Annotated in this window: 52 protein-coding genes and 1 pseudogene (2 of these 53 cut by a window edge); 15 read left to right on the top strand and 38 right to left on the bottom strand. The window is 67.6% G+C overall.

Translation table 11 applies throughout. The annotated features are described in order from the left end of the window. On the top strand, window positions 1-163 hold the final stretch of the coding sequence (gene glnA, locus AB4Y67_RS08715; protein WP_224049282.1) for a type I glutamate--ammonia ligase. 1,262 nt of this gene lie to the left of the window's left edge; the window shows 163 of its 1,425 coding nt (coding positions 1,263-1,425); the start codon falls outside the window, past its left edge; its stop codon occupies window positions 161-163. Window positions 164-245: 82 nt separating this feature from the next. Here glnA (AB4Y67_RS08715) and AB4Y67_RS08710 read toward each other — a convergent pair whose 3' ends face one another. The 5 genes from AB4Y67_RS08710 to glnA (AB4Y67_RS08690) form a co-directional block, all read right to left on the bottom strand. Further along, window positions 246-446: an AsnC family protein gene (locus tag AB4Y67_RS08710; RefSeq protein WP_441405377.1), complete on the bottom strand. Its 201-nt coding sequence runs from the start codon at window positions 444-446 to the stop codon at window positions 246-248. Window positions 447-533: 87 nt separating this feature from the next. Then, window positions 534-1,049: a GNAT family N-acetyltransferase gene (locus AB4Y67_RS08705; protein WP_441405376.1), complete on the bottom strand. Its 516-nt coding sequence runs from the start codon at window positions 1,047-1,049 to the stop codon at window positions 534-536. Between the two features lie 69 nt (window positions 1,050-1,118). Further along, the gene (locus AB4Y67_RS08700; RefSeq protein WP_441405375.1) at window positions 1,119-1,535 is read right to left on the bottom strand and encodes a VOC family protein; all 417 of its coding nucleotides are present in this window, start codon (window positions 1,533-1,535) and stop codon (window positions 1,119-1,121) included. Window positions 1,536-1,616: 81 nt separating this feature from the next. Further along, the gene (locus AB4Y67_RS08695; RefSeq protein ID WP_441405374.1) at window positions 1,617-4,628 is read right to left on the bottom strand and encodes a bifunctional [glutamine synthetase] adenylyltransferase/[glutamine synthetase]-adenylyl-L-tyrosine phosphorylase; all 3,012 of its coding nucleotides are present in this window, start codon (window positions 4,626-4,628) and stop codon (window positions 1,617-1,619) included. 9 nt (window positions 4,629-4,637) lie between these two features. Next, the gene (glnA, locus tag AB4Y67_RS08690) at window positions 4,638-5,978 is read right to left on the bottom strand and encodes a type I glutamate--ammonia ligase (RefSeq protein ID WP_346926188.1); all 1,341 of its coding nucleotides are present in this window, start codon (window positions 5,976-5,978) and stop codon (window positions 4,638-4,640) included. Window positions 5,979-6,265: 287 nt separating this feature from the next. Here glnA (AB4Y67_RS08690) and panB point away from each other — a divergent pair, with 287 nt between their 5' ends. The 3 genes from panB (at window position 6,266) to AB4Y67_RS08675 (ending at window position 8,616) form a co-directional block, all read left to right on the top strand. Next, on the top strand, window positions 6,266-7,204 hold the full coding sequence (panB, locus tag AB4Y67_RS08685; protein ID WP_441405373.1) for a 3-methyl-2-oxobutanoate hydroxymethyltransferase: 939 nt from the start codon (window positions 6,266-6,268) through the stop codon (window positions 7,202-7,204). Between the two features lie 206 nt (window positions 7,205-7,410). Continuing rightward, complete coding sequence (locus AB4Y67_RS08680; protein WP_441405372.1) at window positions 7,411-7,806, top strand: PLDc N-terminal domain-containing protein; 396 nt, start codon at window positions 7,411-7,413, stop codon at window positions 7,804-7,806. A gap of 42 nt (window positions 7,807-7,848) precedes the next feature. Then, window positions 7,849-8,616 carry an MBL fold metallo-hydrolase gene (locus AB4Y67_RS08675; protein ID WP_441405371.1) on the top strand — a complete coding sequence of 256 codons (768 nt, stop codon included), beginning with the start codon at window positions 7,849-7,851 and terminating at the stop codon, window positions 8,614-8,616. 39 nt (window positions 8,617-8,655) lie between these two features. Here the strand turns inward: AB4Y67_RS08675 and AB4Y67_RS08670 are convergent, their stop codons facing one another. From AB4Y67_RS08670 to AB4Y67_RS08660, 3 genes are read right to left on the bottom strand one after another with little or no spacing between them, the layout of a single operon-like run. After that, window positions 8,656-10,698, bottom strand: a complete 2,043-nt coding sequence (locus AB4Y67_RS08670) for an alkaline phosphatase family protein (RefSeq protein WP_441405370.1) — start codon at window positions 10,696-10,698, stop codon at window positions 8,656-8,658. 56 nt (window positions 10,699-10,754) lie between these two features. After that, window positions 10,755-11,288 (bottom strand): AAA family ATPase, encoded by a 534-nt coding sequence (locus AB4Y67_RS08665; RefSeq protein ID WP_441405369.1) that lies wholly within the window; start codon window positions 11,286-11,288, stop codon window positions 10,755-10,757. A gap of 9 nt (window positions 11,289-11,297) precedes the next feature. Further along, window positions 11,298-11,465: an SPOR domain-containing protein gene (locus AB4Y67_RS08660; protein ID WP_441405368.1), complete on the bottom strand. Its 168-nt coding sequence runs from the start codon at window positions 11,463-11,465 to the stop codon at window positions 11,298-11,300. 71 nt (window positions 11,466-11,536) lie between these two features. Here AB4Y67_RS08660 and map point away from each other — a divergent pair, with 71 nt between their 5' ends. From map to AB4Y67_RS08645, 3 genes are all read left to right on the top strand, one after another. Next, window positions 11,537-12,415 (top strand): type I methionyl aminopeptidase, encoded by an 879-nt coding sequence (map, locus tag AB4Y67_RS08655; protein WP_441405367.1) that lies wholly within the window; start codon window positions 11,537-11,539, stop codon window positions 12,413-12,415. Window positions 12,416-12,504: 89 nt separating this feature from the next. After that, window positions 12,505-13,308: a polyphosphate--glucose phosphotransferase gene (ppgK, locus tag AB4Y67_RS08650; RefSeq protein WP_441405366.1), complete on the top strand. Its 804-nt coding sequence runs from the start codon at window positions 12,505-12,507 to the stop codon at window positions 13,306-13,308. Window positions 13,309-13,312: 4 nt separating this feature from the next. Continuing rightward, entirely contained in the window at window positions 13,313-14,071 is a 759-nt protein-coding gene (locus AB4Y67_RS08645; protein WP_441405365.1) for an SDR family oxidoreductase, read from the top strand. A 113-nt stretch (window positions 14,072-14,184) separates the two neighbouring features. Here AB4Y67_RS08645 and nrdR read toward each other — a convergent pair whose 3' ends face one another. From nrdR to AB4Y67_RS08630, 3 genes are all read right to left on the bottom strand, one after another. Further along, window positions 14,185-14,676, bottom strand: a complete 492-nt coding sequence (gene nrdR / locus AB4Y67_RS08640) for a transcriptional regulator NrdR (RefSeq protein WP_441405364.1) — start codon at window positions 14,674-14,676, stop codon at window positions 14,185-14,187. Between the two features lie 160 nt (window positions 14,677-14,836). Next, window positions 14,837-16,204 (bottom strand): histidinol dehydrogenase, encoded by a 1,368-nt coding sequence (hisD, locus tag AB4Y67_RS08635; RefSeq protein ID WP_441405394.1) that lies wholly within the window; start codon window positions 16,202-16,204, stop codon window positions 14,837-14,839. A gap of 109 nt (window positions 16,205-16,313) precedes the next feature. After that, on the bottom strand, window positions 16,314-16,967 hold the full coding sequence (locus AB4Y67_RS08630; RefSeq protein ID WP_441405363.1) for a hypothetical protein: 654 nt from the start codon (window positions 16,965-16,967) through the stop codon (window positions 16,314-16,316). A 206-nt stretch (window positions 16,968-17,173) separates the two neighbouring features. On the opposite strand from AB4Y67_RS08630, the gene AB4Y67_RS08625 reads away from it, so the two are divergent. Continuing rightward, complete coding sequence (locus tag AB4Y67_RS08625; RefSeq protein ID WP_441405393.1) at window positions 17,174-17,632, top strand: flavin reductase family protein; 459 nt, start codon at window positions 17,174-17,176, stop codon at window positions 17,630-17,632. Between the two features lie 108 nt (window positions 17,633-17,740). On the opposite strand, the gene dnaE is transcribed toward AB4Y67_RS08625, so the two are convergent. From dnaE to dinB, 23 genes and pseudogenes are all read right to left on the bottom strand, one after another. Next, window positions 17,741-21,298 (bottom strand): DNA polymerase III subunit alpha, encoded by a 3,558-nt coding sequence (gene dnaE, locus AB4Y67_RS08620; protein ID WP_441405362.1) that lies wholly within the window; start codon window positions 21,296-21,298, stop codon window positions 17,741-17,743. Between the two features lie 94 nt (window positions 21,299-21,392). After that, complete coding sequence (locus AB4Y67_RS08615; RefSeq protein WP_441405361.1) at window positions 21,393-22,490, bottom strand: RluA family pseudouridine synthase; 1,098 nt, start codon at window positions 22,488-22,490, stop codon at window positions 21,393-21,395. After that, window positions 22,480-23,064 (bottom strand): signal peptidase II, encoded by a 585-nt coding sequence (gene lspA / locus AB4Y67_RS08610; RefSeq protein WP_441405360.1) that lies wholly within the window; start codon window positions 23,062-23,064, stop codon window positions 22,480-22,482. Before lspA ends, AB4Y67_RS08615 begins: the two co-directional genes overlap by 11 nt. A 140-nt stretch (window positions 23,065-23,204) precedes the next feature. Further along, a complete protein-coding gene (locus AB4Y67_RS08605; RefSeq protein WP_346926203.1) occupies window positions 23,205-23,891 on the bottom strand; it encodes a DivIVA domain-containing protein in 687 nt (228 codons plus the stop codon). 149 nt (window positions 23,892-24,040) lie between these two features. Next, window positions 24,041-24,349, bottom strand: coding sequence for a YggT family protein (locus AB4Y67_RS08600; RefSeq protein WP_441405359.1), 309 nt, complete (start codon window positions 24,347-24,349; stop codon window positions 24,041-24,043). Between the two features lie 139 nt (window positions 24,350-24,488). Continuing rightward, window positions 24,489-25,019, bottom strand: coding sequence for a cell division protein SepF (locus tag AB4Y67_RS08595; RefSeq protein WP_441405358.1), 531 nt, complete (start codon window positions 25,017-25,019; stop codon window positions 24,489-24,491). 87 nt (window positions 25,020-25,106) lie between these two features. Continuing rightward, window positions 25,107-25,913: a YggS family pyridoxal phosphate-dependent enzyme gene (locus AB4Y67_RS08590; protein WP_441405357.1), complete on the bottom strand. Its 807-nt coding sequence runs from the start codon at window positions 25,911-25,913 to the stop codon at window positions 25,107-25,109. Next, on the bottom strand, window positions 25,906-26,676 hold the full coding sequence (locus AB4Y67_RS08585; RefSeq protein WP_441405356.1) for a polyphenol oxidase family protein: 771 nt from the start codon (window positions 26,674-26,676) through the stop codon (window positions 25,906-25,908). Before AB4Y67_RS08585 ends, AB4Y67_RS08590 begins: the two co-directional genes overlap by 8 nt. A gap of 99 nt (window positions 26,677-26,775) precedes the next feature. Beyond that, window positions 26,776-27,996, bottom strand: a complete 1,221-nt coding sequence (ftsZ, locus tag AB4Y67_RS08580; protein WP_441405355.1) for a cell division protein FtsZ — start codon at window positions 27,994-27,996, stop codon at window positions 26,776-26,778. A gap of 308 nt (window positions 27,997-28,304) precedes the next feature. Then, window positions 28,305-29,192: a cell division protein FtsQ/DivIB gene (locus AB4Y67_RS08575; RefSeq protein WP_441405354.1), complete on the bottom strand. Its 888-nt coding sequence runs from the start codon at window positions 29,190-29,192 to the stop codon at window positions 28,305-28,307. Then, window positions 29,185-30,636, bottom strand: a complete 1,452-nt coding sequence (gene murC, locus AB4Y67_RS08570) for a UDP-N-acetylmuramate--L-alanine ligase (RefSeq protein WP_441405353.1) — start codon at window positions 30,634-30,636, stop codon at window positions 29,185-29,187. Before murC ends, AB4Y67_RS08575 begins: the two co-directional genes overlap by 8 nt. A gap of 4 nt (window positions 30,637-30,640) precedes the next feature. After that, complete coding sequence (locus tag AB4Y67_RS08565) at window positions 30,641-31,807, bottom strand: UDP-N-acetylglucosamine--N-acetylmuramyl-(pentapeptide) pyrophosphoryl-undecaprenol N-acetylglucosamine transferase (protein ID WP_441405352.1); 1,167 nt, start codon at window positions 31,805-31,807, stop codon at window positions 30,641-30,643. A gap of 273 nt (window positions 31,808-32,080) precedes the next feature. Beyond that, window positions 32,081-33,406 (bottom strand): annotated as a pseudogene (ftsW, locus tag AB4Y67_RS08560) (putative lipid II flippase FtsW); the annotation flags it as partial. A gap of 2 nt (window positions 33,407-33,408) precedes the next feature. Beyond that, window positions 33,409-35,010 (bottom strand): UDP-N-acetylmuramoyl-L-alanine--D-glutamate ligase, encoded by a 1,602-nt coding sequence (murD, locus tag AB4Y67_RS08555; protein WP_441405351.1) that lies wholly within the window; start codon window positions 35,008-35,010, stop codon window positions 33,409-33,411. Further along, the gene (gene mraY / locus AB4Y67_RS08550) at window positions 34,992-36,101 is read right to left on the bottom strand and encodes a phospho-N-acetylmuramoyl-pentapeptide-transferase (protein WP_441405350.1); all 1,110 of its coding nucleotides are present in this window, start codon (window positions 36,099-36,101) and stop codon (window positions 34,992-34,994) included. The genes murD and mraY overlap by 19 nt, the downstream gene beginning before the upstream one ends. Continuing rightward, complete coding sequence (locus AB4Y67_RS08545) at window positions 36,098-37,576, bottom strand: UDP-N-acetylmuramoyl-tripeptide--D-alanyl-D-alanine ligase (RefSeq protein ID WP_441405349.1); 1,479 nt, start codon at window positions 37,574-37,576, stop codon at window positions 36,098-36,100. Before AB4Y67_RS08545 ends, mraY begins: the two co-directional genes overlap by 4 nt. A gap of 6 nt (window positions 37,577-37,582) precedes the next feature. Continuing rightward, a complete protein-coding gene (locus AB4Y67_RS08540; RefSeq protein ID WP_441405348.1) occupies window positions 37,583-39,241 on the bottom strand; it encodes a UDP-N-acetylmuramoyl-L-alanyl-D-glutamate--2,6-diaminopimelate ligase in 1,659 nt (552 codons plus the stop codon). A gap of 123 nt (window positions 39,242-39,364) precedes the next feature. After that, window positions 39,365-41,161: a peptidoglycan D,D-transpeptidase FtsI family protein gene (locus tag AB4Y67_RS08535; RefSeq protein ID WP_441405347.1), complete on the bottom strand. Its 1,797-nt coding sequence runs from the start codon at window positions 41,159-41,161 to the stop codon at window positions 39,365-39,367. 41 nt (window positions 41,162-41,202) lie between these two features. Then, window positions 41,203-41,895 carry a hypothetical protein gene (locus AB4Y67_RS08530; RefSeq protein WP_441405346.1) on the bottom strand — a complete coding sequence of 231 codons (693 nt, stop codon included), beginning with the start codon at window positions 41,893-41,895 and terminating at the stop codon, window positions 41,203-41,205. Then, window positions 41,892-42,890, bottom strand: a complete 999-nt coding sequence (gene rsmH, locus AB4Y67_RS08525; RefSeq protein ID WP_441405345.1) for a 16S rRNA (cytosine(1402)-N(4))-methyltransferase RsmH — start codon at window positions 42,888-42,890, stop codon at window positions 41,892-41,894. Before rsmH ends, AB4Y67_RS08530 begins: the two co-directional genes overlap by 4 nt. A gap of 197 nt (window positions 42,891-43,087) precedes the next feature. Beyond that, window positions 43,088-43,516 (bottom strand): division/cell wall cluster transcriptional repressor MraZ, encoded by a 429-nt coding sequence (gene mraZ, locus AB4Y67_RS08520; protein WP_056431195.1) that lies wholly within the window; start codon window positions 43,514-43,516, stop codon window positions 43,088-43,090. A 432-nt stretch (window positions 43,517-43,948) separates the two neighbouring features. Then, window positions 43,949-44,323, bottom strand: coding sequence for a DUF3040 domain-containing protein (locus tag AB4Y67_RS08515; protein WP_441405344.1), 375 nt, complete (start codon window positions 44,321-44,323; stop codon window positions 43,949-43,951). Between the two features lie 276 nt (window positions 44,324-44,599). Beyond that, window positions 44,600-45,862: a DNA polymerase IV gene (gene dinB, locus AB4Y67_RS08510; RefSeq protein WP_441405343.1), complete on the bottom strand. Its 1,263-nt coding sequence runs from the start codon at window positions 45,860-45,862 to the stop codon at window positions 44,600-44,602. A 74-nt stretch (window positions 45,863-45,936) separates the two neighbouring features. Between dinB and AB4Y67_RS08505 the strand changes: the two genes are divergently transcribed. Next, window positions 45,937-46,470 (top strand): hypothetical protein, encoded by a 534-nt coding sequence (locus AB4Y67_RS08505; RefSeq protein WP_441405342.1) that lies wholly within the window; start codon window positions 45,937-45,939, stop codon window positions 46,468-46,470. After that, complete coding sequence (locus AB4Y67_RS08500) at window positions 46,467-47,561, top strand: polyprenyl synthetase family protein (RefSeq protein ID WP_441405341.1); 1,095 nt, start codon at window positions 46,467-46,469, stop codon at window positions 47,559-47,561. The genes AB4Y67_RS08505 and AB4Y67_RS08500 overlap by 4 nt, the downstream gene beginning before the upstream one ends. 128 nt (window positions 47,562-47,689) lie before the next feature. Here AB4Y67_RS08500 and AB4Y67_RS08495 read toward each other — a convergent pair whose 3' ends face one another. Continuing rightward, a complete protein-coding gene (locus AB4Y67_RS08495) occupies window positions 47,690-48,043 on the bottom strand; it encodes an Rv2175c family DNA-binding protein (RefSeq protein WP_024367566.1) in 354 nt (117 codons plus the stop codon). Window positions 48,044-48,341: 298 nt separating this feature from the next. On the opposite strand from AB4Y67_RS08495, the gene AB4Y67_RS08490 reads away from it, so the two are divergent. Next, on the top strand, window positions 48,342-49,751 hold the full coding sequence (locus AB4Y67_RS08490) for a LysM peptidoglycan-binding domain-containing protein (RefSeq protein WP_441405340.1): 1,410 nt from the start codon (window positions 48,342-48,344) through the stop codon (window positions 49,749-49,751). Window positions 49,752-49,869: 118 nt separating this feature from the next. Next, entirely contained in the window at window positions 49,870-51,987 is a 2,118-nt protein-coding gene (locus AB4Y67_RS08485; protein ID WP_441405392.1) for a protein kinase domain-containing protein, read from the top strand. An 83-nt stretch (window positions 51,988-52,070) separates the two neighbouring features. Here the strand turns inward: AB4Y67_RS08485 and AB4Y67_RS08480 are convergent, their stop codons facing one another. Both AB4Y67_RS08480 and AB4Y67_RS08475 read right to left on the bottom strand, forming a co-directional pair. Continuing rightward, entirely contained in the window at window positions 52,071-53,474 is a 1,404-nt protein-coding gene (locus AB4Y67_RS08480; protein WP_441405391.1) for a class II 3-deoxy-7-phosphoheptulonate synthase, read from the bottom strand. A 124-nt stretch (window positions 53,475-53,598) separates the two neighbouring features. Then, entirely contained in the window at window positions 53,599-54,342 is a 744-nt protein-coding gene (locus AB4Y67_RS08475) for a lysophospholipid acyltransferase family protein (RefSeq protein WP_441405339.1), read from the bottom strand. Between the two features lie 111 nt (window positions 54,343-54,453). Here AB4Y67_RS08475 and AB4Y67_RS08470 point away from each other — a divergent pair, with 111 nt between their 5' ends. From AB4Y67_RS08470 to AB4Y67_RS08460, 3 genes are read left to right on the top strand one after another with little or no spacing between them, the layout of a single operon-like run. Next, a complete protein-coding gene (locus tag AB4Y67_RS08470) occupies window positions 54,454-55,263 on the top strand; it encodes an alpha/beta hydrolase (RefSeq protein ID WP_441405338.1) in 810 nt (269 codons plus the stop codon). Beyond that, window positions 55,260-56,063 (top strand): alpha/beta hydrolase, encoded by an 804-nt coding sequence (locus tag AB4Y67_RS08465; protein WP_441405337.1) that lies wholly within the window; start codon window positions 55,260-55,262, stop codon window positions 56,061-56,063. The genes AB4Y67_RS08470 and AB4Y67_RS08465 overlap by 4 nt, the downstream gene beginning before the upstream one ends. Beyond that, window positions 56,056-56,724 (top strand): hypothetical protein, encoded by a 669-nt coding sequence (locus AB4Y67_RS08460; RefSeq protein ID WP_441405336.1) that lies wholly within the window; start codon window positions 56,056-56,058, stop codon window positions 56,722-56,724. Before AB4Y67_RS08465 ends, AB4Y67_RS08460 begins: the two co-directional genes overlap by 8 nt. A gap of 5 nt (window positions 56,725-56,729) precedes the next feature. Here the strand turns inward: AB4Y67_RS08460 and AB4Y67_RS08455 are convergent, their stop codons facing one another. Continuing rightward, window positions 56,730-56,872, bottom strand: the final stretch of a protein-coding gene (locus tag AB4Y67_RS08455) for an ROK family glucokinase (protein WP_441405335.1). Its footprint extends 970 nt past the window's final position; only the last 143 of its 1,113 coding nucleotides appear in the window; the start codon falls outside the window, past its right edge — the gene reads right to left on this strand; its stop codon occupies window positions 56,730-56,732.

Here is a 56,872-nt window from a genome sequence, read left to right as displayed (position 1 = left end):
GGCATTGGATGCACTGGCCGAGGACAACGAGTTCCTCCAGGCCGGCGGCGTCTTCACCCAGGACCTGATCGACACCTGGATCGAGTACAAGTACGAGAACGAGATCCGTCCGCTCTCGCTGCGCCCGAACCCGTACGAGTTCGAGCTGTACTACGGCGTCTAATCGCCCAAGAAATAGCGACGGCGGCCCCCACCTTTCCGGTGGGGGCCGCCGTCGTTAACGGGCCTCGCCAGATGGTCGCCGCTCAGCGTTTTCCGTACTTCTTGTGCACGGCCTGCTTGCTCACACCCAGGCACGCGGCAATGGCCTCCCACGACAGGCCGGCCCGGCGGGCGCGCAGCACGGCCTCAGTTTCGGTACGCGCCACTTCCCTGCGCAGTTCAGACACCGCGTAGAGCGCCTCTGCCGGGCTCTTGCCGTCCATCGATCCGATCAGGGTTTCCATCAGAACCTCCTGGCGTCAACCTTAGATGACGTCGCCGGCGTCGTCAATGAATGTTGACGCAATCCTGCCAGGGGCAGGAAGACCAGATCAGAAGGGCCGGTACATGGTCCGCTGCGGGCCGGCGTCGCTGCCAAGGTACCGTCCGCAGTCTTCGAAGCCGGCTTTGCGGTAGGCGGCCTGCCCGGCGGGGTTCTCTTCGTTGACGGAAAGCACGACGCCGGTCTGCTCTCCGCCGAGGGCGGCGTTGAGTTTCGCGGCTGCCTGCACGGCGGCGTCGGCCGCCAGGGAACCGAGGCCCTTGCCCTGCTGCCGGCGGTCGACCAGGAAGCCTCGGAGCAGCCAGACCGAGTCGTCGTCGGGCCAGCCGGCCAGCGTCGCGGCTCCTGTCTGCAGCGTCAGCACGCCAACTGCGGCGCCGTTGGCGTCAATAGCGATGGGGTGGCGGGATTCCTCTTCCAGCCCGATGAGCATCATCCGCAGCGGCTCGCCGACGAACCGCCGCTGCTCCCCGGTGACCGAAAGTTCGGCGATCTCCCCCAGTTTGATGGCACGCGCGTCGTCGTCGAGGTTCTTCAGCGGCAGCAGCCACACATGTTCAGGCATAACAGAAGCGTACCCAAACGGGCGGGCTATCCCCGCCACAGCCCGGGCCAGAGAGTGCCGCCGGCCGGGTTAGAGTGCTGCGTCCTTCGGCGGTCCGGCAGGGTCCATCCAGAAGACTTCCCACAGGTGGCCGTCCGGGTCCTGGAAGCTGTGGGTATACATAAAGCCGTAGTCCTGCGCTTCCTGTGACGGTGAGCCGCCGACGGTGAGTGCCTTCCGGACGAGCTCGTCGACCGCCTCGCGGCTGTCCAGCGAGAAGGACATAATCACCTCGGCGGCCGCGGAAACCTCCGCAACCGACTTGGACGTGAAGGTCTTGAAGTACGCCTCGACCAGCAGCATCACGAACGCGTCGTCGTTGACGATCATGCACGTGGCGTTCTCATCGGTGAAGTCAGGATTGAAGGAGAACCCCAACCCGGTGAAGAACTCCACCGTCTTGTCGAGGTCCTTGACGGGGAGGTTCACAAACAGTTTTCTGGCCATCCGGCTAAGGTAGCACCGCGTCCGTGGGGTGTCAGCCCCCGGGCCCTCCCGCCGGTTCCGGGCGGGAGGCCGGCGGGGCGCTCACTGGCCGTAGAAGACCCGTTCGAACACGCCCCGGGCCCGCCGGCTCAGCCTCAGGTAGTCCTCCTCAAGCTCTGCGGCGTTGCCCTGACCGTAGCCGCACCAGCGGGCGACCGCTTCCAGGTCCCGGCGGGAGGACGGCAGGACATCCGACGCCCGCCCGGTCCAGACCACGTTGGCCGAGCGGATCCGGCTCGCGAGCCGCCAGGCCCGGAGCAGAATCACGACGTCGCCCGCCTCAAGGAGTCCGACGGCGGCAGCGCCCTCGAGTGCCTCCACGGTGGACGTGGTCCGCAGGCCGGCGTGGCGTCCGGCGTGCTGCAACTGGAGCAGCTGGGCCAGCCATTCGACGTCGCTCAGGCCGCCGCGGCCCAGTTTCAGGTGCCGGGCGGGGTCCGCGCCGCGCGGCAGCCGTTCCGCCTCTACCCGTGCCTTCACCCGGCGGACCTCCCGCACATCCTGTTCCGAGATCGTCTCGGGGTAACGGATCGGGTCGATCAGCGCCACATAGTCTGCGGCCAGCTCGTCGTCGCCCGCCATGGGCCGGGCCCGCAGCAGCGCCTGCGCCTCCCACACGAGCGACCAGCGGCGGTAGTACTCGGCGTAGGATTCCAGCGACCGCACCATCGGGCCGCTTTTGCCCTCGGGCCGCAGGTCGGCGTCGACCATCAGGACGCGCTCGGCGAGGATGGCGGGCTTGAGGGGCTGGGTCAGCAGGTTGGAGAGCCTGCTCACGATCTGCAATGCCTGCTGCTGGGCCTCGTCCTCCGGGACGCCGGGCAGTCCGCGGTGCACATACATGACGTCGGCGTCGGAGCCGTAGCCGATCTCCCGGCCGCCCTGCCGCCCCATGGCGACCACCAGCACGTGGGTCTTGAGCGGCTCCACGGCGGTGACAACGTTTTCCGCCACGCGGAGGGCGCCGAGGACGGCGGCGCGGTCGGTGTCGGCCAGCGCCGCGCCCACCTGATCCTGGTCCAGCAGCCCGGCGCTGTCCGCGATCGCAATCCGCAGGATCTCGCGGCGCCGGATCAGCCGGATCAGGCGCATCGCGCTTTCCGGCTCGGCGTGGCGGGACATCTTGGAGACGATCTCCAGCCATTGCGCCTCAAACGTCAGCGGCACCAGGTCCTTGTCCGAACCGAGCCAGGCCACGGATTCAGGCGAAACCTCCAGCAGGTCTGCTATCAGCCGGGAGTTGGACAGCACGTGGCAGAGCCGTTCGGCCGCCGCCGTCGAGTCCCGCAGCATGCCGAGATACCAGTGCGTGGTGCCCAGAGCTTCACTGACGCGGCGGAAGGCCAGCAGGCCGGCGTCGGGGTCCACGCCCTCCGCGAGCCAGCCGAGCAGGATCGGCAGGAGCTGGCGCTGGAGCGCGGCGCGGCGGCTGACGCCGCCGGTGAGCGCTTCGATGTGCCGCATCGCGCCGCTCGGGTCGAGGTAGCCCAGCGCTGCGAGGCGGCCCTGCGCCGCTTCCGGGCTCAGCCTGGCTTGCTCGCTGCTGAGCGCCGCCGCGGTGTTCAGCAGCGGGCGGTAGAAGATGCGTTCGTGCAGTTCGCGGACGGAGCGTTTGGTCTTGCGCCAGGCCTCGGCCAGGGCGTCAGGTTTGGGCCGTTCGCTGGAGAACGGCCCCAGCACTGCTTTGGCCAGCGCCCGCAGCGAGTCGTCTTTGACCGGCATGAGGTGGGTCCGGCGCAGCTGGAAGAGCTGGATCCGGTGTTCGAGGAGCCGGAGGTAGCGGTAGTCGCGGTCGAATTCGGCGGCGTCGGAGCGGCCGATGTAGCCTCCGGCGGACAACGCGGCAATCGCCGAGGTCGTGTCGCGGCAGCGCAGGGTTTCGTCGGATTTGCCGTGGACCAGCTGCAGCAGCTGGACGGTGAATTCGACGTCGCGCAGTCCCCCGCGGCCCAGCTTGATCTGACGCTGCTCCTCGTCGGCGGGAATGTGTTCGGTGACCCGGCGGCGCATGGAACGGACGGACTCCACGAAGCCTTCCCGGCCGGCGGAGGACCAGATCAGCGGTGCGACGGCGGCCTCGTACCGGGCCCCCAGCTCGGTGTCCCCGGCGATGGTCCGGGCCTTCAGCAGGGCCTGGAACTCCCAGCTCTCAGCCCAGCGGGCGTAGTAGCTTTCGTGCGACCCGAGGGTCCTGACCAGCGGCCCGGACTTGCCCTCCGGGCGCAGGTTGGCGTCGACCTCCCACAGCCCGGGTTCGCGGCCGATGGACATGATCGCCCGGGAAATGCCGGAGGCCAGGGCGGTGCCGATCGTGTTGGCCCGCGGATCGTCCAGCTCGCCGGATTCGATCACGTAGATGACGTCGACGTCGGAAATATAGTTCAGTTCGCGGGCGCCGCATTTGCCCATGCCGATCACGGCAAGCCCGACGTCGGCCACCTCGGTGGCGCTGAAGTGCCCGGCGGCCTCGGCCCGGGAGACCGCCAGGGCCGCCTCGATCGCGGCGCCGGCGAGATCCGCGAGTTCTGCACCCGCGGCGGGCATGAAGTCCAGGGGGTCGGCGGCGCAGAGGTCTTTGATGGCCAGTTCGACGAGCCCGCGCCTGTACTCCGTGCGCAGCGCCTCGTAGCCTTCCTGCCCGGTCAACGCCGCGACCGGCCGGCCCGATTTCGGATCGGCCCGCACGGACTGCAGCAGCCTGGCGCGCAGGACGGCGGCGTCCGCGGCGCGCGGTTCCGGGCTGGCCGTCACCTCAAAGGCGTCAAGGTGTTCGGGGTGGCGGATCAGGAACTCGCCCAGCGCCTCGGAGGCCCCAAGCACCCGGTACAGCGGCTCGCTGCGTTCGGACTCCGCGGCCGCGAGCTTGCGCAGGTCCGGGTGCTTCTCGATAAGCCGGACCAGGGACTGCAGCGCCGTGTCCGGGTTCGCGGCCAGCTGAAGTCCGGCGAACAGGACGTCCTGGTCCAGGCCCTCCAGTTCGGGGGCGGCGAGGAACCGCTCGCCCTTCTCCAGGTCGCTGAAACCGGCGGCGATGAGACGACGTGCCAGGCTCACCCGGGACGCCTAAAGGATGCCGAGGTTGCGCTGCAGCTCGTAGGGCGTGACCTGGAGACGGTAGTCCTGCCACTCGGCCCGCTTGTTGCGCAGGAAGTGCTCAAACACCTGCTCGCCGAGGATCTGCGGCATGAGTTCGGAATCCTCCATGGTGCGGATGGCGTCGTGCAGGCTGGCCGGGAGCGGGTCGTGGCCCATTGCGCGGCGCTCGGCCGAGCTCAGCGACCAGATGTCGTCCTCGGCGGCGGCGGGGAGCTGGTAGCCCTCCTCGATGCCCTTGAGCCCGGCGCCCAGCAGCACGGCGTAGGCCAGGTAGGGGTTGGCCGCCGAGTCGATGCCGCGGTACTCGATGCGGGCGGACTGGCCCTTGCCGGGCTTGTACAGCGGGACGCGGACCAGGGCGGAGCGGTTGTTGTGGCCCCAGCTGAGGTAGCTGGGGGCTTCTCCCCCGCCCCACAACCGCTTGTAGGAGTTCACGAACTGGTTGGTGACGGCGGTGAACTCCGGGGCGTGCTTGAGGATGCCGGCGATGAACTGCCGTGCTGTCTCGGACAGCTGGAACTCGGCACCGGCTTCGTAGAAGGCGTTGGTGTCGCCCTCGAAGAGCGAGAAGTGCGTGTGCATGCCGGAGCCCGGGTGGGCCGTGAACGGCTTCGGCATAAAGGTGGCGTAGGTGCCCTGCTGCAGCGCAACCTCTTTGATCACGGTGCGGAACGTCATGATGTTGTCGGCGGTCTGCAGCGCGTCCGCGTAGCGCAGGTCGATTTCGTTCTGGCCGGGGCCGGCTTCGTGGTGGCTGAACTCCACGGAGATGCCGACCGATTCGAGCATGGTGACGGCGGTGCGGCGGAAGTCCTGGGCGACGCCGCCCGGGACGTGGTCGAAGTAGCCCCCCTCGTCTACCGGCACGGGGGCGCCGTCGGGGCCCGGATGCTGGGACTTCAGCAGGTAGAACTCGATCTCGGGGTGGGTGTAGCAGGTGAACCCCATGTCGGCGGCCTTGGCCAGGTTGCGCTTGAGGACGTTGCGCGGATCCGCGGCGGAGGGTTCGCCGTCGGGGGTCAGGATGTCGCAGAACATCCGGGACGTCGCTTCCGTCTCGCCGCGCCAGGGCAGGATCTGGAAGGTGGCGGGATCCGGCTGGGCCAGCATGTCGGATTCGAAGACCCGGGCGAGGCCCTCGATCGAGGAGCCGTCAAAGCCCAGGCCTTCCTCGAAAGCGCCTTCAACCTCGGCCGGGGCAAGCGCGACGGACTTCAGCGAGCCCACGACGTCGGTAAACCACAGCCGCACGAACCGCACGTCGCGCTCTTCGATTGTCCGCAGGACAAACTCTTGCTGGCGGTCCATAGTGGCCTCTTTCCGGGTTCAACGTCCGTGCCCGGGCCCGTCCTGACTCCCGCCAGGCATGGGTCCCGCAGCTGCTCAGGATTCACTTTACTAATCATTGCCATCGTTTGCTGGAGCAGCCGACTCACGTAACACAGCGTTAACATAACGTCCGGGGATCCGGTAGCCGGAAGCCTGCGCACCGGGACCCGCGACGGAGGCTGTTCACCCGACCGTGTGATGTGATTCACCGGCCGGCGTCCGGGGCCCGGTAGCTAGGACGCGCGGTATCGCACTACGCTCGTGCCATGGCCACAAGCAAAAGCCCCGATTCCAGCATGCCCGCAGCCGAAGTTGCGGCACCCTACGGCAACGGTCCTTCGGCCGCAGGCCCCGCGCAGCCCGCCGGTGCGACGTCGGAAACTGCAGCGGCACCTGGCGGGCGGAAGCCGGTGACGAAGATCCGCACCCACCACCTGCACCAGGCGAAGCTCAACGGTGAGAGGTTTGCCATGCTGACGGCCTACGACCAGTACACGGCGGAAATCTTCGACCAGGCCGGCATCGAGGTCCTGCTCGTCGGCGACTCGGCCTCGAACAATGTGTTCGGCAACGAAACCAGCCTGCCCGTCACCGTGGACGAACTGCTCCCGTTGTGCCGCGCCGTCACCCGTTCGGCCCGGCGCGCCCTGGTGGTGGCCGACCTGCCCTTCGGCAGCTACGAGGTCTCCGCCCAGCAGGCCGTGGCCACCGGTGTGCGGTTCCTCAAGGAAGGGCTCGCCCACGCGGTCAAGATCGAGGGCGGCAAGTTCTATGCGGAGACGGTCCGGGCCATGGTCCAGGCCGGGATTCCCGTGATGGCGCATATCGGTTTCACCCCGCAGAGCGAGCACGCCCTCGGCGGCTACCGGGTCCAGGGCCGCGGCGATGACGCCCAGCGGCTGATCGACGACGCCGTCGCCCTGGCCGACGCCGGCGCGTTCTGCGTCCTGATGGAAATGGTTCCGGCGGAGACGGCGGCGGCCGTGGACGCCGCCGTCGAGGTCCCCACCGTCGGCATCGGCGCCGGCAACGCGACCACCGGCCAGGTGCTGGTGTGGCAGGACATGGCCGGCCTGCGGGGCGGCAGGATGGCGAAGTTCGTCCGGCAGTACGCGGACCTGCGCACCTCCCTCAGCGACGCCGCGAAAGCCTACGGGGAGGACGTGCGCTCCGGCCAGTTCCCCGGCCCCGAGCACTCCTTCTAGGCCATCACCGCGGGCCGGCCTCCCGGCCGCGGCCGCGGGTTGGCCGGGCCACCTCATCCTTTTCGAACGATGCGGAGTTCCGCGCGCCCGGGCAGTCTGGCCATTAAGGGCCTGCATCGGGCCCCGGCAGATGTTCCGCCGTTCCTGCCCGCTTCGTGCGCGAAGCGACGGGCCGGACACCGGCGGGCACTAGTGGAGGAGTAGCCATGGGCTCAATTTCGACTAACTTCTGGGACATCCTGCTGTGGAGTTTCTGGTTCTTCATCTGGATTTCCGCCCTGATGGTGTGGTTCCGTTGCCTGTTTGACCTGTTCGGCGACCCCGATCTCAGCGGCTGGGGCAAGGCAGGCTGGGCGATACTGCTGATCTTCGTCCCGTGGCTCGGCGCGCTCATCTACCTGATCGCCCGGGGTCGCAGCATGGCCGGCCGGCAGATGAAGGCAATAGCCGAACAGCAGGCCGCCCAGCAGGATTACATCCAGCAGGTGGCCGGCAAGTCGACCAGCCCGGCCAGCCAGATCTCCGATGCGAAGGCACTGCTCGACTCGGGCGCCATCAACCAGGCCGAGTTCGATTCCCTCAAGGCAAAGGCGATGGCCTGAGCTGAACTGGGAAGGGGCCGCGCCGCGATCAGCCGTGCGTCCATGAGAGTCACGTGGCTGGGCCATTCCTCGGTGGTGCTGGACCTTGACGGGGTCCGGATCCTGACCGATCCGTTGCTACGCCCCCACGCCGGACTGCTGCGGCGCCTGGCGCCCCGGCCGGACCCGGCGTCCTGGAGCCGGTCCGACGTCGTGCTCCTCTCCCATCTGCACCACGACCACGCCGAACTGCGCTCCCTCCGTATGCTGCCCGGAGCAACCCTGATGAGCGACCCGGCGAACGTCGCCTGGTTACGACGACGACGGCTGCCGGACACTGTTCCCCTGGGGGACTCCTGGACCGCAGCAGGCAACATGACCGCCACGATCCAGGTGCGCCAGGTACCCGCCGACCACCGGCAGCGCCCCATGCCGCACCGTCCCAACGCCGCCAACGGCCAGCTGGTCCGGGGCGCATCGGGTACCGCCTGGATCGCCGGCGACACGGGGCTGTTTCCGGCGATGGCCGCGATCCCCGCGATGGCGGGCGGCACCATCGATGTTGCGCTGGTGCCGGTCTGGGGGTGGGGGCCCAGGCTCTCGGCCGGCCACCTGACCCCGGAGACGGCCGCACAGGCCGTCGCCTTAAGCGGCGCCCGGTTCGCCATACCCGTGCATTGGGGGACCCTGCACCCGCCGTTTGTCACACACTTCGCCCGGAGCTGGCTTGAGCTGCCCGGACGCCGGTTTGCCGAGGCCGTGGCGGAGCAGGCACCGGGCTGCACGGCCGTCGTCCTTGCACCTGGCCAGTCATGGGTTGCCCCCGCGTGAGCTCAAGGCCTTGAACCGGCCTCAACACGCACGCACTCCTTAGGGCGGGGCATCCCGCACCATGGCGCGCTGGCCACAGGATTCAAGCATCGCCACCAGCACGCGGTGGAGCTCATCGGCACCCTCGATCCGCTCCGGCAGCCCGGCCATAAGATCCGCCGGGCCCAGCAGCACCGCACGGTCCTGCCAGCCCCCGAGGCCTCCGTGGGATCCGACCAGCCCCTCGAACGCAGCGACGTCGTTGGTCATCGGATCGACCGTGCTGTTGACGTAAAGGTCCGGCGCCTCGGGCTGCCGGAGGGCGCGCAGCAGCACCCGCGGGGCGTGGAACCCGAAGTCTGCCAGCGGATCCGTCCCCTCCACGTCACCGCTGCCAATGTTGCGGCGCCCGCTGCTCCCGACCGCCCACGCCCGGCCTTCCTCATCGATGCCGGCGACGAACCCGATTCCGGGATGGCCGGCCAGGCCCGGCACCAGGGCCGGCCATTCCTTCGCAAGGCCCTGAAGCGTCCAGCGCCGGTCACCCCGCACGTAGACCAGGCCCAGGTTGCCGGAGCCCAGCACCACAACCGGCTCCTCCGCGCCGTCCCCGGGCGCCGACGTCTGGGTATGCTGCGCCTTGGCCAGCCCCTCCCCGGCGCGGACGGCGAGTTTCCCGGTCAAACCTCCAGTCGCGATGTCGCCCGCGATGGAGTCCGCGCGCCCCAGACCTTCGACGGACGCGTCAACATTTTGCACGGTCTCCTTCATGAGTTCCGCACACAGGTCGCCGAGCGTCTGGCCATACCGGTCGGCGAACGGCGTGCCCTGGGACTGGCCGTGGTCCGAGAGCACCACCAGCCGGTAGCGGCGCGCAGCAGAACCGGCGAGCTGGGCCAAGGACCCCAGCGTGCGGTCCAGGCCATCCAGGGAGGCGAGCGCCTCGGGCCGGAACATGCCTGCGTGGTGGGCGATCTCGTCATAGTCAACGTAGTCGACGTAGATGCACTTCGTGCCGCGATGCAGCTCCTCTGCCACCAGGGCGGTGTTCAGGTCACGCAGGATTCCGTTGGTTACGGCCCGCAGCAGGGCAAAGGTCCAGTCCCGGTGCACTCGCGGGTCGAGGTCACGCTTGACCTGCCGCCGGGCCTGCCACCGCTCCTTGAGGATCTCCCCGACGGTCCGGGTAAAGCTGCGCATGAACCCGTTCGGCGAGGTGAAAAACCAGGCGAAGGCACGCCGGGTCTGAGTGGAGCCGCGGCTAATCTCCACCCTGCTCATCGTCAGCAGGGACCTGGCCGCGTCACCGGTGAACAGGTTCGAGATGGAGACGCCGTCGTCGCACAGCAGGCCGCGGCCGTTGCTGTGCCGGCCCTCGATCACCCGGGCGTCTGCCGGGCGGTTTGCCACGAGGACCCTGTTGAGCTCACGGTCGTACCACCGGAAGGCGGGGATCCCGTCAACTGTGCCGTGCAGAATGCCCATCTGGCTGGCCGGCGTGGTGCATGGCAGCTGGGGAGTCCATTCGCGGAGCGTGTACTCGCCGGAGGAAAGCCAGCGCCGGATGTGGGGCACTCCCCCGGACTGGACCGCCCACTGAAGGACCGGGAAGGGGACACCGTCGAGCTGCACGAACAGCACGCCGTCGACCTCCGGATCAGTCAGCGCTGGTTGCCGGCGTGTCCTGCCGGCCAACGAGGTAATAAGGCCGTCATCCGTTCCGGCCGTGGTGGTCCACGAGAGGAGCGTGCCCACGGCGGCACTGACCCAGGTGGCGACAAAGGCGGTCCACGGCGTCGATTCAATGCCGGGCACCAGGCGGATGGCGGCGTACATGATCAGGGCCTGCCCCAGCAGGGCGGCAAGCAGCACGGCCAGCCAGCCCACCCTGGCCGAGATTTCCACGAGGAGGGGCCGGAAGACCAGTCCGACAATTCCGGCCGCCGCCGCCACGGCGGCGTAATCCCACCAGCTCGTTGCAGAGAATCCCGGCACCAGCGCGCCGGTGACGATGAGTGCCACGGTCGAGGCAGCCCAGGCGGCTGCCAGCCTGGCCAGGTCGGTGATTCGGACGCCGCGGCTGCGGGTGACGCTCGTCGGCATTTCCCCAGTATGGCCGGGCATAACCGGCCGGCCCTCATCCGCACCGGGTGAGAAAATCAGTCCCCGGGGACCAGCAGGGATTCCAGCTGCCTGCGCAGCGGCGGGACGTCGACAGGGCCCTCGGTGTTGACCTCCAGGACCGGTCCCAGCCCCAGTGGACCCGCCTGCCGGACCCACCGGGACCACAGCTCATCGTCGTCGTGTGCGGCGTGGTGCACGGGATGCCGTTCGCGGTTCCGGCAGCGCTGCCTCGCCGTGGCCGGATCCAGCACACACCAGACTTCTGCCGCCGCCGTCCCGCCGGCGTTCCGGAGATCGGCGCGCAGATACTCCAGGTCCCGGGGCGCGAACCAGAAGGATTCGACGACGGCCGGCCCCGATGCGGCGGCGATCCCCGCCCACATGAGCTCCAGCGCACGGCGCCCCAGCGCCGTCGATTCCGCCGCGCCGGGCGGCCGGGCGCTGTCCCACAAGCCCTCTTTGCAGGCGTCCTTGGAGAACAGCGGCAGCTCCAGGACGGCCGACAGTTCACGGGCGAGCGTCGTCTTGCCGGACCCCGGCAACCCGTTGACCAGGATCAGTCCGTTCATCCGCCGGTGCTAATTGTCCTCGTCGCCCTTTTCCCAGGTTTCATTGCGGGCCTTGACCTTCTCCAGGGCGTGTTCGGCTTCTTCGCGCGTCTTGTAGGGGCCAATCAGCTGGCTCCAGTCGGACATGGCGTCCTCTTCGACCTCGTGGGTGTTGACGTTGTACCAGTACTCCGGCATGAAAGCTCCTTACGCTGATGATTCTTGGCGTTTGTTTATCTGCCCCCGGCATCGCCTTATATGATCAATCTATGCCTTCTCTAGCCTCGACTGCACCCATCGGCACCCTGGTCCCGGGAACAGTCAGCCCGCAACTCCCCGTTCCGGCGTCGATCCCGCGCCCCGAATACGTGGGCAAGCCCGGACCGGCCAAGTTCACCGGCTCCGAGGTCAAGACGGCTGAGACCATCGAGAAAATCCGCACCGCTTCGAGGATTGCCGCCCAGGCGATCGTTGAGGTCGGCAAGCACATCGAGCCCGGCGTCACCACTGACCAGCTGGACCGGGTGGGCCACGAGTTCCTGCTCGACCACAACGCTTACCCCTCCACCCTCGGCTACCGGGGATTCCCCAAATCCCTGTGCTCGTCCTTAAATGAAGTCATCTGCCACGGCATCCCGGACACCACGGTGGTCCGGGACGGGGACATCCTCAACATCGACATCACGGCCTTCGTCGGCGGCGTGCACGGGGACACCAATTACACCTTCCTGGTCGGCGACGTCGACGAGGAATCCCGGCTGCTCGTCGAGCGCACGCAGGAGTCCCTGAACCGCGCCATCCGCGCCGTGGCACCGGGCCGCGAAATCAACGTGATCGGCCGCACCATCGAGTCCTACGCCAAGCGCTTCGGCTACGGCGTCGTCCGCGACTTCACGGGCCACGGCGTCGGCGAAGCGTTTCACACCGGCCTGATCATCCCCCACTACGATGCAGCGCCCGCGTACAACACGGTCATTGAGACCGGCATGGTCTTCACGATCGAGCCCATGCTGACGCTCGGCACCGTGGACTGGGATATGTGGTCCGACGACTGGACCGTCGTCACCCGTGACCGTAAACGCACCGCGCAGTTCGAGCACACCCTGCTTGTCACGGAGTCCGGCGCCGAAGTCCTGACCCTGCCCTGATTCCCGCCCCACCAGAAGATTCCGGTCTTCACCCGCCGGCCCTGGGCCGCACCCCGCCAGCCCCGCCCCCTGCCACGAACGGAACTCCATTGGCCAAGAAGGACGAGAAGTCGAAGAAGAACGCCCCGCTGATCGGCATTGATATCGGCGGTACCGGGATCAAGGGCGGGATCGTGGACCTGAAGAAGGGCAAGCTGATCGGCGACCGCCTGCGCATTCCCACCCCGCAGCCCTCCACGCCCGAATCCGTGGCCGAGGTCGTGGCCCAGGTTGTGGCCGCGCTGTCCGCCCGGCCCGACGCGCCGGCCCCCGACTCGCCCGTGGGCGTCACCTTCCCCGGCATCATCCAGCACGGCGTGGTCCACTCCGCCGCCAATGTGGACAAGTCGTGGCTGGAAATGGACATTGACGCCATGTTGACCGCGCGGCTGGGCCGCCCCGTGGAGGTCATCAACGACGCCGACGCCGCCGGCCTCGCGGAGGCGCGGTTCGGCGCCGGCGAGTTCGTGAAGGGGACCGTCCTGGTCATCACGCTCGGCACCGGGATCGGTTCCGCCTTTATCTTCGACGGCAAGCTTGTCCCGAACGCCGAGCTGGGGCACCTGGAGATCGACGGGTTCGACGCCGAGTCCAAGGCCTCGGCGGTGGCCCGCGAAAGGGATGGCCTGAGCTGGGAAGAGTACAGCGTGCTGCTGCAGCGCTACCTGTCCCATGTGGAGTTCCTTTTCTCCCCCGAACTGTTCATCATCGGGGGCGGCATCTCCAAGCGCGCCGACGAATACCTGCCGCGGCTGCAGCTGCGCACGCCGATTGTTCCGGCGGAGCTCAAGAACGACGCCGGCATCGTCGGCGCGGCCCTTGAGATCGCACTGAAGCACAAACTGGCCAAGTAGCACCATGACGGAACCGGCGCCCGGGGTTGTCATCGTCACGGGCGCCAGCCGGGGCATCGGCGCGGCGGTGGCGCTTCGTGCCGCCCGGGCCGGGTATGCCGTCGTCGTGAATTATTCCGCCGACGCTGCCGGCGCGGACTCAGTTGTGGAAGGCATCATTGCCGACGGAGGCGAGGCGGTGGCCGTCCAGGCGGACGTCAGCGATCCGGCCGCCGTCGTACGGCTGTTCGACGCCGCGGCTGCCCTCGGGACCCTGGCCGCCGTCGTGAACAACGCCGGCATCACCGGCAACCTGATCGGCCCCCTCACGGACGTCCCGGCCGCGACCGTCCGGCGCGTGCTCGATGTCAATGTCGCCGGCGTCGTCTATGTCTGCCAGGAGGCCGTGAGGCGGCTCAGCACGGAGCGGGGCGGCCGCGGCGGCTCAATCATCAACATCTCCTCGACCGCCACCAAGGCAGGCTCGCCGGGAACCTGGGTGCACTATGCGGCGTCCAAGGGTGCGGTCGATGTGCTGACGGCGGGGCTCGCGGCCGAGGTCGCCGCGCAGGGCATCCGGGTGAACTGTGTGGCGCCGGGCAGCACCAACACTGGATTGCATGCGGCCGCGGGGATGCCGGACCGGGTGGAGCGGCTCAATCCCACGATCCCCATGGGCCGGGGCGCCGAACCGGATGAAGTAGCCGCCGCCGTGCTCTGGCTGCTCTCCGGCGAGGCCGGCTACATCACCGGGGCCGTGCTGCCGGTCTCCGGCGGCCGCTGACGGTTGTTTGCCCCGGCGGCTTCATCCTGCCGTCGCGGGGCTAAACGGGAAGTTGGTGCCGGTGGTGGCTGCGGCTTCCCCTCCGCTGCCACCACCGGAGTGTGTGGGCAGAACTAGAGCGGGCTCTTCTGCTGGCTGGTGCCTTCGCGCCCCTTGGTCGCGGCCTCATGGCGGAGCAGGGAGATAGCGGCTTCGAAGTCCTCGAGGGATTCGAAGGCCTGGTAGACGCTCGCGAAGCGAAGGTAGGCGACCTCATCCAGCTTCTGGAGCGGGTTGAGGATGGCCAGGCCGACCTCGTGCGCATCGATCTCCGCCGCGCCGGAGGCCCGGATGGCTTCCTCGACCTCCTGCGCCAGCATTGCCAGGTCGTCTTCCGTGACGGGACGGCCCTGGCAGGCTTTGCGGACGCCGTTGATGACCTTGCTCCGGCTGAAGGGCTCGCCGACGCCGGACCGCTTGATCACCGTAAGGCTGGTGGTTTCAACAGTGGTGAAGCGGCGTCCGCACTCGGGGCACTGCCGGCGGCGCCGGATGGCTGAGCCGTCGTCGGCGATCCGGCTGTCCACCACGCGGGAATCAGGGTTCCGGCAAAACGGGCAATACACGTCGTTTCCTCCCCTGTCGCATGGCTGGACACCGTCTGAGAAGCCGGTTCAATTTAAGAGCCGGGTCACCTTAACAGCCAGGCACCCTGGCGGCGCCTACGGGACCAGTCTACGACTAGATGTAGCTGAATAACAAGCCTGTAATTACTACATGTTGTGGTCAGGGGCCAGCTGTGAAGCGGGCCGTGACAGCTTCACCGTGGGCCGGCAGGTCCTCCGCCCCGGACAGGCTGACGATGTGCCCGCTGACCTCCTCGAGGGCGGCGCGGGTGTAGTTGACCACCTGGATGGCGCGGAGGAAAGTGGTCACGTTCAGCCCCGAGGAGAACGCCGCCGTGCCGCTGGTCGGCAGCACGTGGTTGGAGCCGGCGCAGTAGTCGCCCAGGCTGACCGGGCTGTAGTCCCCCACGAAGATTGCACCGGCGCTGCGGATCCGGCCCGCGACGGCGGCCGCGTCCGCCGTCATGATTTCCAGGTGTTCGGCAGCGTACGCGTTGCACGCCGCGATGCCCTGTTCGAGGTCGTCCACCATCACGACGCCGGACTGCGGCCCGGAGAGGGCCTCGCGGACCCGCAGGCCGTGCTTGGTCGCTGACGCCTGGCGGTCCAGCTCCACCCTGACGGCGGCCGCGAGGGCCTCGGAGTCCGTGATCAGCACGGACGCCGCCTTGGGGTCGTGCTCGGCCTGGCTGATCAGGTCGGCGGCGACCAGTCCCGGCTGTGCGGTGGCATCGGCGAGAATCGCGATCTCGGTGGTGCCGGCCTCGGAGTCGATGCCCACGACGCCCTTGACCAGGCGCTTTGCCGTGGCGACGAAAACGTTGCCCGGGCCGGTGACGACGTCCACCGGGTCCAGTCCGGCGTTGTCCCCTGCGGCGGGGATGCCGTAGGCGAAGGCCGCGATGGCCTGGGCGCCGCCAATGGCGTAGACCTCGTCGATCCCGAGCAGGCACGCTGCGGCAAGGATCGTGGGGTGCGGGAGCCCGCCGAAGTCCTTCTGCGGAGGTGAGGCCAGGGCGATGGATTCGACGCCGGCCGCGAGGGCCGGGACGACGTTCATGATCACGGAGGACGGGTAGACGGCCAGGCCGCCGGGAACGTAGAGGCCCACCCGCGCCACGGGGACCCAGTTCTGGCTGACCACCGCGCCTTCGCCGAGTTCGACGTCGGTGTCGGCCGGACGCTGGGCGTCGGCGAACTGCCGCGCACGCCTGATGGACTCTTCCAGTGCCGCCCGCACTGCGGGATCCAGCCCTGCGAGGGCCGTCGTCAGCGCTTCGGCGGGGACCCTCGGGTGTACCTGCTCGACGCCGTCGAAGGTCCTGGCCAGCTCGCTGAGTGCTTCGAAACCGCGGGTGCGGACGGCGTCGATGATGTCCAGGACCTTCTGCTCGGCATCTGCCATGGTGCCGGCCTGTGCCCGGGGCACAGCGGCGCGGAGACCGGCCAGGGTAAGCCGCTGGCCGCGCAGATCGACGGTCCGGAAGTCGAGATCGACGGAGACCGGGTGCTCGGTAACGGAGGGCACGGCAATGGCGGGCACGGTATTCGAGGGCACAGTTTTGGCGGGCACAGTGCTGTCAGCTGAAGGGGTCACCCGTTCATTTTACGTGCCGCCCCGGGGAGTCCCGCCCCTGTTACTCGGAGGCTTGCGTGGAAGGCTGTTCCGCGGCCGCGTTCTTGGCCCCGGGCTTCGGCGTTGCGAACACGGTGTTCAGGAACAGGGTGAGTGCGGCGGCGGCCGGCCAGATCGCCAGCACGGCGAGGGACCGCAGGGAAAAGGCGATGCTGGCATTGGCCGAGGTGACCTCCGGCGCTGCCCACCACAGACCGCACAGCACGCCGGTACCCCAACCTGCGAGGGCGCCCACCGCCCCGGCACCCACCGCCAGAAGAACGTCCCGCCCGGACGGTTCGGCGTTCTTGCTGCCGGATGCCACTGCGCCTGAAATGCAGCCGGCGAGCAGGAACAGTCCCGCCAGTACCAGGTCCCGCGGCAGCCACCCCTCTGTGTTGCTCCCGCCCCGCAGTTCAGGATTGCCGGAGAGCAGATTCAGGCCCGAGGGGGCCAGGAGCCACCACAGCAGCCCCACCGGGATGCCGGCAGCTGCGATCACCGCGGCCTTCCGCCACGTAACGGCACGGCGGGTCGCGGCAAGTGCCGGCTGGTCCGGGGCGGCCTCCGGCCCGGGACCCCGGGCCGGATCATGGGCGGCGGTCCGGCCCTCGGCCTGGTCGGCGTCGAGCGGGGCGTCCTGCGGGAACTGGCCGTGCACTGCGGGCTGTGTCATGGAACAAACCTTAACAAGCTTTGCGTCCGCCGGCACATGACACCGCGCGTCCCCGTATGAGTCCAGATGACGCCGTCGGATACACAAGTACCGCGGCCCGCCGCCAGCGGAATACGCTGGCAGGGTAGGAACACCACACACGTGCAGCAGGGAGATGGATAGCAGTGGCCACAGAGGACCAAGCCTTCGAGGGAACTTTCCGGGAGATGTTCCGGCGGCACGCGGCGGGGGTGGCCATCATCACCGCCAACTTCAACGGGGTACCCTATGGCTTCACAGCGACCTCCGTGGCCTCGCTCTCGGCGAAGCCGCCCCGGTTCACCTTCAACATGGCCCGGACCTCCAGCTCCTGGCCGGCCGTGGCCAACACCACGTACATCGGCGTCCACATGCTGGGGCTGGACAACCAGGAGCTGGCCGACCGCTTTGCGCGGACCAGCAACCGCTTCGAGGGCGATCACTGGGCGCTCGGGCCCCATGACGTGCCGGTCCTCAATGGCGTGGCCGGCTGGCTGATCGGCAAGGTCCAGATGCGGCTCTCCTTCGAGAACAACGCCGTGGTGGTGGTCGAGGTCGTCGAAGGTGAAGTGGGCACCGACGGCGCTCCCCTGCTCTACCACTCCGGCGCGTACGGCCAGCCGGCACCGCTCGACTACGAGATCTGAGCGGCAACGCCGAGGTAACAGTCAATGCCCATGTCCCTGAGGGGCATGGGCATTAACTGTCACCTCGACGAACTGTCACCCCGGCGGGCGGGCTGCCGCCGGCCGCTCCTAGTTGTCCAGGCAGGTGGGGCCGAGGAGCACCTTCAGGTCCCCGAACAGTGACGGGCTCGGGTTGACCCGCAGGTGCACGGGCAGGCCCATGACCTCCACTCGGGAGTCGCCCTGCAGGTGCAGCCGGACCTCGGACTTGCCGCGGTGGGTCCGCAGCACGTCCCCGAGTTCGGTCACGACGGCCTCGGTCGCCTTGTGCGTCGCCATGGTGATCACCAGCGGCCCGTTGAGCCCCTCGCTGAGGTCCGGGACGGAGAGTTCCATGCAGTTGAGGGCTACGGCGCCGTCATCGCGGCGCTGCAGCCGGCCCTTGACCACCACGATCAGGTCCTCGGCCAGTACGGACGCGATGGGGCCGTAGACCTGGCCGAAGAACATAACCTCGACGGAGCCGCCCAGGTCCTCGATCTCCGCGCGGGCGTAGGCGTTGCCGCTGGCCTTCGCGATCCGCCGGCTGAGGGAGGTGATCATGCCGGCGATGGTGACGATGGCGCCGTCGTGCGGGCCGTCCTCGGCAATGAGCGAGGTGATGGACTGGTCGGCGTGCTGGCTCAGCAGCCCCTCCAGCCCCTGCAGGGGGTGGTCCGAGACGTAGAGGCCCAGCATGTCCCGTTCGAAGGACAGCTTGTCCTTCTTCTCCCATTCGGGAAGGTCGGGGATCTCGATGCTCAGGGACGCCTCGGATTCGGCCTCATCGAAGCCGGCAAAGAGGTCGAACTGGCCGATCGCCTCGTTGCGCTTGAGCGTAATGACGGAGTCGATAGCTTCTTCGTGGATCATCGCCAGGGCGCGGCGGTGGTGGTTCAGGGAGTCGAAGGCGCCGGCCTTGATTAGGGACTCGATGGTGCGCTTGTTGCACACCACGGCCGGGACCTTCATCAGGTAGTCCTTGAAGGACGTGTAGGCGCCTTCCTTCTCCCGCGCAACCACCATGGCTTCGACGGCGTTGACGCCGACGTTACGGATGGCGCCCATGCCGAAGCGGATGTCGTTGCCGACCGGGGTGAAGTTCAGCGCGGACTCGTTGACGTCCGGCGGCAGCACCGTGATGCCCATGCGCCGGCACTCGTTGAGGTAGATGGCCGACTTGTCCTTGTCATCGCCGACGGAAGTCAACAGGGCGGCCATGTACTCCGGCGCGTAGTGGGCCTTGAGGTAGGCGGTCCAGTAGGAGATCACGCCGTAGGCGGCCGAGTGCGCCTTGTTGAACGCGTAGTCGGAGAAGGGCAGCAGGATGTCCCAAAGCGTCTTGACCGCTGCCATCGAGTAGCCGTTGTCCTGCATGCCCTGGGAGAAGCCGGCAAACTGCTTGTCCAGCTCGGATTTCTTCTTCTTGCCCATGGCGCGGCGCAGGATGTCGGCCTGGCCCAGGGTGTAGCCGGCGAGCTTCTGCGCCACGGCCATGACCTGCTCCTGGTACACGATCAGGCCGTACGTCCCGCCCAGGATCTCGGCGAGCGGTTCCTCGAGCTCCGGGTGGATCGGGATGACTTCCTGGATCTTGTTCTTGCGCAGGGCGTAGTCGGTGTGGGCGTTGGCGCCCATCGGCCCCGGACGGTAGAGCGCCAGTACGGCGGAAATGTCTTCGAAGTTGTCAGGCTTCATCAGCTTGAGCAGCGACCGCATGGGGCCGCCGTCGAGCTGGAAAACGCCCAGGGTGTCGCCGCGGGCCAGCAGCTCGTAGGACGCCGCGTCGTCGAGCTCCAGGGACTCCAGGTCCAGGTCCACGCCGCGGTTCATCTTGATGTTCTCGAGGGCGTCGGAAATGATCGTGAGGTTCCGCAGGCCGAGGAAGTCCATCTTGATCAGGCCGAGGCCCTCGGACGTCGGATAGTCGAACTGGGTGATGACCTGGCCGTCCTGGAAGCGGCGCATGATCGGAATGACATCGATGATGGGGTCCGAGGACATGATCACGCCGGCCGCATGGACACCCCACTGCCGTTTCAGGCCCTCGATGCCAAGGGCCGTTTCGAACACCTTGGCGGCTTCCGGGTCGGTGGCGATCAGCTGCCTGAAGTCACCGGCCTCGCTGTAGCGCTTGGAGTCCTTGTTCTGGATGTCCGCAAGCGGGATGTCCTTGGCCATCACGGCCGGCGGCAGCGCCTTGGTCAGCGTCTCGCCCATGCTGAACGGGTAGCCGAGCACGCGCGAGGAGTCTTTGAGGGCCTGTTTGGTCTTGATGGTGCCGTAGGTGACGATCATCGCGACGCGTTCGTCGCCGTATTTGCGCGTGACGTAGTCGATCACTTCGGAGCGGCGCCGGTCATCGAAGTCGACGTCGAAGTCGGGCATGGAGACGCGGTCCGGGTTGAGGAAGCGCTCGAAGATCAGGCCGTGGTGCAGCGGATCGAGGTCGGTGATGCGCATGGCATACGCCACCATGGACCCGGCGCCGGAGCCACGTCCCGGCCCCACCCGTATGCCGTTGTTCTTGGCCCAGTTGATGAAGTCCGCCACCACGAGGAAGTAGCCCGGGAACCCCATGGAATTGATGACGCCGAGTTCGTAGTCGGCCTGGGTGCGGACCTTGTCCGGGATGCCCTTGGGGTAGCGGTACTGGAGTCCCTTGTCGACTTCCTTGACCAGCCAGGACGTTTCGTCTTCACCCTCAGGGCAGGGGAACCGGGGCATGTAGTTGGCGCCGGTGTTGAAGGAAACTTCGCAGCGCTCGGCGATCAGGAGCGTGTTGTCGCACGCCTCGGGGTGGTCGCGGAAGAGTTCGCGCATCTCCTGCGGGGACTTCAGGTAGTAGCCGCTGCCCGAGAAGGCGAACCGGGATCCGCCGTTGTCGTAGGTCGGCTCCAGGAGGGTGGAACCGGACTGGATGGCCAGCAGGGCCTCGTGTGCCTTGGCGTCGTGCTCGTGCGTGTAGTGCAGGTCGTTGGTGGCCACCAGCGGCAGGTTCAGTTCCTTGGCCAGGCGCAGCAGGTCGCCGGTGACGCGCCGCTCGATGTCCAGCCCGTGGTCCATGAGTTCGCAGAAGTAGTTCTCGGCGCCGAAGATGTCGCGGAACTCGGCGGCGGCCTCGACGGCTTCCCGGTACTGGCCAAGCCGGAGCCTCGTCTGGACCTCGCCGGACGGGCAGCCGGTGGTGGCGATCAGGCCTTCGGAGTAGGTGTTCAGCAGTTCCCGGTCGAGCCGGGGCCACTTGCCGAAGACCGAGTCCAGTGAGGCGATCGAGGACGCCCGGAACAGGTTCCGCATGCCCACGTTGTTGTAGCTGAGCAGCGTCATGTGGGTGTAGGAGCCACCGCCGGAGATGTCGTCCTTGCGCTGGTTTTCCTCGCCCCAGCGGACGCGGGTCTTGTCCCCGCGCGCCGTGCCCGGCGTGACGTAGGCCTCGACGCCGATGATGGGCTTGATGCCCTGGTCCGTGGCCCGCTTCCAGAAATCGAAGGCGCCAAAGAGGTAGCCGTGGTCGGTGGTGGCCAGGGCGGGCATGCCCAGCCGTTCGGTTTCGTCGAACAGCTCCCCGAGCCGGGCGGCACCGTCCAGCATCGAGTATTCGGTGTGGTTGTGGAGATGAACGAACGAGTTGTTGCTGGAAGTCACCGAATCATTCTAGTGCCGTGCACGAACGTTTCAGCGCGGCACTCCGGCCAGGCGCGACTCCGCCCGGATCAGGGCAGCCGGACCGGGCGGCCGCTCAGGCCTGTCCGGACTCCAGGACTTCGAGCGCGAACCGCAGGTCCTGCGGGTATTCGCTGGTGACGGTGACCTGCTCCCCCGTCCGGGGGTGGGCGAAGGACAGCTGCCGGGCGTGCAGCCACTGCCGGGTGAGTCCCAGCGTGGCGGCGAGCCGCGGGTCCGCACCATAGGTCAGGTCACCGGCGCAGGGGTGGCGCAGGGCAGAGAAGTGGACGCGGATCTGGTGCGTGCGGCCGGTTTCGAGGTGGACTTCCACGAGCGATGCCTTCCCGAACGCCTCCAGGACCTCGTAGTGCGTGATGGAATCCCGGCCGTCCTCGATCACGGCGAAGCGCCAGTCGTGGCCCGGGTGGCGGCCGATCGGCGCATCAATGGTGCCGGCCAGCGGGTCCGGAAGGCCCTGGACGACCGCGTGATAGACCTTGTCCACGGTGCGTTCCTTGAAGGCGCGCTTGAGCGCCGTGTACGCCTCTTCGGTCTTGGCGACCACCATCACCCCGGAGGTCCCGACGTCGAGCCGGTGGACGATGCCCGCGCGCTCCGGCGACCCGGAGGTGGAGATCCGGTAGCCGAGGCCGGCGAGGCCACCGACCACGGTGGGCCCCACCCAGCCGGGTGAGGGGTGCGCGGCCACACCGACCGGTTTGTCGATGACAACGAACTCGTCATCGTCCAGCAGGATATTCAGGCCTTCCACTACTTCCTCCACAACTTCCAGGGGGTCCCGGCGTGCCGGGACGACGACGTCGAGCACGGCGCCGGGGGCAAGCTTGAGCGACTTTCCGACCGCCTTGTCCTTGCTGCTGACGTTGCCCTCGGCAATCAGCGCGGCGGCCTGGGAACGGGAAATGTCCATGAGCTTCGCCAGTCCGGCATCCACCCTGCTCCCCGCCAGTTCATCCGGCACCACGAAACGGAAGGACGACGCCGGCGTCGCGCCCGTTCCGCCCCCGGCGTCACCGTCGATGTCTTCCTCCAGGCGGTCCTCCGGCAGGACGTCTTCCGGCAGGACGCGTTCCTGCGGACCTGCCGGCGTCAGGTCTTCAGGAGTCAGGTCCTCGGGGGCCGTGTGGCCGGGCGCCATGTCAGGAGTCATGCTTCACTGTGTCTTTCGTAAGGTGTGAGCCGTCCAGCGAGATCCCGCGCAGCGTGAGCAGGCAGATGATCACCACGGAGGACACCACGGCCGAGTCGGCGATGTTGAAGATCGCAAAGTTCGGCAGCTGGATGAAGTCCACCACATGGCCCATCGCGAAGGACGGTTCGCGGAACAGCCGGTCCGTGAGGTTGCCAAGGGCGCCGCCGAGCAGCAGCCCGAGCGCCAGGGCCCACCAGATTGACCCGAGTTTCCGCAGTTGCAGCAGGATGGCAATGGCGACGGCGGTCATGATGATGGTGAACACCCAGGTGACGTTCTCGCCGATCGAGAAGGCCGCGCCGGAGTTCCGGATGTAGTACCAGTGGAGCAGTGGAGGCAGCACCGGGATCCGCTCCCCCTCAGTCATGTTGGCGGTCACCCACAGTTTGGTCAGCTGGTCGAAGACGTAGGCGAACACCGCCAGGCCAAAGAATACGGAAAGCAGCAGGGCCCGCCGCGGCCGCGGCTTGGGGGTACCCGCCGGGGCGGACTCAGCGGGCTGCACGGCGTCGGGTGAGGGTGCGTCAGTCATAAGGCTTTCGTTCACGGGCCAGTGCGGGCACTGGGAGCTGGGTACTGGGGCACTGCCGCCGGCGGAACCTGCGGTTAATGCCGAAAGCCGGCGGCCGAGGAATCCTCAGCCACCGGCTTTCAGAATACTTGCTTAACGTCCTAGCTGTTGGCTTCAACCTCAGGGGCAGCCACGGAGCCGCGGGCGTCCAGGTCGCGCAGCTGGCCCTCGATGTAGGCCTTCAGGCGTGAACGGTAGTCGCGTTCGAAGCCGCGGAGCTGCTCAACCTTGCGTTCCAGCACGGAGCGCTGCTGCTCGAGGGCACCGAGGATCTTGCGGGACTTCTCCTGGGCGTCGTTGACGAGGCTGCTGGCCTCGATCTGCGCTTCGGCGATGATCTTGTCGCGCTGCTGCTCGCCGTCCGCGACGTGCTTGTCGTGCATCTGCTGCGCCATGGCGAGCAGGCCGGCGGCGGACTCGGCTGCCGGAGTAGCGGCGCCGCGGGCCGGGGCGGCTGCCTGCTCGGCTTCCTTCTTCTTGGCAAGCTCAGCAGCCTTGGCAGCCTCAGCGGCCTTGGCCTCGGCTTCTGCCTTGGCGCGGTCTTCCTTCTCGGCCTTGACGGGTGCCGGAACCTTTTCCACGACGGGAGCCGCGGCGGCGGAGCTGGCAGGCGTGCCGGCGCCGGATTCGGCGAGCTTCTTGCGCAGCTCGTCGTTCTCCTGGTTCAGGCGTCGCAGTTCGACGACGATCTCGTCCAGGAAGTCATCAACTTCGTCCTGGTCGTAGCCTTCGCGGAACTTGGTCGGCTGAAAGCGCTTGTTGACAACGTCTTCTGGCGTCAAAGCCATCTGGTCACCTCGTTGGTCTAGTTAGTCAGTAGGCCTTCCGGCCGTCAAAACTACGGTACCTAAATATGGTCTGGTTCCTCTAATTCAACACCGCAGTGTCAAACCGGAGTTTCTATCTGTTTCGGCTGCGGACCGTGTCCGCCGCCCGGCTACGCCGCGATCGGCTGGGAGAACACCAGGAACTTGGCTACGGCCATGGCGATGGTGACAGCCACGAACAGGAGCAGGAATCCGAGGTCCAGGGATAATCCGCCGAGCCGCAGCGGCGGAATCAGCCGCTGGAGCAGTTTGACGGGTCTGTCTGTGACCGAATACACAGCATGGGCGGTGACGAGCGCCACGCCGCGCGGCCGCCAGCTCCGTGCGAACATCTGCACCCAGTCGAAGACCAGCCGGACGATGAGGGCAACAAAGAACAACAGCAGCGCGATATAGACAAGTCCGAAAACAATTCCCATGACTTAACTCATATCTCCATGTTCATTCCGGATACCGCAGTGTCCTCGTGATAGTTACGCCTCTATTTCAACACGGATAATTCAGCAGCGATGCCAGACAGGGTGTCCCTGCCTGGCATCCTGGCCGAAAAATCCCGGACTAGCTCTGGTTGAAGAAGCTCGCCTGCGTCTCGCTGACCTTCTTGTCATCGCCGATAACCTCAACATACGACGGCGACAGCAGGAAGACCTTGTTGGTCACGCGCTCAATGCTGCCGCGCAGTCCGAAGACCAGCCCGGCGGAGAAGTCGACGAGGCGCTTGGCGTCCGCCTCCCCCATGTCCGTGACGTTCATAATGACGGGAATGCCGTCACGGAAGCTTTCACCAATGAGTTTGGCATCGTTGTAGGACCGCGGGTGGATCGTGGTGATCTGGCGGAGTCCGGTGGGCTCTTCGCGGCTCGATGCCGCTCGCTTGATGGGTGTCACAGGTGCGCGATATTCCTCTTCAGCGGCGTAGGGCTCTTCCCTGGGGGCCTCGCGGACGGGCGCCGGGGCACGGCGTTCCTCGCGGTCATGCTCCATGGAATCGTCCTCATCCTTATGCGATGTTTGGTGCTCGGACTCGTAATGTTCATCGCCATCGGCGAGCCCAAGATAGATCATTGTCTTGCGCAGAGCGCCGGCCATGGTCGACTCCTAATCGTGTCCGTGAGCGGGCCGATCAACGACTTAACAGCCTTGGAATCCCCGCCATTACCTTCCAATACGTTGAACCTACCGCAACGCCGGACGCGGACCGAGAATATCGGAGCCAACGCGAAGGTGTGTCGCCCCGAACCGGACGGCCTGTTCCAGGTCCTGGCTCATGCCCGCGGAAATGCCCGTGGCGTCCGGAAATTGTTCGATCAGCCGCCCGGAAATGCCTGCGAGCTTCTCGAAGGCAGCGGCCGGATCCGCCCCGAGCGGGGCTACGGCCATGACGCCGGCGAGCCTCAGTCCCGCAGCACCAGCCAGCTGTTCGGCCAGTGCGGGCACCTCGTTCGGGGCCGCGCCGCCGCGGTGGGCGCCGGCGTCGTCGTCGAGGCTGACCTGGATGAAGCAGTCCAGCGGCGCCCGCCCGGTGCGTTCGCTTTCGGCTGCCATCGCTTTGCCGAGTGCGGACGCCACCCCCTCCCGGTCCACGGAGTGCACGGCAGACGCGTACTTCACCACAGACTTGGCTTTCTTGCTCTGGAGCTGGCCGACGAAATGCCAGCTCAGGCCAAGGTCTTCGAGCTGCGCCGCCTTCTCCGAGGCCTCCTGATCCCGGTTCTCCCCGACGTCGGTGACGCCAAGGGCGGCGAGCCGTCGGACATCCTCGGCGGAGTGGAACTTGGTGACCACGATCAGCCGCGGCGGCCGGGCCGCACGCCCGGCGGCGGCAACGGCGTTGTCTATCCGCTCCCGGACGGCAGCGAGCCGCTCCCGGAGCTGTTCCAGCCGGGGATCGGGCTGCCCGCCGCCTGGCTCATCAGTGTCTGGCTGAACAGTGTCCGGCTGAACACCGGGGGGCTGAACACCGGGGTGCTGCTGTTCATTCATCGGCTGGCCCGCCTGATCGCCCATCGTTGACCGTCGACGGAAGCGTCCACACCAGTCCGGCGAATCGTCCGGTGTTCGGTTCGCGGCGGTACGAGAACAGGTTCTCGTCTTCCAGGGTGCAGTTGCCAGAGTATTCGACACTCACGTCCGCGTCTTGCAGTTGGCTGCGGACGGCGGCCGGCAGGTCAAGGCCCGGCGTGCCGCGGGAGGTTGTGCACCAGGCAGCGGGAACGCGGGCGGCCACGTCGGCGCGAATGTCCTCGGGAACCTCGTAGCATCCTCCGCAGACGGACGGGCCGATCCAGGCGCTGAGCCCCGCCGCACCGAGGTCGCGCATTCGCGCCACGGCCGCGGGGACGACGCCGGATGCGACGCCGGGGCGCCCTGCATGGACGACGGCGAGGACCGGGGTTCCGCCCCCGGCCCTGTCCCCGACCAGGACAACCGGCACACAGTCGGCCACCATCACGGCGAGGGGTTCCCCGAGGGAGACCATGGCGTCAGCGGTCGGGGCGTCAGTTCCCGGGGCGTCAACACCGCCGCCAGGGGCAGCCGCCACGCCAATGCCGGCGACGTCGCTGCCGTGGACCTGGTTCATGTACCGGAAGGGCCGGCCGCCGAGTCCCAGCGCCGCTTCGATGCCCGCACGCCGGTGCCGGACCTCCACCGGATCGTCGCCGACATGGAGCGCCAGGTTTCCGGCCCCGGCGTCGGTGAAGGCCACCCAGACGCCGGGCCGGACTTCCGCCCGCCAGGAGAACACGCTAAACCCCAAATCGTTGCCGAACTTGTTTGCAGAACTTCGATCCTACGAGAAAGCACCATGGCACTGCCATCCGGCAGTGCCATGGTGCTTCAGGACCTACTTGAGGAAGTCAGGGACATCCAGGTCGTCGGAGTGGCGGCCCGAGAGGTCCGGCTCCACGACGGACGGCAGGTCGACGTCGAAGCCGGAGTCAGCCGGGACTGCGGACGGGCGCTGCTGGCCCCAGCCGCCGTAGCCGGAGGCGCCGACCGTGGCGTGCAGGGGCTGGACCTGGGCGGAGGACGGAGCCTGGACCGGAGCTGCTGCCGGGGCGGCCGGACGCTGCGGTGCCGACTGCGGAAGGGACTGGTCCATGGACGGCGAGGTGGCCTTGACGTCGTCGAAGCCGGCCGCGATGACGGTGACGCGTGCCTCGTCGCCAAGGGCATCGTCGATGACCGCGCCGAAGATGATGTTGGCCTCGGGGTGGGCCACTTCCTGGACCAGGCGGGCGGCCTCGTTGATTTCGAAGAGGCCGAGGTCCGAGCCGCCCTGGATGGACAGCAGGACGCCGTGGGCTCCGTCAATCGACGCTTCCAGCAGCGGCGAGGCGATGGCGAGCTCCGCGGCCTTCACTGCGCGGTCTTCGCCGCGCGCCGAACCGATGCCCATCAGCGCAGAACCGGCGCCCTGCATGACGGACTTGACGTCGGCGAAGTCGAGGTTGATCAGGCCGGGGGTGGTGATCAGGTCGGTGATGCCCTGGACACCGGAGAGCAGGACCTGGTCAGCGGAACGGAACGCGTCCAGAACGGAGACGTTGCGGTCGCTGATGGACAGCAGGCGGTCATTCGGGATGACGATGAGCGTGTCGACTTCGTCGCGGAGCGCGTCGATGCCGGCCTCGGCAGAGCCAGCGCGGCGGCGGCCTTCAAAGGTGAACGGGCGGGTCACAACGCCGATCGTCAGCGCGCCGAGCGAGCGGGCGATGCGGGCGACGACGGGAGCGCCGCCGGTCCCGGTGCCGCCGCCTTCGCCGGCGGTAACGAAGACCATGTCAGCGCCGCGGATGACCTCTTCGATTTCTTCGGCGTGGTCCTCGGCAGCCTGCCGGCCGACCTCAGGGTTCGCACCGGCTCCCAGGCCGCGCGTCAGCTCACGCCCGATGTCGAGTTTGACGTCTGCATCGCTCATCAACAATGCCTGCGCATCGGTGTTGACAGCGATGAATTCGACGCCTCGAAGACCGACCTCGATCATGCGGTTGACTGCGTTCACGCCACCGCCGCCGATGCCGACGACCTTGATGACGGCCAAGTAATTCTGCGGAGCTGCCACGTTACGTGTCCCTTGTTCGTGTTCTATTGCGAAAACTGTTGGAGTCGGGCTTGAAGCTTTGAACCTTAACCTTCGACTTGAAGGTTATAGTTATGTCAAGTAACTCATGCTGTGACGCTATTTCCTTGCGTGGTGACATTCAATAACCGTCGCCGCGTGTCGCGGTAATACCGCCGAAATAGCTTCTTTTGGTGCCGTCCTCGTGACCGTGCTTCGGACGGCGTTGCTGCTGGTGTCGCTGCGGCGGCCGGCCGAGGGCCCAGCGGGTTGCGGGCGCCCCTGCCCTTCGCCGGCCAAGTGCTGGGCAGCTATCGGGTGACCGGGTGCCGCGGCACACTCACATCGTAGATCCGGACGGGGTTCTTCGGGTCCGCAGGTGCCTTCAGCAGGGCCTCGAGGACCTTTGCCTTGAGCTCCTTCTCCCCCGAGTTTCCCCAGACGATGGTCTGGCCGTCGACGAGCTTGAGCTCAACGGCATCCACCGACTTCGCCGAGGCGTTGGAGAGCCGCGCCAGCACATCGGCGGGCAGCGCCCCCAGGACCCCGGTGATGGCATGGAACAGGTCCTTGGGCAGGGTGCCGCCTCCGCCGTCGATGACAGGAAGCTGCGTAGCAGCCGGGTCTGCTGAGTCGCTGAGCGTCACGCCGTCGGCGTCGACCAGCTGGTGCGCCTCACCCTGTTTGACCAGCGCCACGGGCACGCGTTCGGTCACCTTGACCTGCAGCGTCGACGGCGGGCGGGCCTGCGTGCTGACTTCCTTGACTTGGACCAGCGGCTGCAGGAGTGCGGTGACGTCGCCGTCGCTGATCTGCGGCAGCGGCTTGCCCTGCAGCGGCGCGAGGGCGGTCTGGATCTGCTCCGTGGTCAGCAGTTTGGTGCCCTCCACGGTTACGGTCTGCAGCGCCAGGACCGGCGAGTAGACAGCCGCGGCGAGGATCCCCGCGACCAGCGCGGCCAGGGCACCGATCGTGCCGAACAGGATGCGCTTGCGGCGTTTGGCCTTCGGTTCGGGAAAGGACAGCACATTGTCCCGGGCCGCCGGGGTCACCGGCGCGGCCCCGGCACCGCTGGCGGTGCTGTTGGGCCCGCCTGGGCTCTCCTTGGATGCCGAGATGACATCGGGCGACGCCGTCTGGCGCGCGGACGGCGAACGGCCCGCACCTGCCCTATAACTGGGGCGGCGGGTGCTAGGCACCGGGAGCACCGCCGTTCAGGGCTGCACTGTCGTTGAGGGCCGCACCGTCGTTCAGGGCCGCAACAATCAGCGGCCCGTAGGCCGTGACGTCGCCGGCTCCGGCCGTGAGCACGATGTCCCCCGGCGCGGCGGCGGACACCATGGCCTGCACAGCCTCACCGCCCGGCCCGACAAGCCGGCCGCCGGCGCCAAGGTGGTCGGCGATCAGCTGGCTGCTGACGCCCGGAATCGGGTCTTCGCGGGCGGGATAGATATCCAGGACCAGGGCCGTGTCAGCGGCGTTGAGCGCTGCGGCGAACTCTTCGGCGAATTCGCGGGTCCGGGAGAACAGGTGCGGCTGGAAGAGGACGTGCAGCTTGTGGCCTCCGGCCACCGACCGTGCGGCAGAAAGGGCCGCCCGTACTTCCGTGGGGTGGTGGGCGTAGTCGTCGTAGACCCGGACGCCGCGGCCCTCGCCCGTGAACTCGAAGCGCCGGGACGCGCCCGTGAAGTGCGCCAGAGCGCCGGCGGCAGTCGAGGGGTCGACGCCGAGTTCCAGGGCGACGGCGAACGCCGCCGCCGCGTTGAGCGCGTTGTGCCGCCCGGGCACGTGGAGGTCGAGGGGGAACCGGCCGGCGGGGGTGGTGATCGAGACGTCCCCGGGGCCGCCGTCGTGCAGAACGAGCTGGGCGTCATCGCTGGTGCCGTAGAGCACGACTCGCGTGTTGCCGCGTTCCAGGGTCCGCAGGGCCAGGGCCCTGGCGCCGGGATCGTCAGCGCAGGCGACAAGCACGCCGTCTGCCGGAAGCAGCGCGGTGAAGCGGTCGAAGGAGGCGTACACGGCTTCGGCCGTGCCGTAGAAGTCGAGGTGGTCCGGTTCGACGTTCGTCACGACGGCAATCTGCGGGCGGTAGTTCAGGAAGGAGCCATCGGATTCGTCGGCCTCCGCGACAAAGACCGGCGAGCTGCCGCTGGCGGCGTTCACGCCTAGCGCCGGAACGTTCGCGCCGATGGCGAACGACGGGTCCAGCCCCGCGCCCTGCAGAAGCACTGCAATCATCGATGTGGTGGTGGATTTGCCGTGCGTGCCGGCCACCGTCACGGCGGTGTCCTGCGCCATCGCGGCCGCGAGTGCCTCCGAGCGGTGCAGCACGGGCAGTCCGGCCGCCCGCGCCGCAGCCAGCTCGGGATTGTCCGGGCGGATGGCGGAGCCGGCAACGACGCTCTGCGCGTCGCCCAGGTTGGCGGCGTCGTAGCCGACGCAGATCCGTGCGCCGGCCGCGGCCAGGTCCGTCATGACCGGCAGGTCCTTGGCGTCGGAACCGCTGACCGGCAGGCCGCGGGCCACCATGACGCGGGCCACGGCGGACATCCCTACGCCGCCGATACCGATGAAATGCATCCGGCCGAGGGATTCCGCGGAGCGGACGGCCGAGGTGGTGTGCTGGTGCTCGGGCTGGGTCATTGCTCTACTGCTTCCTGCCGGGTTTGACGTGTTTCACGGGTTTCGCGGACTTCGCCTGGACAGAGGCCGCCGCCTCAAGGACCAGATCCGCCATGCTCCGGTCGGCGTCGCGAATGCCGAGCTTCTCGGCGCTGTCAGCCATCCGTGCAAGTCTGGCAGGGTCCTGCAGCAGAGGGATGATGTGCTCGCTGACCCAACCGGGAGAAAACGTGCTGTCCTCGACGAGCAGGGCCCCTCCCGCCTCGACGAGTCCGGCTGCGTTGAGCGCCTGTTCGCCGTTGCCGATCGGCAGCGGTACGAAGACGGCGGGCAGGCCGACGGCGGCCACCTCGCTGACGGTCGCGGCGCCGGAGCGGGCCAGCAGCAGGTCCGCCGCGGCGTACACCGTTTCCATTCCGTCGACGTATTCGAGTTGCTGGTAGCCGGGGGCGGCGAGTGGCTTGCCGTCGGCGTCGTGGACTGCCTTGCCGCGGCCGGTGATGTGCAGGGTCTGGATGCCGGCCTCCGCGAGGAGGCCTGCCGACGCGGCCATGGTGCGGTTGATGCTTTGGGCGCCCGAGGAGCCGCCGGTGACAATCAGGGCCGGGCGGTCAGGGTCCAGGCCGAGTGCTGCGCGGGCCGCGGTCCTGGCGGCGGCCCGGTCGAGGCCGGAGATTTCCTTGCGCATCGGCATGCCGAAGTGGCGGGAGGCACCCAGCCTGGTGGCGCCGAAGGCCACGGCCACGTGTCCGCCCAGCAGTGCCCCCACGCGGTTCGCGAGCCCGGGCCGAGTGTTGGCCTCGTGGATGACGATGGGGATCTTGCGGCGCCGGGCGGCCAGGTACATCGGCGTGCAGACGTATCCCCCGACGCCGACCAGGACGTCGGCTTTGGCCTCCTCGAGGATGACCCCGGCCTGCTTGACAGCGCCTGCCAGTCGCCCGGGCAGCCGCAGCAGGTCCAGGGAGGGCCGTCGCGGGAAGGGAACGCGGCTGATCGTGACGAGGTCGACCCCGGCGGCCGGAACCAGCCGGGCTTCCATGCCGCCCGGTGTACCCACGGCCAGCAGCCGCGCATCGGGGCGGGCTTCCCGGACGGCGTTGGCGATGGCCAGGAGCGGGCTGATGTGCCCGGCTGTTCCGCCGCCGGCGAGGACGACGGATAACTGGGATACAGGGGACTCGGTGTTCATGGAGGCCTATTTACGCTTTCGTGCAGGATTGCGGGGGGCGGGAGTTCTGGCGGCCGGCTTTCGGTTGGCCGGCGTCCCTGGGGAGTCCGTGGTGACCGCGGATCTTGGGGCGGCGGATCTTGGGGCCACGGATTTCGGGGCGGCCGCGGCGGGGGCAGTCGCCTTGGCCGTTGTGGCCGTTTTGCCGGCTGTGTTGCCGGCCTTCTTCTTGGCTGTGCTCTTGGCTGCGTCGCGCTCGGCGTTCCGCTTCCGCAGGGACGCCGCCAGCCCGGCCGGGCCGTACCTGAACAACCCCTTGGGCTGGAGCCCGGGCGCCATCTGAGCCCGGGCCAGTGACAAGACTACGCCGATCGCGCACAGGGACATGAGCAGCGCCGAGCCGCCGTAGGAAATGAACGGGAGCGGGATGCCCACCACGGGGGCCAGTCCGGTGACCACGGCCATGTTGACCGTCGCCTGGCCCAGCAGCCAGACCATGATGGTGCCGGCCAGGACGCGGTGGAACATGTCCTTCTGGGCTACTACAACCCGGTAGATGGCGGTGCCGAGGATGGCGAAGAGCACCAGCACCACGAGTGTTCCGACCAGTCCGAGCTCCTCGCCGATGATGGCGAAGATGAAGTCGTTGTGGGCTTCCGGGATCCAGCTGTATTTCTGCCGGCTTTGCCCCAGCCCCACCCCGAACCAGCCCCCGGAGGCCAGGCCGTACAGGCCGTTGGTCGACTGGTAGTTGAGGTCGGAGCCGTCCGCGCAGGTCTGGCCGGACCAGGACAGGATCCGGCACATCCGGTTGGGGCTGGTGATCGCCATAACGGCCGTGCCCACGGCGATGACGGCGCCGGCGATGCCGAACAGGTACAGCCGCACCCCGGCGAAGAACAGGGCGGCGGCCGTGATCATCATGACGATCATGGCGGTGCCGAGGTCGTTGCCCACCAGGATGAGGCCGATCACTCCTGCGGCTCCCGGGAGAACCACGGGGACCAGGGCGTGCCGTGCCTGGGAGAGCAACTTGGCCTTGCGGTCCAGGACCGTGGCCATCCACAAGGCAAGCGCCAGTTTGGCCGCCTCGGAAGGCTGGAACGTGAACGGCCCGACGTCGATCCAGTTCTTGTTGCCGAGGGCGCTGCGGCCGACCAGCAGCACCAGCACCAGCAGGACGAAGGCGACGATGATGGCGATCCAGGCGCCGCGTTTGAGCCAGACGACGTTGACCCGCGAGAGCAGGAACATGCCAAACAGCCCGATCCCGGCGAACAGCCCCTGCTTCAGGGCTGCCGTGTAGGGCGACTCCCCCGCTGCGATGGCCTCGACGCTGGAGGCCGAGAGCACCATCATGATGCCGATCGCCGTCAGTGCCAGGGTGGAACCCAGGATCAGGTAGTACGTGGAGCCGTTGCGGGACTTGCCCGTTCCTTCGAGGGCGGACCAGAAACCCCGATACCAGCCCCGGACCTTGCGGCCGGCTGCTTGCACGCCGGCTGGGGCCGGCACGTCGGAAGGCCGGGTTGCCGACGACGAGGTTGCTGACGACGGTGTTCCGGACGGCTTGGTTGCAGCCGAAGAGGCCGCGGGGGAACGTGTGGGCGTGCTGACCATAGTTACTCCTTGCTGGTCTGAGCCTGCCCTTCCACGAGCTCGCGGACAGCTTCAATGAAGGCGTCGCCACGGTGAGCGTAGGAAGAGAACTGGTCCATGGATGCAGCCGCCGGGGCCAGGAGCACTGTGTCCCCGGAGGCGGCTAGCTGCGCCGCCGAGGCAACAGCCCGAGCCATCACAGTCTCGCCGAAGATCGGTGAGGGTCCTGCTTCGGCGTCGGCCGTCCCGGCAGTCTGCACCTGTTCAGTTTCGCCCTTCCCCTCACCGATCACGGGGACATCCGGTGCGTGTCGCTGCAGCGCGGAGCGCAGATCGCCGGAGTCCGCCCCGATCAGGACCACGGCCTTGAGCCGGCGCGCGTGCTCCTGGACAAGCGCGTCGTAATTCACGCCTTTGGAGAGCCCGCCGGCGATCCACACGACGTTCTCGAACGCGGAGAGCGATGCCGCGGCCGCATGCGGGTTCGTGGCTTTGGAGTCGTTGACCCAGAGGACGCCGTCGTGCCGTGCGACAACCTGGATGCGGTGGTCCCCCGGCAGGTAGTTCAGCAGACCCTTGCGCACGGCGGCAGGTTCGACGCCGTAGGCCCGGACCAACGCCGCCGCGGCCAGGGCATTGGCCACCATGTGACGCGGGGCCACGGCGCCAAGGTCGGACACGGACGCCAGTTCCGCGGCGCTGTCCTTGCGCTCGGCGATGAAGGCGCGGTCCACCAGCAGTCCCTCGACGACGCCGAGCATGCTGACGGCCGGCGTGACGGTGGTGAAGGCCACCGCGCGGCAGCCTTCGACGACGTCGGCTTCTTCGACCATGCGTTCGGTTTCGATCTGCTCGGCGTTGTAGACGCAAGCCTTCTGGGTGTTTTCGTAGACCTTGGCCTTGTCCGCCAGGTAGGACGCGTAGGAGCCGTGCCAGTCCACGTGGTCCTCGGCCACGTTAAGGCAGACGCTCGCCACCGGGGAGACCGAATCGCTCCAGTGCAGCTGGAAGCTGGAGAGCTCGACGGCGAAGACGTCGTAGTCCACCGGATCGCGCAGGGCGTCCAGGATCGGGGTGCCGACGTTGCCGACGGCGATCGCCTTGAGTCCGGCGGCCTGCAGCATCGATTCGGTCAGCCCGACGGTGGTGGTCTTGCCATTAGTGCCGGTGATGGTGAGCCAGTCCGCGGTCTTGCGTCCCTTGCGTTCCCGGACCCGCCACGCGAGTTCGACGTCGCCCCAGACGGGGATGTGGGCCCTCGCGGCTGCGGCGAGCAGGGCCTGGTCCGGCCGCCAGCCCGGGGAGGTGACGATCAGGTCCGGCTTTGCACCGTCGATTTTCGGGACGGTCTCCACGGCGTCCTCGCCGAGCAGGACGTCCACGGCCCCGACGATGCGCAGGGTGTCTGCCTGGGCCTGCGCCGTGGTGCCGGTGGCGGCGTCCACGACGACCACGCGGGCACCAAGTTCGATCAGTGTGTCCGCGGCGGCGAAGCCGGACACTCCGATGCCGGTGACGACGACCCGCAGTCCGGCCCAGTCGGAGTCCCAGGTGACCAGGTCCTGGAGCCTGGGTGAGGTGGTGAGGGGCGCCGGAATAGGACCAGTCACAGCAGTACCACCCATTCGGCGTAGAAGATGCCCAGTCCGGCGGCGACAAAGAGGCCACACAGGATCCAGAACCGGACGACGACGGTGACTTCCGCCCAGCCTTTGAGTTCAAAGTGGTGCTGGAGCGGGGCCATCTTGAAGAATCTCTTGCCCTTGGTGAGCTTGAAGTAGCCGACCTGGATGATCACCGAGAGGGTGATGAGCACGAAGAGGCCGCCGATGAAGGCGAGCAGCAGCTCGGTCCGGGACAGGATCGCGAAGCCGGCGACGGCGCCGCCGATGGCCAGAGACCCGGTGTCCCCCATAAAGATCTTGGCCGGTGACGTGTTCCACCACAGGAAGCCCACCAGGGCCGCGCTGAGGATGGCGGCGAGCAGGGCAAGGTCCAGCGGGTCACGGACCGTGTAGCAGCCGGAGCCTGCCTGCCGCGGCGAACCGCAGGACTGGTTGCTCTGCCAGATGCCCATGAGGGTGTAGGCGCCGAACACCATGATGGAGGCGCCGGCGGCGAGTCCGTCCAGGCCGTCCGTGAGGTTCACGCCGTTGGTGGCGGCGGTGATGATCAGGTTGGACCACAGCACGAAGAGGATGGTGCCCAGGAGCGTGCCGGCGAAGGCCAGGTTCAGCCACGGGATGTCGCGGACCAGGGAGATCTGGTACGACGCGGGCGTCACCCCGGTCTCGTCCGGGAAATAGAGTGCGAGGATCGCGAAGATGATGCCTACGGCGGCCTGCAGGATCAGCTTGGCCTTGGCGTTCAGGCCCAGGCTCCGCTGCTTGGAGATCTTGATGAAGTCATCCAGGAATCCGACCAGCCCCATGCCGACCATCAGGAACAGCAGCAGCAGGGCCGAGGCGGACGGGCCCGGCGACGCCGGGTTGATCAGCCACATGATCAGATGCGTGATGCCGTAGCTCGCGAGCACCGCCAGGACGACGACGGTGCCTCCCATCGTGGGGGTGCCGCGCTTGGTGTGGTGGGAGGTGGGGCCGTCATCCCGGATGAATTGCCCGTAGCTCTTCCGGACCAGGAAGCGGATGAAGAGCGGGGTGCCCAGGAAGGCAAACAGCAGGGCCAGTCCAGCGCCCATCAGCAGTGCAATCACAGCAGCGCACTCCCTTCAGTGGCGGTTCCGGCAGTGTCTGGGGGTAATGCTATCCGATCGCCCAAATGACGCAGCCCGATGCTGTTGGAAGACTTGAAGAGCACCAGGTCACCGGGTTCCAGTTCCGCCTGCAGCAGTTCGTAGGCCTCGTCCGGGGTCTCGGCGAAGACGCATTCGTTGCCCCAGGATCCCTCGTTGACGGCGGAGACGTAGAGCGAGCGTGCCTCGCGTCCCACGACGACGAGTCGGGAAATATTGAGCCGCACCACCTGGGTGCCGACCGCCATGTGTTCGCGGATGGAATCGGGGCCCAGTTCGAGCATCGCGCCCAGCACGGCCCAGGTCCGCCGGCCGCGTCCGAGGTCGGCGAGCGTGCGCAGGGCTGCGCGCATGGATTCCGGGTTGGCGTTGTAGGCATCGTTGATGATGGTGACGCCGTCGGCCCGCTCGGTCCGCTCCATCCGCCAGCGGCTGGCGGCCGTTTGGGCGCTGAGGGACGCGGCGATCCGCGCCGCCGGTACGCCGGCCGAGTGCGCGGCAGCCGCGGCCGCCAGCAGGTTGGCGATGTGGTGCGCGCCGATCAGCCGGGCCGTGACGTGGTGGCCGGTGCTCTCACCGGGCAGGAAAAGTTCGAATTCCGGGCAGCCGCCGGCATTCAGCTCGACGCCTTCCGCGCGGACCCGCCCGGCTCCTGCTGCGTCGCCGGCAGCCTGGGCCGTGTAGCCAAGGACAGTGGCCCGGGTGCGCTCCGCCATCGCGGCGACCCGCGCATCGTCCAGGTTGAGGACGGCGGTGCCTTCGGACGGCAGCGCCTCAACGAGTTCGCCCTTGGCGCGGGCGATGTTCTCCACTCCGCCGAACTCGCCGGCGTGGGCAGTGCCGACGCCAAGGACCACTCCGATATCGGGGCGGACCATCTCCGCAAGGTAGCTGATGTGTCCTACACCCGTGGCACCCATCTCGATCACGAGGTAACGGGTGTCGACCCCGGCCTTGAAAACGGTGAGCGGAACGCCGACTTCGCCGTTGTAGGAACCCTGCGGGGCAATGGTTGGACCCTCCGCGGCGAGAATTCCGGCGAGCAGGTCCTTGGTGGTGGTTTTCCCGGCGGAACCGGTAATGCCGATCACGGTCAGCGGCTCGCCGTCGGCCGCGCGGCTGGCACGGATCCGTCGGACGGCTTCCGCGGCGAGGGCACCCATCGCGAGGACCGAGTCCTTGACCACAACGGCGGGGTAGTTGACCCCGGCCCCGTCGGCGACGTCGTGCTCGACGAGCGCCAGTACGGCGCCGCGGTCGAACGCGGCGGCGACGAAGTCGTGGCCGTCGGCCGTCTCCCCCGGCTTGGCCACGTAGAGGGATCCCGGTGCGGCTTCCCGGGAGTCGGTCACCACGGACCCGGGGGTAATCCCCGGTTCCGCGGCCAGCCGGCCGTTGGTAATGTCGGCGATTTCCGCCGCGGTAAATGCAATCATGTCGGTTTAGGACTCTATCCGCTGGTCTTCGAGAACGGTGAATCCCCGAGCTGTCAAGGCGGAGCGGAGCTCCACCCTGTCGTCAAGGGCGAGGTTGACACCCTTGACTTCCTGCCACACTTCGTGGCCCCGTCCCGCGACGAGGATGGTGTCTGCCGGGCCCGCGAGTTCCACGGCTTTCCGGATGGCGACGTCCCGGGGGTAAACCTCCAGGATGGTGCAGCCGAGGCCCTCGTCTTCCTTGGCCCCGGTCGCGCCGGCCATCACGTCGGCACGGATCGCCGCGGCGTCCTCGTCGTGCGGGTCGTCGTCGCTGACGATGACGGTGTCGGCAAGGCGTGCGGCGATGGCACCCATGGCCGGGCGCTTGCCCTGGTCGCGTTGTCCGGTGGCGCCAAAGACGATGATCACGCGGGATCCCGGTTCCGGGGAACGTACCGCCTCCAGTGCCCGTGCCAGGGCGTCCGGGTTGTGGGCAAAGTCGACCACCGCGGCGGGGGCGGTGGAGACGAGTTGCATGCGGCCGGGGACGGCGACCGTGAAGGGGTCGCCCGCGTCGAGGGCCGCCTGGACGGTAGCGGCGTCGTGGCCGCCGTCGAGCACCATGACTGTGGCCAGCGCGGCGTTGGCCACGTTGAAGCTGCCGGGCAGCCCGGCATGGACGCGCAGTTCCGTGCCGCTGCTGTGGCGGAGGGTGAAGTCCGTGCCGAGCCCGCGCGGGGCCGGGTTGATGACCGTCCAGTCCGCCGCTGCCGGCGTCCCGGCCGCCGTGCCGTCGCCGTGGGTGGCCAGTGTGGTGACCGGGATGCCGGCGGTGGCGGCCAGCGTTCGGCCCCACTCATCGTCAACTGTCACGACGGCGCGGCGGGCCCGTTCCGGGGTGAAGAGCCGGGCCTTGGTCTGGAAGTACTCGTCCATGCTTCCGTGCAGGTCGAGGTGGTCCTGGGTCAGGTTGGTGAAGCCGGCGACGTCGAACACTACCCCGTCCACGCGGTGGAACGAGACGGCGTGCGAGGAGACCTCCATGGAGGCGGCGTCGAGGCCGCGTTCCCGCATCAGCGCGAGCAGGGCGTGGACATCGGTGGATTCGGGTGTCGTGAGGAGACTGGGAATCGGCGCGCCGCCGGCCAGGATCTCGATGGTGCCGATCAGTCCGGTCTTCTGCCCGAGGGCCTGCAGCAGGGCGTTGATGAAGTACGTGGTGGTGGTTTTGCCGTTGGTGCCCGTGACGCCGAAGAGCGCCGGGGTCTGCGCATCCTGGGGGCGGCGCTGGTAGATCAGGGCGGAGAGTCCGCCCACGAGGCTTCGGGGTTCCTCTGCCAGGAGCACCGGAACGGCAATGTCGTGCGAGAACGCCAGCAGGCGCGCGCCGGCGTCGTCCGTCAGCACGGCCGCCGCTCCGGCCTCCACCGCCTGGGAGACAAAGTCGGCACCGTGCCGGCTCGCACCGGGCAGTGCGACGTACAGGTCGCCGGGCAGCACGGCGCGGGAATTCAGGGAGATCCCGGTGACCAGGACAGTGCCGGATGCGCCGGGGACAACGACGCCGATCGACGCACCGATGGTGGCCAGTGGCACGGCCGCCACCGCAGAGGGCCGGAAGGCCGAGGTGGATCCGGGACCGGACGGCGCGGCGGAAGCGCCGGGGGCATTCTGATCTGACAAGTGGATCTCCGTTGGTGGTGCTGGCGGATCGGGCGCTGCGCGCGGAGGAACACTCCGGCCCGCAGGCTCATTTTCCCGGTACAGGTTCGTGGTGGACGGGCTGGTGCTGGTTTCTCGCGCGTGCTACTTGGCGTACTGCGGCAACCGGACGGGCTCTCCGGTGGACGGCGGGACGTTGTACGTCCGCAGCGCCTGGCTCATCACGGACCGGAAAACCGGTCCGTTCGAGATTCCGTAGATATCGCCCTTGGGCCGTTGCAGGACCACTTCAACAATAAACCGCGGATCGTCCATCGGCGCCATCCCCACCATCGACGCCGTGAAGCCGCAGAACCCGGCGGTGCCGTCGTCACACGGCGATTGCGAGGTGCCGGTCTTGGCCCCGACCCGGTAGCCGTCCAGCCCCGCTTCCTTGATCTGGCCCTCCGTGACGGCGCTCTCGAGGATGTCCCGGACCTGCCGGGCGGTGTCCGGGGAGACAATTTGCCGGGGATCCTGCGCCGGCACTTTCTCCTCTGTGCCGTCAGGGGTGATGTAGCTGTCGATCAGCCGCGGCTGGAGCATCACGCCGTTGTTGGCGATGCTTTGGAAGGCCCGGACGGTCTGGAGCGTGGACTGCGAGACGCCCTGGCCGAACAGCACGGTGTACTCCTGGCGGCCGTCCCATTGCTCGTAGGGTGTCAGGATGCCCTTGGTCTGGGCAGGGAGTCCAATGTCCGGCGCCTCCCCGATGCCGAACTTCTTCAGCCAGTCGTAGCGCTGCTCCTTGCTGAGCCGCTGGCCGGCCATGACGGTGCCGGTGTTCATGGACCAGCCCAGGATGCCGGCCAGGGTCCGGTCCTCGGTGCCGTGGGTGAAGGAGTCGTTGAACGTCTGACCGTCCACGGTGTACGACGGCGGGATGGTGAACTTGTCCAGCGGACTGGATTTGCCCTCCTCGATCAGGGCTGAGGCCGTGATCATCTTCTCCACCGAGCCGGGCTCGTAGGCGGCCGTGACGGCACGGACGCCGCGGTCTTTCGCATCGACCTTGCCCGGATCGTTGGGGTCCGGGGCGTTGGTGTCCGCCATTGCGATGATGTCGCCGGTCTTGATGTCCTGGACGATGACGACGCCCCACTCGGCACTGAGTTTGTCCCGCTGGCTTTGAATGGCCTGCTGGGCGAAGTACTGGAGATCCGAGTTCAGGGTGAGCTTGATGTCCTTGCCGTTCACGGCGGGGGTCAGCTGGTCCACTCCGACCGGGATGCGGAGCCCGTCGGCGCCGATCTCGAAGAGCCGCTTGCCGGGGGTGCCTTTCAGGATCTCGTCCTGCGTCTGCTCGAGGCCGGCCTGGCCGGTGGTGCCGTCCCTCAGGAAGCCCACAATCCCGCCGGCCACCGAGCCGTTGGGGTACACACGCTTGCTGGTGCCTACTGTGACGATGCCGGGGATCTGGAGTTTGGAGATGCGGTCCTCGACGTCGGGCTTCACGTCCTTGGCGACGATGTAGTACGGCTGGTTCCCGGTGAGAGCATCCTTGAGCGTGGACTTCTCCATGCCGAGCAGTGCGGCGAGCTCGGAGATGCCCTCGTCCCGGGACACTTTAACGAGCTCTTCCGTGGCCTCGTCGAAACGCCGGAACGTCTCGGTTTTGGTGTTGACTCTCTGGTCGACGACGACGTTGTAGCGGATCACGCTGCTGGCAAGGACAGTGCCGTTGGCGTCCAGGATGCTGCCGCGCTCGGCTGGAAGTTCGACCGGTGTGAGCCTGTTCTGGAGGGCGGCCTCGGCCATGCCTCCGACGTCGAGGCCCTGGACGAGGAAGAGCTTTCCGCCGACGACCAGGAGGAGCGTCAGCATGACGCCAAGGCCCAGGCGCAGCCGCCGGGTCGCGTTCGGCGCTTTCGCCTTGCGTGCCTTGCCGGTGTTCTGCGCCACGATGTTTCCTTGCTTCTTGCCTGGCTGGTGGTCCGTCCTGCTTACTGTCCCGGGACCTTCTGCGCGGGGGCAGGAACGGAGCCGCCGTGGAGTTCGACTGCCGGTGCGGCGGGGGCGGGTGCAGCCTCGGGCGCGGGTTCCGCGGCTGCCGGCGCTGCGGCGGCCGGGGTCGTTGCCGCAGCAGCTGGGTCGGCGGCTGCCGGCTTGCGGTTCGCGAGAGGCTCATTGACGGTGGCGGGCGGAACAACGTTGAGCTGGCCCGCGACCGCCGGGGCGGCGATAACGGCCCCGGGGGCGTCGCCCTTCACCGCCGGCTTGGCTTTGCCCGTGACGGTCAGGGTGGACAGATCAATCTGGCCCTTGCCGGTGGAGGTGACCATGCCCAGCTCGGTGGCCTTCGCGGCCAGGTTCTGCGGGGCGTCGAAGTTCTGCACCTGCTGGGTCAGGTCCTGGTTCTGCTTCGTCAGGGTGGACTGCTGGCTCCGCAGCTGCACCAGCTGGTACTGCGCCGTCGAGACGGAGATGTTCAGGACCAGCACTGCGATGAGGGCAACGGCGAGGAGGCCGAAGCACAGCACAACGAACGGGGCGCGCCGTTTCCGCGGGGCCGACTGGACCAGAGAGAGCGGAGTGCGCGCCTTCCGGGAGGGACCGGTACCGGGGGTGATCCCGGGGAGGGCGCGGGCCGTGGCGCCTGTGGCAACGGGGAATCTGCTGACAGCGGCGGTGCTCATACGGCCCTCCTGGCTTTGATACGTTCCACGGCGCGGAGCCTGGCGGAGGCAGCGCGTGGGTTTTCGGCGATTTCGGCGGCGGTGGGCACTTCGGTGCCCTTCGTCAGGGTTTTCAGTGCCGCCTTGTGCTCTTCCAGCTCGACGGGGAAGCCGAGAGGCGCGGAGGACTTGGATCCGGCCTGGAAGAAGCCCTTGACGATCTTGTCTTCCAGCGAGTGGTAGGACATCACGACGACGCGGCCTCCGACGGCGATCGCGTCGATGGCTGCGGGGATGGCACGTTCCAGGACGTCGAGTTCCTCGTTGACTTCAATCCGGAGGGCCTGGAAGGTGCGTTTGGCGGGATGTCCGCCGGATTTGGCGGCACCGGCGGGGACTACATCGCGGATCTGCTCGACCAGTTCCCCTGTCGTGGTGAAGGGCTTCGCGGCGCGTGCGGTGACAATCCGGTTGGCGATGCGGCCGGCGAACTTCTCCTCGCCCCACTTCCGGATGATCCGGACCAGGTCCTCTTCGCTGTAGTTGTTGACGACGTCGGCGGCGGTTTGGCCGCGGCTCGTGTCCATGCGCATGTCCAGCGGGGCGTCAAAGGAGTACGCGAAGCCGCGTTCGCGTTCGTCCAGCTGGAGCGAGGAGACCCCGAGGTCCATCAGGACTCCGTGGACCTCCGCGAAGCCGAGGTCCACCAGGACGTCGGGGATTTCGTCGTACACGGCGTGCACCAGGTCGGTCCGGTTGGCGAAGGGCTTGAGCCGCTCCCCCGCCAGGGCCAGTGCTTCCTCGTCACGGTCGATGCCGATGAGGTGCAGTTCCGGGAAGCGCTGCAGCATTGCCTCGGAGTGGCCGCCCATGCCCAGAGTTGCGTCGATGACCACGGGGGTCTCGCCGCGGCTGCGGGCTGCTTCGAATCCGGGTGCCAACAAAGTGATGCACCGGTCTTTGAGGACCGGTACATGCCGTTCGGACGTAGGCTTCGCCTGGTCAGGGTCCGTCATGCCTGCGTCCTTTCGTTGTCCGGCTGAATTGTTGGAGTGCTGTTGCGGGCCGTGCTGGCCGCTTCTTGGTCCAGATCCCCATCCGCGCCTATCCTGCGTCCGCCTGGCTCCGGGGAAGTGAGCCAGGAAATCAGCTGGATGGGCGGCTGGAGATCTTGATCAAGAATCGTGCTGCACTGCTTGGTTCCTGTGGGGCTTCAGAGAATCCCCGGTATGGCGTCGTCGGTCTCCGAGAAGGCCGTTTCCTTCTCTGCGAGGTATTCGTTCCAGGCCTGGGCGTCCCAGATCTCAGCGCGGGTTCCTGCACCAATAACGGCGAGTTCCCGGCCGAGTCCTGCATACTCCCGGAGCGCCGGCGGAATCGTCACGCGCCCCTGCTTGTCAGGTACCTCGTCGGAGGCTCCAGAGAGGAAGACCCGGATGTAGTCACGAGCCTGCTTGTTGGAGATTGGAGCCTCCCGCATTTGCTCGTGAACCCGGCCGAATTCCGCCTCACTGAAAACGTAGATGCAGCGTTCCTGGCCCCTTGTGAGAACCAGTCCGCCGGCAAGCTCCTCACGGAACTTCGCGGGAAGGATGATTCGACCTTTTTCGTCCAGACGCGGCGAATGTGTGCCGAGAAACACGGCCCACCGCCTGTCTGTTCGTAGGAAGCCCAACGTCCCCTGTGCTGCCACTACCCTCTTACGTCCTCCACATTACTCCACATCCCTCCACAGTCAACGACACGCCGAAGATTTTCGCGTCTATTTGTGGGACTGACTGCCTCCAGGTTCCTTGCAATGGCAGGGATGTGGGCCCGGTGGTGCGCAGTGGAGGGACTGGAGAGGGCGTCAGCCGTCCGCTGCCTGGCACGGCCCAGGCAGGGGGCCGCGGTGGTTCTTTCGGTGTTCCTGCGGCGCTGTATGCGGCAGGAACACCCTGTTTAACGGCAAAAGACCCGCCGAAGCGGGTCTTCTATGCCACCTGTGGTGTCCCTGTGGTGCGGAATGGAGGGCGGGGGCTGGAAGCTGGAACCGGTAGGCCAGTACCGGAGGAACGGGCCGCCCCTTCGGGGCTCAGGATTCCCCGCGGTGCCTCTCGTCCCAGCGTTCCTCAAGATTGCTCATGAACGAACTCCTGGGCTTCCCGGACTTCCGGGCCGTGCCCGCGGCTTTGGCTTTGCCGGCAGCCGAAGCGCGCATGGTGGCGTAGTAGACGCCTGCGCCCATCACCACAAAGCCCAGAACGCCTACGAAGATGTTCTGGATCGTCACGCCGAAGAGCAGGATTACGACGCCGGCCAGCGTGGCCAGGACACCGATCACCAGATGGCGGGTTGACCATGAACGTCCCGCGTCCGAGCCCATCGAGCTGGCGAACTTGGGATCGTCCTCATGCAGCTGCTTCTCAAGTTGCTCCAGCAACTTCTGTTCGTGCTCCGAGAGCGGCATCACGACCTCCTTAAGTCGGCCAACGTCCAGACTGACGCGGCCAGTGTCCCTAAACCCACAACGTGCGGGATTCGCGCGTGGTTCCCATTCGCCGCCGTTGCTCGAATGGGGTTTTCCACGGCCCCTTGCGGGGTGTTCAGCTGGTCCTGCATTAGTCCGAACGCTCGATCCAGTCGTTCCAAACTTACGTATAAATAAGGATAGTTTGTTGCGCCCTGTTCTGAAAGATGCCGAACGTCCCCTTGACTTCGTGACGGGGACTTTGGACCGCCGAGGTCACCCCGAATTGCTTCCGGGGTCCAGCAGCCGGGCCGGAAGCACCGACTTGGTGCCGAATTTCCGGGTGACCTGATCCAGGACCTGCTCAGCCGCCCGCCAGTTGTCGTCCCTGCGGTCAAGGCTCAGCTGCAGGGGCGCCTGCGCGGCTTCCTCGAGCTGTTCGGCCCGGATGCCCACCAGCCGCACCGTCATGGGCCGGTCACCGAGTGATTCCAGCAGCTGGACAGCGACGGCGTAGAGCAGTTGGGCGCTGTCGATCGGCGTGCTGACCGTGCGGCTCCGGGTGATGGTGGAGAAGTCCGCGTAGCGCAGCTTGAGGGCCACGGTACGGGCGTGCATGCCTGCACTGCGGAGCCGCTCAGCGGTCCGGTGCGAGAGCCGGAGCAATTCCCGGTGCAGCAGTGCCTCGTCGGCGGTGTCAACAGCAAAGGTCTCTTCGGCGCCGATGCTCTTCTCCAGCCGGACAGGGGTGACCGGGCGGGGGTCGATCCCCCACGACAGGCGGTAGACGTGCTCCCCTGACATGCCGAGGACCTTCCGCAGGGACGGCAGCGGGGACGCCGCGACGTCCGCAACTGTCCGGATGCCCATGCGGGCCAGCACGTCGACGGTTTTGGCCCCGACACCCCAGAGGGCGCTGACCGGAAGGCTGTGCAGGTAAGGGACCGTCTCCTCGGGCCCAATGAGCAGCAGTCCGTTCGGCTTGCACCGGGTGGAGGCAATCTTGGCCACGAACTTGCTGGCGGCTATTCCCACGGACGCGGTGATGCCCAGCTCGCTGCGGACCCGCGCGCGGATAAGCTCACCGATCTCGCGGGGCGGGCCGAGGCGCCGGATCGCTCCCCCAACGTCGAGGAAAGCCTCATCCACGCTGAGGGGCTCCACGAGTTCGGTAATCGAACCGAAGATCTCCATGATCTGGCCGGAGACCTCGTAGTACAGCTTGTGCCTGGGCTCGATGACCACAGCGGAGGGACACATCCGCATGGCGACCACCATCGGCATGGCCGACCTGACGCCGAACTTCCGGGCCTCGTACGAGGCGGACAGCACAACAGAACGGTCCGCGGGGTAGCCCACAATAACGGGCTTTCCCACGAGTTCCGGCCGGCTGCGCAGCTCCACCGAGACAAAGAAAGCGTCCATGTCCACGTGCATGATGCTGCTCCGCCGGAACTCGCGTAATTGCGCATCGCTAAGCCGTCTGGGTGCGCCTTGGGGAGACTGCTCCCGCTGCTGTTTATCCTGGTCCGGCCCCACAACTTCAATCCTATGCCCCGGGACTGACTAAACTGGAGGCTGAATCCGGCGTCAACACCAGGAGGAAAGTCCCTGTGAAGGTATTTGGACCGCGCAACCGTGCTGCGGCAGCCGTTATGGCGGCGGGCACGCTGATGGCTCTGGCCGCATGCACGCCCCCCAACCCCGGGACCGTTCCTTCGGGTTCCGCGTCGGCCTCGCCGGCTCCCTCCGCGTCCCAGCCCTCCACCACAGCTCCGGCCAGCCCCTCCGCCGCACCCGGCACCTCGGCCACGGTCGGCGCCATGGTCCCCGGGTTCCCGGAGAAGCTCCTGCCCGTGATGCCTGGTGCGAAGGTCGTCTCCAGCAGTTTTGACAAGACCACTACGCCCGCCACCGTGGCTCTTGTCGGCAGTATTTCCGCGCCGTCCGCCGACGTGCTCGCCTACTACACGAAGGAACTTGAGGCACAAGGCTTCAAGGCCGTTCCGGGCGAAGCAGTGGGCGCGGTACCGTCCAAGGACTTCCTCCGCAGTGACAACGAAACGGTCAACATCTCGGTGGTGGAAACCGCCGGGGTATCCACCTTCACGATCGGCGCGAACGTCGCCGCCGAGTCCGTCAAGTGACCCTCGCGGAGCAGCTGCGCCTGGAGCAGACCGCGTTTGTTGCCGCCGTCGCCGGAAAGCTAACCGATTTCCTCACCACCCGCCAGGCGGTGATGTCCTCGATCTCCCCGGACATTGATCCGCTGATGGGATCCATTTCGAACCTGGTCACCGGCGGAAAGCGCCTGCGGGCATTGATGTGCTACTGGGGCTGGCGCGGCGCCGGTGGCGAGGCCGGAGCCGGCGAAGTGGTGACAGCAGGCTCCGCGCTGGAGCTCTTCCAGGCCGCAGCCCTGATCCATGACGACATCATCGACCGCTCGGACACCCGCAGGGGCGGCCCCAGCGTGCACCGGCGCTTCAGCGACCTGCACGAGACGCAGGGTTGGGCGCTGGACAGCGAACGGTTCGGCCACGCGGCCGCTATCCTGACCGGTGACCTGTGCCTGTCCTTCAGCGAGGAATCTTTTACCGAAATCGGGCAGAGCGCGGCGTCCGGAAGCCGGGCCCGGCTGATCTTCAACCTAATGCGGGCCGAGGTGATGGCAGGACAGTACCTGGACATCCTCGAGGAGGTCGCGGGTCCCAGGCGGGACCGCGCGGGAGCAGTCAGCCGGGCCCAGTCCATCATCCGGTTCAAGTCGGCCAAGTACTCCACCGAACATCCGCTGGCATTGGGCGGCGCACTGGCCGGCGCCCACGACGAGCTGCTGCGGGGCTACTCGGCGTTCGCCCTCCCGCTTGGCGAGGCTTTCCAGCTCCGCGACGACGTCCTGGGAGTCTTCGGCGACCCTGTCACCACGGGCAAACCGGCCGGAGACGATCTCCGAGAGGGCAAGCGGACCGTACTGATCGCCTTTGCCCTGGACCTGGCCAGTCAGGCCGACTCCACCTTCATCGACGAGAAGCTCGGCAGCCCCGGGCTGGACGACGCCGATGTGGACGAAATCCGCCGCATCATCGTAGAGTGCGGCGCACTCCAGGCCACGGAAACACTGATCGAGGAATTCGGCTACGCGGCTTTCTCCGCCCTGGACCTCCTGCCGCTGGATGAGCTGCCCAAGACTGCGCTCCGAAAGCTGGCGGAGGCCACGGTCAGCCGCGCGGCCTGATCCACGCAGCGGCACTCACTACTCAGCTCCACGCGCAACGCGGCGGCATTAACAAATGCGGGCCCTGCACCTCAGATTCGAGGTGCAGGGCCCGCATTTGGTTTAGGGACCGGGAAATTCCGGGGCGGCTACCAGGCCAGGGACTGCGCCCGGCGCCGGATTTCAGTTTTGCGCCCCTCGCGCAGGGCATCGATCGGCCGGCCACGCAGCGATTCATCCGGGGTAAACAGCCAGGTAATGAGTTCCTCGTCGGAATAGCCTGCGTCCGCGAGGACCACAATCGTTCCCTTAAGGCTCTCGACCGCATGACCGTCCTGAATGAATTCGGCAGGAACGCAACGGATCCGGCGTTCACCGACCCTCAATGCAGCCAACGCACGTTCATCAAGAAGTGCGTGAACCTTAGTAATCGAAACGTTCAGGAGCTGCGCGACATCGGGAAGGGGCAGCCATTCGCCCACCAGGCTTTCTACATTACTCACGGATCAAGATTGCCATGCCGGCGGGCCCTGCGCCTAGTCGGCGCCCGGCTATTAAATGGCCAATCTCCGGACGCGGCCCACGGGCCGAGTGCCGCCTCTCCGACCGACACTCCACGCGAGCGCATTTTCGGAATGTCAAACAGTTCTTGTGCTATTTGCCCATTTGTGAGAGATTCGCATGGATCACATTTGTAACAGTGATAACTTGAGTCACATTGGTAACACCAGTCACAGCGATAATTACGAGTAAGCCAGGCCAGACCCGCAGCGTTGGACGCTGAGAAGAGGATCTTCCCCCATGACGACGTCACGTTCGCCAAAGCCCAACCCGAGGCCCAGCCTGCCGATGATTGCGGCCACGACGGCGGCACTTCCCGCCGTCGTCCTTTCTTCCTTGGCGATCGCACAGCCGGCTGCGGCGGAATCGCGCCCCCGCGCCATCCCGGCCACGCTGGCCGCGGCCATTGAGGCACAGGCTCAGGGCCAGACCGCCAGGGCGCTGGCGTCGGCCCTGATTCCTGCCGGTTCCGTCCCGGTCACTGTTCCGTCCTCGTTCCGTCCTGCCCAGGTTTCCGCCCCGGCTGAGTACACAATCGCCCGCGGTGACACGATCAGCGGAATTGCCGGCAAATTTGGCCTGGACACCACACAGGTTCTGGCGTTGAACGGGCTGCAGGCAAACACCATCATCTACCCCGGCCAGAAGATCAAGCTCGAAGGCTCGGCCCCGGCGACTGCACCGGCGGCGCCGGCAGCCCCTGAAGCGCCGGCAGCTGCTGCCGGCGGCAGCGTCTACACCGTCAAGCCGGGCGACACCCTCGGCGTTATCGCGGCCCGACACGGCGTCAAGCTCTCCGAGGTGTTCGGCTGGAACGGGCTCAACATGGGTTCGATTATTTATCCCGGGCAGCAGATCAAGATCGGCGGCGGCACTGCTGCACCTGCGCCGTCGGCCCCCGCTGCTCCGGCCCCCGCCCCGGCCGCCCCCGCCCCGAGCGCACCGGCCCCGGCGGCCCCCGCGTCAGGGTCGTACACCATCAAGTCCGGCGACACCCTTTCCGGCATTGCCGCCAGGAACGGGGTCAAGCTCGCGGACATCCTCTCCGCCAACCGCCTGACGATGAGCAGCATCATCTACCCCGGCCAGAAACTCGCGCTCTCGGGGTCGTCCCTCGCTCCGGCCTCCACCCCTTCCACCCCGCCGCCTGCCACGGTGACGCCGCTGGTCCCGAGTACCTTCCTCGGCTTCACCTACCCGGCCGCCGTCGTCAGCTCCGCCAACCAGAACAAGGCCCTGTTGAACGCCTCGCCGGTGCCCAGCCGCGAACAGATGAAGACGATCGTGGCGGACACCGCCCGCCGCATGGGCGTTGACCCCTCGCTGGCCCTGGCCTTCGCCTTCCAGGAATCCAGCTTCGACCACCGCTCGGTCTCCCCCGCCAACGCGATCGGCACCATGCAGGTCATCCCGTCCTCGGGCCAGTGGGCCTCGGACCTGGTGGGCCGCCAGCTGAACCTGCTGGACCCTTATGACAACGCCACGGCGGGCGTCGCGATCATCCGCCAGCTGACCCGCACGAGCCCGGACCTGGACACCGCCATCGCGGGTTACTACCAGGGCCAGTACTCGGTCAGCAAGTACGGCATGTACGACGACACGAAGCAGTACGTGGAATCCATCAAGGCCCACCAGAAGAACTTCAGCTAGGAGTTCCGGCGGGCCACGCGGCGGCGTCCAGCCGCCCTGGCCAAGCCCCGACGGATAACGAAACGGGTCCGAATCGCAGGTGGATTCGGACCCGTTTCCGTGCAGCGATTAGGATCGTATAGTGCAGGATTACTCGTCGGACCCTCTTGTTGGCACCCTGGTGGATGGCCGGTACCTGATTCAGTCCAGGCTCGCCAGCGGCGGGATGTCCACGGTCTACGTGGCCACCGACCGCCGGCTGGAGCGTGATGTGGCGCTGAAGGTGCTGCATCCCCACATGACCGGCGACCCCCAGTTCCTTGACCGGCTGGGCCGCGAAGCCAAGGCCGCCGCCCGGCTGTCGCACCCCCACGTCGTGGGAGTTTTGGACCAGGGCGAGGACGACCGGGTGGCCTACCTGGTGATGGAGTACATCAAGGGCCACACGCTGCGCGACGTCCTCAGGGACAAGGGCGCTCTCCCGCCGCGCCTGGCCCTTGCACTGATCGATCCCGTCGTCGAGGGGCTGGGCGCGGCCCACGACGCCGGCCTCATCCACCGGGACATCAAACCCGAGAACGTGCTGATTGCCGATAACGGGCGCATCAAGCTCGGCGACTTCGGCCTGGCCCGCGCCATTTCGACCTCGACCAGCACCGGCGCGCTGATCGGCACCGTCGCGTATCTCTCCCCCGAACTCGTGCTTGGCCGCCAGGCGGACGCGCGCAGTGACATCTACTCTGTCGGGATCATGCTCTACGAGATGATTACCGGCCGGCAGCCCTTCGACGGTGAGGTACCCATCCAGGTCGCCTACCAGCACGTCAACTCGGCCGTCGGCGCCCCCTCGGAGCACGTTCCGGGCCTCGCCACCGAAATCGATGAGCTGGTGCAGTGGTGCACCGCCAATGACCCGGACAAGCGCCCCGTCGACGGCAACGCGCTGCTCTCCGAACTCCGGCACATCCGGCGGAACCTGAGCGACGCCGAACTGGACCTGCAGCCCCCGGCTGCGCGTCAGGCCCTGCCGGCCGTGCCGCTTCCGCCGGCAGGACGCCCCGGCGGCGCCCCGGATCCGCTCGCCGCCAACGGCGCCACCGAAGTCATCGGCGGCCGGCAGCAGCCCACGGAATTCATCGCGCGCGGCAACAACCCGACCACCGTGATGTCCGCGGCCCCCCGCCACCCCGGCTACGGCCCGCTGTCCGCCCCGGACGAAGCACCATACGCGGCCGGCGACTACGACGGCGACGACGACGCTTCCGCCGTTCCGGCCGGCAAACGGGCGCAGCGCAAACACGACCGCGACGAGGAAAAAGCCCGGCAGCGCGCCGCGGCCACCCCGGTCCGGAGCCTGCGCGAGGGCAACCCCCGGCGCCGCGGACTGCTCTGGATCCTCGTCCTCGTCATCGCTGCACTGCTGGCCGGCGGGGCGGGCTGGTTCTTCGGGATGGGGCCGGGCTCCCCCGGCACGATTCCGGAACTCGCGAACAAGACCGTGGCCGAGGCGCAGCAGCTGCTCCGCACGGCCGGGTTCCAGTCCACCACCAAAGACGTTTTCGACGACGACGTCGCCCCCGGACTGGTGGTTGCCTCAGAGCCGGCGGCCGGGGAGGTCATCCGGAAGTTCCAGCCGGTGTCCCTCGCTGTCTCCAAGGGCCCCGAGCTGTTCCCCCTGCCGGAGCTGACCGGAAAGTCCCTGGACGAGGCCAAGACGGCCCTTAACGGCGCGGGCATGGCACTGGGGAACATCTCCGAGACCTTCGATGAATCCGCGGCCGCCGGGACGGTCCTGGCGCAGGCACCGCCCAGCGGCAACCCGGTCCGGCACGGCACGCCCGTGGACCTCACTGTCTCCAAGGGACCGCAGCCCATTCCGGTGCCTGACGTGCGCGGCCAGAAGCAGGCAGACGCGGTCGCGGCGATCGAAGCTGCCGGGCTGAAAGCCGTGGTCGCCGATGAAACCGTCCACGACCGGAAGGTGCCCAAGGGCGCGGTCGTGGCGCAGGATCCGGCCTCCGGCAACCTGACCAAGGGCGGATCGGTGACGCTCACCATCTCCAAGGGACCGAAGATGGTCCAGGTGCCAAGCTTCATCGGGAAGCAGGCCGCCGAAGCGCAGAAGGCCCTTGAGGAACTCGGCTTCACGGTCAAAGTCGACAACATCCTCGGCGGATTCTTTGGTACGGTCCGAGCCCAGGACCCGGTGAACACAAGCGTCCCGGAAGGCTCCGTCGTCACGCTGACCGTAGTCTGACGGCCCCCGCCCTCACCACTGACAAACAGCTCCGCCCCGGCTGCATCAGCCGGGGCGGAGCTGTTTGATGGGCGGGCCAGTCTTTAGCGCTTGGACAGGGCCCCTGCCACCAGGAAAGCCATCTCGAGAGACTGCATGTGGTTCAGCCGGGGATCGCAGACCGATTCGTAGCGGTCCAGGAACGCCTCCTGGTCCACGGGATCCGCGCCGCCAAGGCACTCGGCCACGTCGTCGCCGGTCATCTCGACGTGCAGGCCACCGGGGACGGTGCCGAGCGCATGGTGGACCTCGAAGAAGCCGCGCACCTCATCAATGACGTCGTCGAAGTTCCGGGTCTTGTAGCCGTTCGGCGACGTGACCGTGTTGCCGTGCATGGGGTCGGTCACCCAGAGGACCTGGGCGCCGGACGCGGTGACGCGCTCCACAATCGGGGGCAGCTTCTCGCGGATGTTGCCCGCGCCCATCCGGGTGATGAAGGTCAGGCGGCCGGGCTCGCGGTCCGGATCCAGCTTGTCGATCAGGCGCAGCGCGTCGTCGCCGCTGGTGCCCGGCCCCAGCTTGACGCCGATCGGGTTGCGCACCCGTGAGAGGAAATCGACATGGGCGTGGTCCAGTTCGCGCGTGCGCTCACCGATCCACAGGAAGTGCGCGGACGTGTCGTACGGGAAGCCGGTGCGCGAGTCGATCCGGGTCAGGGCCCGTTCGTAGTCGAGCAGCAGGGCTTCGTGGCTGGCGTAGAACTCCACCCGCTTGAGCGCCTCGAAGTCCGCGCCGCAGGACGCCATGAACTTGATGGCGCGGTCGATGTCCCGTGCCAGCGATTCGTAGCGTGCGTGGGCGGGGTTTTCGGTGAAGCCCTTGTTCCACTGGTGGACGAGCCGGAGGTCAGCGAAGCCGCCCTGGGTGAACGCGCGGATCAGGTTCAGTGTGGAAGCGGAGGTGTGGTACGCCTTGAGCATCCGGCCGGCGTCGTGCGCGCGGGATTCCGGCGTGAAGTCGTAGCCGTTGACGATGTCGCCGCGGTAGGCCGGCAGCGTGACGCCTTCGCGGGTCTCGTCGTTGGAGGAACGCGGCTTGGCGAACTGCCCGGCCATGCGGCCCATCTTGATGACGGGCATCGCCGCGCCGTAGGTGAGGACCACCGCCATCTGCAGGATCGTGCGGACGCGGGCGCTGATCTTGTCCGCCGTCGCGGCCTCGAAGGTTTCGGCACAGTCGCCGCCTTGGAGCAGGAACGCCTTTCCCTGTGCGGCGGCGGCGAGCCGTTCGCGCAGGATGTCCACTTCGCCGGCGAAGACGAGCGGCGGGAGGACGGAAAGTTCCTTGACCGAGGATTCGAAGACGGACTTATCCGACCAATTCGGCTGCTGGGAGGCAGGAAGCTCCCGCCAGTGGTCCAGGCCGGGATAGTTCGCCGCACCGCTCTGGGCGGTGCTGGTCAGTGCGGTGCTGGTCAGTGCGGACCCCGCCGGGGGCGGGTCGCTCAGGGAACTGTTCAGGGGGGAGGCCGAAGGCGCAGATAGCTCAGTCACCTTCTAAGGATAGTTGCCCCCGCGGCGATCGTCGGCCCCGCGGCGTCATTGACTGCGCCGGAACCGTCACACGCTTCGGTCAGACAGTTCCGGGCGCGGCCGGGCCGGAGCCGGCCGCGCCGTCCTCCGGAAGTTCCGTGGCCTTGCCGGCGAGCCGGAGCTTGACGACGGCGGCGTACTCGTCGACGTATTCCTGGCCGGAGACCCGCATCAGTTCATACATGATCTCGTCGGTCACGGAGCGCTGGATCAGCCGGTCGTCCTCCATGCCGTAGTACCGGCTGAAGTCCAGCGGCTCGCCGAAGATCATCCCGATCCGGCGGATGTTGGGCATCCGTTTGCCGATCGGCTGGACCTTGTCGGTGCCGATCATAGCGACCGGAATCACGGGGACGCGGGCCTGCAGGGCCAGCCGCGCCACCCCCACTTTGCCGCGGTACAGCCGGGAGTCCGGGCTGCGGGTGCCTTCGGGGTAGATGCCCAGGAGCGAGCCGTTCTTCAGCACGTCCATGCCGGCGTTGAGCGAGAGGGCCGATGCCGCCCCGCCGGAGCGGTCCATCGGCAGCTGGTTGGTGAGCCGGAAGAAGGTGGCCGTCAGCTTGCCTTTGATCCCCTTGCCGGTGAAGTACTCCGATTTCGCGAGGAACACGACCGGACGGGGCACCATGAGCGGCATAAAGATGGAGTCGGAGAAGGAGAGGTGGTTGGATGCCAGAATGGCGGCGCCCTCGGCGGGAACGTTGTCCAGGCCCTTGACCCAGGGCCTGAAAAGCGTCTTCAGCACCGGCCCCAGAACGAAGGTCTTCATGAACCAATAAAACACGTGGTGTACCTCTCCGGAAGGCGTCTGGCCGGCCCTGCATCGGACCCGGCCAGGACTTCAATGACACCCTACTCTAGTGAGTTTTATCGGGAACAGTGACACGATGGGCACATGACCGGAAGCAGTACTCCCCTGGCGCCCGCAGCGTTCAGTTATCCCGGCCACGGCGGCAACGCGGGCATCGGTGTGGCCATCTGCCACGGCTTCACCGGCAGCCCCCTGAGTGTCCTTCCGTGGGCCGAGCACCTGGCCCGGCAGGGCTTTGCCGTGTCCGTCCCGCTGCTCCCCGGCCACGGCACGGACTGGCGCGACCTGGCCCGCCACGGCTGGCAGGACTGGTACCGGGCCTTCGAGGACTGCTATCTAGAACTCGCCGCAAAGACCCGGTACTGCTACGTGGCGGGGCTCTCCATGGGCGGGACGATCGCCCTGCGCACCGCGGCCCGCCACCACGTCGCCGGCGTCGCCGTCGTCAACCCGGGACTGAGCTTCTACGACCGCCGGGTGCGCTACATCGGCCTGCTGAAGCACGTCCAGCGCACCACGGTTCCGGTCCAGGAGCCGAACCCGGCGCCCGTCACCACCGAGGACGGTGACTACTCGCTCACCCCGCTGGAGGCCGTGCACCAGCTAAGCCGGCTCTTCAAGGCTGCGCTGCGCGACCTGCCGGCCGTCACCGCTCCGGCGCTGGTCTTCAAATCCGCGACCGACATCGTGGTTCCGCCGTCCTCAATGGAGCTGCTGCGGAAGCGGCTCGGGTCGCGGGAGCTGGACGTGGTCGGTTTGCCGGACAGCGGCCATGTTGCCACGCTCGACGTCGATGCTCCCCTGATCTTCGGGCAGTCCGTCCAGTTCTTCCTGCAGCACGCAGCCTCCGCGCCCTCGCCGGGCCGGCCCGCCACAACCCCGGAGACCCCATGACACTCCCCCCGGACCACACGCCGTTCAGCAGCCCTTTCACCGGCACCGGGCCCCGCACCGGCGTCGTGGTCTCGCATGGCTTCACCGGCAGCCCAAACGGCGTCAGGGACTGGGCCACATCGCTGGCCGACGCGGGCTACGCCGTGCGGATGCCGCTGCTGCCCGGGCACGGCACCAGCTGGCAGGATCTTGCCCGGACGCGCTGGCAGGCCTGGCACGCGGCGATTGACGCCGCCTACCTCGAACTCGCCGGGGAATGCGACCAGGTGATCGTGGCAGGCCTGTCCATGGGCGGGGCGCTGGCGCTGCGGATCGCCGCCAACCGTCCGGTCGCCGGCGTCGTGGTGGTCAATCCCGGACTCGTCATCGACGATCCCCGGGCACCGTTGGCGGGCCTCCTCAAATTCGTGGTCAGGAGCACCCCCGCGATCGCCAACGACATCCTGAAGGAGGGCATCGACGAGGGCGCCTATGCCCGGACGCCGGTCGCCGCCGCGCACGAGCTGAACAAGATGTTCAAGGACACCGTGCGGCTGCTCCCCCGGGTCACCGCGCCGGTGCGGGTCTACCGGTCCGCGGTGGACCATGTGGTCTCCGACTCGAGCATGCGGGCACTGCGCCGCGGACTGACCCACGCCCCGCTGGAGGTGATCCGGCTCGAAAACAGCTACCACGTCGCTACGATGGACAACGATGCGCCCGAAATCTTCCGTGGCTCGGCCGAATTCATCCGGTCGCTGGCCCCGGGAAGCACTCCGGACGCTGCCCGCGCCAGCCAGAAGGACACGGCAGATGACTAGACCGGACTCCAACTCTCCCGACCCCGATTCATCGGATTCCCGTGCCCACCAGGACGACGCGGTCTGGCTTGACCTGGTCGCGAGGCTGGAGGGAAGGGAACCGGCCGCAGGCCCGGGGACTCCGGAAATCCGGGAAGCCCCGGACGGCAAGGACGACAACGCCGGCGGGGACGGCGTGGCGCACCCAGAGGCATCCCCGACGGACGGCCCGCACATCGACAGCCCTTCAGCGCCACGGCCCTTCAGCGACTTCGACCCGCTGGGCCTTGCCGCCAAGGCGCCGGTCGAACTCTCCGCCGCGGAGCGGCTGGCGCAGAGCCAGGCGGCGGGGAGGGCCGCAGCCAACGCGGCCGGGGCGGATGGCCGGCAGGCTGCCCCCGGGCCGCGGGACTTTGACGCCGATGACGATGACCCGTTCATCGCCGGCGAGTTCGTGCCGGAGGAACCGCCCAGCCTCGCCGGGGCCGACCCGATGACCGTGCTGGCCTGGCTGGGGGCGGTGGGCGGTCCCGTAGCGCTCCTGATGTCTGCAATGTTCTGGCGCTCCGCCCCGCTGCTGGCCATCCTCGGCATGGTGGCAGCCTTCGCGGCGTCGGTGGTCTTCCTGATCATGAAGCTGCCGGGCGAAAAAGACGAGCACGACGACGGCGCGCGCCTCTAACTCGCCTAGCTGTGCATGCGGCTGCTGACCCGGGACAGGTCCGCAGCACCAATCAGGCCCGCGTTCGGGCCAAGGGCCGCCAGCTCGATTTCCGCCGCGGGCCGGAAGCCGCGGCCGGTCAGGTTCCGGGCGAAGGCCTTCCGGGCCG

Source organism: Arthrobacter sp. YAF17 (assembly GCF_052113365.1).
Lineage (GTDB): Bacteria > Actinomycetota > Actinomycetes > Actinomycetales > Micrococcaceae > Arthrobacter.
The sequence above is the reverse complement of the archived record's forward strand: the minus strand, read 5'-3'. Positions and strand labels throughout refer to the sequence as shown.

Bases quoted from the DNA above. Each gene is read 5' to 3' on its own strand.
- AB4Y67_RS08465 (WP_441405337.1), top strand. From the start codon at position 55,260: ATGACACTCCCCCCGGACCACACGCCGTTCAGCAGCCCTTTCACCGGC.
- AB4Y67_RS08530 (WP_441405346.1), bottom strand. From the start codon at position 41,895: ATGAGCACCGCCGCTGTCAGCAGATTCCCCGTTGCCACAGGCGCCACG.
- AB4Y67_RS08680 (WP_441405372.1), top strand. From the start codon at position 7,411: ATGGGCTCAATTTCGACTAACTTCTGGGACATCCTGCTGTGGAGTTTC.
- murC (WP_441405353.1), bottom strand. From the start codon at position 30,636: ATGACCCAGCCCGAGCACCAGCACACCACCTCGGCCGTCCGCTCCGCG.
- AB4Y67_RS08700 (WP_441405375.1), bottom strand. From the start codon at position 1,535: ATGGCCAGAAAACTGTTTGTGAACCTCCCCGTCAAGGACCTCGACAAG.
- AB4Y67_RS08615 (WP_441405361.1), bottom strand. From the start codon at position 22,490: ATGACTCCTGACATGGCGCCCGGCCACACGGCCCCCGAGGACCTGACT.
- AB4Y67_RS08590 (WP_441405357.1), bottom strand. From the start codon at position 25,913: ATGAATGAACAGCAGCACCCCGGTGTTCAGCCCCCCGGTGTTCAGCCG.
- AB4Y67_RS08665 (WP_441405369.1), bottom strand. From the start codon at position 11,288: ATGAACGGACTGATCCTGGTCAACGGGTTGCCGGGGTCCGGCAAGACG.
- AB4Y67_RS08645 (WP_441405365.1), top strand. From the start codon at position 13,313: ATGACGGAACCGGCGCCCGGGGTTGTCATCGTCACGGGCGCCAGCCGG.
- glnA (WP_346926188.1), bottom strand. From the start codon at position 5,978: ATGGACCGCCAGCAAGAGTTTGTCCTGCGGACAATCGAAGAGCGCGAC.
- AB4Y67_RS08625 (WP_441405393.1), top strand. From the start codon at position 17,174: ATGTTCCGGCGGCACGCGGCGGGGGTGGCCATCATCACCGCCAACTTC.
- lspA (WP_441405360.1), bottom strand. From the start codon at position 23,064: ATGACTGACGCACCCTCACCCGACGCCGTGCAGCCCGCTGAGTCCGCC.
- AB4Y67_RS08705 (WP_441405376.1), bottom strand. From the start codon at position 1,049: ATGCCTGAACATGTGTGGCTGCTGCCGCTGAAGAACCTCGACGACGAC.
- AB4Y67_RS08595 (WP_441405358.1), bottom strand. From the start codon at position 25,019: ATGGCCGGCGCTCTGCGCAAGACAATGATCTATCTTGGGCTCGCCGAT.
- AB4Y67_RS08630 (WP_441405363.1), bottom strand. From the start codon at position 16,967: ATGACACAGCCCGCAGTGCACGGCCAGTTCCCGCAGGACGCCCCGCTC.
- AB4Y67_RS08670 (WP_441405370.1), bottom strand. From the start codon at position 10,698: ATGCCGACGAGCGTCACCCGCAGCCGCGGCGTCCGAATCACCGACCTG.
- AB4Y67_RS08545 (WP_441405349.1), bottom strand. From the start codon at position 37,576: ATGATTGCATTTACCGCGGCGGAAATCGCCGACATTACCAACGGCCGG.
- AB4Y67_RS08660 (WP_441405368.1), bottom strand. From the start codon at position 11,465: ATGCCGGAGTACTGGTACAACGTCAACACCCACGAGGTCGAAGAGGAC.
- AB4Y67_RS08675 (WP_441405371.1), top strand. From the start codon at position 7,849: ATGAGAGTCACGTGGCTGGGCCATTCCTCGGTGGTGCTGGACCTTGAC.
- murD (WP_441405351.1), bottom strand. From the start codon at position 35,010: ATGGGTGGTACTGCTGTGACTGGTCCTATTCCGGCGCCCCTCACCACC.
- AB4Y67_RS08565 (WP_441405352.1), bottom strand. From the start codon at position 31,807: ATGAACACCGAGTCCCCTGTATCCCAGTTATCCGTCGTCCTCGCCGGC.
- AB4Y67_RS08600 (WP_441405359.1), bottom strand. From the start codon at position 24,349: ATGGGAATTGTTTTCGGACTTGTCTATATCGCGCTGCTGTTGTTCTTT.
- AB4Y67_RS08605 (WP_346926203.1), bottom strand. From the start codon at position 23,891: ATGGCTTTGACGCCAGAAGACGTTGTCAACAAGCGCTTTCAGCCGACC.
- AB4Y67_RS08470 (WP_441405338.1), top strand. From the start codon at position 54,454: ATGACCGGAAGCAGTACTCCCCTGGCGCCCGCAGCGTTCAGTTATCCC.
- AB4Y67_RS08515 (WP_441405344.1), bottom strand. From the start codon at position 44,323: ATGCCGCTCTCGGAGCACGAACAGAAGTTGCTGGAGCAACTTGAGAAG.
- AB4Y67_RS08490 (WP_441405340.1), top strand. From the start codon at position 48,342: ATGACGACGTCACGTTCGCCAAAGCCCAACCCGAGGCCCAGCCTGCCG.
- rsmH (WP_441405345.1), bottom strand. From the start codon at position 42,890: ATGACGGACCCTGACCAGGCGAAGCCTACGTCCGAACGGCATGTACCG.
- AB4Y67_RS08710 (WP_441405377.1), bottom strand. From the start codon at position 446: ATGGAAACCCTGATCGGATCGATGGACGGCAAGAGCCCGGCAGAGGCG.
- AB4Y67_RS08460 (WP_441405336.1), top strand. From the start codon at position 56,056: ATGACTAGACCGGACTCCAACTCTCCCGACCCCGATTCATCGGATTCC.
- map (WP_441405367.1), top strand. From the start codon at position 11,537: ATGCCTTCTCTAGCCTCGACTGCACCCATCGGCACCCTGGTCCCGGGA.
- panB (WP_441405373.1), top strand. From the start codon at position 6,266: ATGGCCACAAGCAAAAGCCCCGATTCCAGCATGCCCGCAGCCGAAGTT.